Annotated in this window: 39 protein-coding genes, 1 other RNA gene and 2 pseudogenes; 17 read left to right on the top strand and 25 right to left on the bottom strand. The window is 49.4% G+C overall.

Annotated features, from left to right (window positions below):
• Positions 1 to 95: 95 nt before the first annotated feature.
• Complete coding sequence (locus BS639_RS19580; protein WP_055776601.1) at positions 96 to 866, bottom strand: molybdate ABC transporter permease subunit; 771 nt, start codon at positions 864 to 866, stop codon at positions 96 to 98.
• Between the two features lie 30 nt (positions 867 to 896).
• The gene (locus tag BS639_RS19575) at positions 897 to 1778 is read right to left on the bottom strand and encodes an extracellular solute-binding protein (RefSeq protein ID WP_407690321.1); all 882 of its coding nucleotides are present in this window, start codon (positions 1776 to 1778) and stop codon (positions 897 to 899) included.
• Positions 1779 to 2074: 296 nt separating this feature from the next.
• Between BS639_RS19575 and BS639_RS19570 the strand changes: the two genes are divergently transcribed.
• The gene (locus BS639_RS19570; RefSeq protein ID WP_084984079.1) at positions 2075 to 2914 is read left to right on the top strand and encodes a hypothetical protein; all 840 of its coding nucleotides are present in this window, start codon (positions 2075 to 2077) and stop codon (positions 2912 to 2914) included.
• A 37-nt stretch (positions 2915 to 2951) separates the two neighbouring features.
• Here BS639_RS19570 and purL read toward each other — a convergent pair whose 3' ends face one another.
• Positions 2952 to 6842 carry a phosphoribosylformylglycinamidine synthase gene (gene purL, locus BS639_RS19565; RefSeq protein WP_084984078.1) on the bottom strand — a complete coding sequence of 1297 codons (3891 nt, stop codon included), beginning with the start codon at positions 6840 to 6842 and terminating at the stop codon, positions 2952 to 2954.
• Positions 6843 to 7123: 281 nt separating this feature from the next.
• Between purL and mltF the strand changes: the two genes are divergently transcribed.
• Entirely contained in the window at positions 7124 to 8590 is a 1467-nt protein-coding gene (mltF, locus tag BS639_RS19560; RefSeq protein WP_084984077.1) for a membrane-bound lytic murein transglycosylase MltF, read from the top strand.
• Positions 8591 to 8602: 12 nt separating this feature from the next.
• Here the strand turns inward: mltF and tadA are convergent, their stop codons facing one another.
• The 4 genes from tadA to murQ form a co-directional block, all read right to left on the bottom strand.
• Positions 8603 to 9160, bottom strand: coding sequence for a tRNA adenosine(34) deaminase TadA (gene tadA, locus BS639_RS19555; RefSeq protein WP_407690320.1), 558 nt, complete (start codon positions 9158 to 9160; stop codon positions 8603 to 8605).
• A 77-nt stretch (positions 9161 to 9237) separates the two neighbouring features.
• Entirely contained in the window at positions 9238 to 9876 is a 639-nt protein-coding gene (yfhb, locus tag BS639_RS19550; RefSeq protein ID WP_055776587.1) for a phosphatidylglycerophosphatase C, read from the bottom strand.
• Positions 9877 to 9880: 4 nt separating this feature from the next.
• Positions 9881 to 11272: a PTS transporter subunit EIIC gene (locus tag BS639_RS19545; protein ID WP_084984076.1), complete on the bottom strand. Its 1392-nt coding sequence runs from the start codon at positions 11270 to 11272 to the stop codon at positions 9881 to 9883.
• Between the two features lie 53 nt (positions 11273 to 11325).
• Positions 11326 to 12219, bottom strand: a complete 894-nt coding sequence (murQ, locus tag BS639_RS19540) for an N-acetylmuramic acid 6-phosphate etherase (RefSeq protein WP_084984075.1) — start codon at positions 12217 to 12219, stop codon at positions 11326 to 11328.
• A gap of 123 nt (positions 12220 to 12342) precedes the next feature.
• On the opposite strand from murQ, the gene BS639_RS19535 reads away from it, so the two are divergent.
• Together BS639_RS19535 and BS639_RS19530 are read left to right on the top strand one after the other, a co-directional pair.
• The gene (locus BS639_RS19535; protein WP_055776578.1) at positions 12343 to 13191 is read left to right on the top strand and encodes a MurR/RpiR family transcriptional regulator; all 849 of its coding nucleotides are present in this window, start codon (positions 12343 to 12345) and stop codon (positions 13189 to 13191) included.
• A gap of 113 nt (positions 13192 to 13304) precedes the next feature.
• Entirely contained in the window at positions 13305 to 13565 is a 261-nt protein-coding gene (locus BS639_RS19530; protein ID WP_055776574.1) for a YfhL family 4Fe-4S dicluster ferredoxin, read from the top strand.
• A 30-nt stretch (positions 13566 to 13595) separates the two neighbouring features.
• On the opposite strand, the gene acpS is transcribed toward BS639_RS19530, so the two are convergent.
• The 7 genes from acpS to lepA all read right to left on the bottom strand — a co-directional run bounded on the left by acpS (position 13596) and on the right by lepA (position 20177).
• Complete coding sequence (gene acpS / locus BS639_RS19525) at positions 13596 to 13976, bottom strand: holo-ACP synthase (protein WP_055776570.1); 381 nt, start codon at positions 13974 to 13976, stop codon at positions 13596 to 13598.
• A complete protein-coding gene (pdxJ, locus tag BS639_RS19520; RefSeq protein WP_055776567.1) occupies positions 13976 to 14707 on the bottom strand; it encodes a pyridoxine 5'-phosphate synthase in 732 nt (243 codons plus the stop codon). Before pdxJ ends, acpS begins: the two co-directional genes overlap by 1 nt.
• 97 nt (positions 14708 to 14804) lie before the next feature.
• Positions 14805 to 15542, bottom strand: coding sequence for a DNA repair protein RecO (gene recO / locus BS639_RS19515; RefSeq protein WP_055776564.1), 738 nt, complete (start codon positions 15540 to 15542; stop codon positions 14805 to 14807).
• Positions 15543 to 15553: 11 nt separating this feature from the next.
• Entirely contained in the window at positions 15554 to 16459 is a 906-nt protein-coding gene (era, locus tag BS639_RS19510; protein WP_055776561.1) for a GTPase Era, read from the bottom strand.
• On the bottom strand, positions 16456 to 17136 hold the full coding sequence (rnc, locus tag BS639_RS19505; RefSeq protein ID WP_009637006.1) for a ribonuclease III: 681 nt from the start codon (positions 17134 to 17136) through the stop codon (positions 16456 to 16458). The genes era and rnc overlap by 4 nt, the downstream gene beginning before the upstream one ends.
• Positions 17137 to 17370: 234 nt before the next feature.
• The gene (gene lepB / locus BS639_RS19500) at positions 17371 to 18348 is read right to left on the bottom strand and encodes a signal peptidase I (protein WP_055776558.1); all 978 of its coding nucleotides are present in this window, start codon (positions 18346 to 18348) and stop codon (positions 17371 to 17373) included.
• Positions 18349 to 18377: 29 nt separating this feature from the next.
• Complete coding sequence (gene lepA, locus BS639_RS19495; RefSeq protein WP_055776555.1) at positions 18378 to 20177, bottom strand: translation elongation factor 4; 1800 nt, start codon at positions 20175 to 20177, stop codon at positions 18378 to 18380.
• Positions 20178 to 20383: 206 nt separating this feature from the next.
• Here lepA and BS639_RS24945 point away from each other — a divergent pair, with 206 nt between their 5' ends.
• A complete protein-coding gene (locus BS639_RS24945) occupies positions 20384 to 20521 on the top strand; it encodes a hypothetical protein (RefSeq protein WP_158086942.1) in 138 nt (45 codons plus the stop codon).
• A 212-nt stretch (positions 20522 to 20733) separates the two neighbouring features.
• The gene (locus BS639_RS19490; protein ID WP_084984074.1) at positions 20734 to 21555 is read left to right on the top strand and encodes a DUF6585 family protein; all 822 of its coding nucleotides are present in this window, start codon (positions 20734 to 20736) and stop codon (positions 21553 to 21555) included.
• A 118-nt stretch (positions 21556 to 21673) separates the two neighbouring features.
• Here BS639_RS19490 and rseC read toward each other — a convergent pair whose 3' ends face one another.
• The 4 genes from rseC to rpoE are packed head-to-tail and all read right to left on the bottom strand — an operon-like array spanning position 21674 to position 24396.
• Complete coding sequence (rseC, locus tag BS639_RS19485) at positions 21674 to 22147, bottom strand: SoxR-reducing system protein RseC (RefSeq protein ID WP_055776549.1); 474 nt, start codon at positions 22145 to 22147, stop codon at positions 21674 to 21676.
• 39 nt (positions 22148 to 22186) lie between these two features.
• Positions 22187 to 23143 (bottom strand): sigma-E factor regulatory protein RseB, encoded by a 957-nt coding sequence (gene rseB, locus BS639_RS19480; RefSeq protein WP_055776546.1) that lies wholly within the window; start codon positions 23141 to 23143, stop codon positions 22187 to 22189.
• Positions 23143 to 23790, bottom strand: a complete 648-nt coding sequence (rseA, locus tag BS639_RS19475; RefSeq protein WP_055776543.1) for an anti-sigma-E factor RseA — start codon at positions 23788 to 23790, stop codon at positions 23143 to 23145. Before rseA ends, rseB begins: the two co-directional genes overlap by 1 nt.
• Before the next feature lie 30 nt (positions 23791 to 23820).
• Entirely contained in the window at positions 23821 to 24396 is a 576-nt protein-coding gene (rpoE, locus tag BS639_RS19470) for an RNA polymerase sigma factor RpoE (protein WP_055776541.1), read from the bottom strand.
• Between the two features lie 214 nt (positions 24397 to 24610).
• Here rpoE and nadB point away from each other — a divergent pair, with 214 nt between their 5' ends.
• Positions 24611 to 26209 carry an L-aspartate oxidase gene (nadB, locus tag BS639_RS19465; protein WP_173882114.1) on the top strand — a complete coding sequence of 533 codons (1599 nt, stop codon included), beginning with the start codon at positions 24611 to 24613 and terminating at the stop codon, positions 26207 to 26209.
• A 43-nt stretch (positions 26210 to 26252) separates the two neighbouring features.
• Here the strand turns inward: nadB and trmN are convergent, their stop codons facing one another.
• Positions 26253 to 26996, bottom strand: coding sequence for a tRNA(1)(Val) (adenine(37)-N(6))-methyltransferase TrmN (gene trmN, locus BS639_RS19460; protein ID WP_233427716.1), 744 nt, complete (start codon positions 26994 to 26996; stop codon positions 26253 to 26255).
• 160 nt (positions 26997 to 27156) lie between these two features.
• On the opposite strand from trmN, the gene srmB reads away from it, so the two are divergent.
• Positions 27157 to 28473 (top strand): ATP-dependent RNA helicase SrmB, encoded by a 1317-nt coding sequence (gene srmB / locus BS639_RS19455; protein WP_055776531.1) that lies wholly within the window; start codon positions 27157 to 27159, stop codon positions 28471 to 28473.
• A gap of 304 nt (positions 28474 to 28777) precedes the next feature.
• Here srmB and grcA read toward each other — a convergent pair whose 3' ends face one another.
• Positions 28778 to 29161 carry an autonomous glycyl radical cofactor GrcA gene (gene grcA, locus BS639_RS19450; RefSeq protein WP_055776528.1) on the bottom strand — a complete coding sequence of 128 codons (384 nt, stop codon included), beginning with the start codon at positions 29159 to 29161 and terminating at the stop codon, positions 28778 to 28780.
• 205 nt (positions 29162 to 29366) lie between these two features.
• Between grcA and ung the strand changes: the two genes are divergently transcribed.
• Positions 29367 to 30047, top strand: coding sequence for a uracil-DNA glycosylase (gene ung / locus BS639_RS19445; RefSeq protein WP_084984073.1), 681 nt, complete (start codon positions 29367 to 29369; stop codon positions 30045 to 30047).
• Between the two features lie 73 nt (positions 30048 to 30120).
• On the opposite strand, the gene grpE is transcribed toward ung, so the two are convergent.
• Positions 30121 to 30708: a nucleotide exchange factor GrpE gene (gene grpE / locus BS639_RS19440; protein WP_055776523.1), complete on the bottom strand. Its 588-nt coding sequence runs from the start codon at positions 30706 to 30708 to the stop codon at positions 30121 to 30123.
• 137 nt (positions 30709 to 30845) lie between these two features.
• On the opposite strand from grpE, the gene nadK reads away from it, so the two are divergent.
• The 3 genes from nadK (at position 30846) to bamE (ending at position 33945) form a co-directional block, all read left to right on the top strand.
• Positions 30846 to 31724: an NAD(+) kinase gene (gene nadK / locus BS639_RS19435; RefSeq protein WP_055776520.1), complete on the top strand. Its 879-nt coding sequence runs from the start codon at positions 30846 to 30848 to the stop codon at positions 31722 to 31724.
• Positions 31725 to 31823: 99 nt separating this feature from the next.
• The gene (recN, locus tag BS639_RS19430; RefSeq protein ID WP_055776517.1) at positions 31824 to 33485 is read left to right on the top strand and encodes a DNA repair protein RecN; all 1662 of its coding nucleotides are present in this window, start codon (positions 31824 to 31826) and stop codon (positions 33483 to 33485) included.
• A gap of 112 nt (positions 33486 to 33597) precedes the next feature.
• Positions 33598 to 33945, top strand: a complete 348-nt coding sequence (bamE, locus tag BS639_RS19425) for an outer membrane protein assembly factor BamE (protein ID WP_055776515.1) — start codon at positions 33598 to 33600, stop codon at positions 33943 to 33945.
• 75 nt (positions 33946 to 34020) lie between these two features.
• On the opposite strand, the gene BS639_RS19420 is transcribed toward bamE, so the two are convergent.
• Entirely contained in the window at positions 34021 to 34305 is a 285-nt protein-coding gene (locus tag BS639_RS19420) for an RnfH family protein (protein ID WP_055776512.1), read from the bottom strand.
• Positions 34298 to 34732: a type II toxin-antitoxin system RatA family toxin gene (locus BS639_RS19415; protein ID WP_055776509.1), complete on the bottom strand. Its 435-nt coding sequence runs from the start codon at positions 34730 to 34732 to the stop codon at positions 34298 to 34300. The genes BS639_RS19420 and BS639_RS19415 overlap by 8 nt, the downstream gene beginning before the upstream one ends.
• 156 nt (positions 34733 to 34888) lie before the next feature.
• Between BS639_RS19415 and smpB the strand changes: the two genes are divergently transcribed.
• The 4 genes from smpB to BS639_RS19395 all read left to right on the top strand — a co-directional run bounded on the left by smpB (position 34889) and on the right by BS639_RS19395 (position 38473).
• Complete coding sequence (gene smpB / locus BS639_RS19410; RefSeq protein ID WP_055776506.1) at positions 34889 to 35371, top strand: SsrA-binding protein SmpB; 483 nt, start codon at positions 34889 to 34891, stop codon at positions 35369 to 35371.
• A gap of 49 nt (positions 35372 to 35420) precedes the next feature.
• Positions 35421 to 35801, top strand: a transfer-messenger RNA (tmRNA) gene (gene ssrA, locus BS639_RS19405).
• A gap of 755 nt (positions 35802 to 36556) precedes the next feature.
• Positions 36557 to 37987 carry a DNA cytosine methyltransferase gene (locus tag BS639_RS19400; RefSeq protein ID WP_084984072.1) on the top strand — a complete coding sequence of 477 codons (1431 nt, stop codon included), beginning with the start codon at positions 36557 to 36559 and terminating at the stop codon, positions 37985 to 37987.
• A gap of 6 nt (positions 37988 to 37993) precedes the next feature.
• Positions 37994 to 38473 carry a very short patch repair endonuclease gene (locus BS639_RS19395; protein WP_084984071.1) on the top strand — a complete coding sequence of 160 codons (480 nt, stop codon included), beginning with the start codon at positions 37994 to 37996 and terminating at the stop codon, positions 38471 to 38473.
• A gap of 56 nt (positions 38474 to 38529) precedes the next feature.
• On the opposite strand, the gene BS639_RS19390 is transcribed toward BS639_RS19395, so the two are convergent.
• Complete coding sequence (locus tag BS639_RS19390; RefSeq protein ID WP_084984070.1) at positions 38530 to 39729, bottom strand: type II restriction endonuclease; 1200 nt, start codon at positions 39727 to 39729, stop codon at positions 38530 to 38532.
• A gap of 214 nt (positions 39730 to 39943) precedes the next feature.
• Here BS639_RS19390 and BS639_RS19385 point away from each other — a divergent pair.
• Positions 39944 to 40242, top strand: a pseudogene (locus BS639_RS19385) (transposase); the annotation flags it as partial.
• Between the two features lie 8 nt (positions 40243 to 40250).
• Here BS639_RS19385 and BS639_RS25015 read toward each other — a convergent pair.
• Positions 40251 to 40437: pseudogene (locus tag BS639_RS25015) on the bottom strand (IS3 family transposase); the annotation flags it as partial.
• Positions 40438 to 40637 lie beyond the last annotated feature (200 nt).

The following is a 40637-nucleotide window of genomic DNA, read 5'->3' as shown; positions in this document are numbered from 1 at the left end:
AGGGATGCCTGATTGTTAGATAAGCGCATGACCTTTATCAAATAATAATGATAATCAATATAAGAATATTATTAATTATGAGGTGTTTTTGCCAATTATTCGCTGGGCGAAAGGATATTTCCTTTCGCATGCTTACCCATTCTTGAGAAGCACCAAAGCGGAAAAGGCAGTGTAGAAATGAGCAGGATCCAAAGCAGAGAATAGACCGAGTCGACGCCGTCATTTTGCAGATTTATAAACAGTTTTACCGGGATACCCTGCGGGAAATAGCAAAATACCATCACTATACCGAACTCCCCTATAACTCTGACCCACGCAATAGCCAGCCCGGTAGCCAATCCTCTTGATGCAATCGGCAGCGTCAATTGGGTCAGAATGTTCCACCGCGAGGCACCCAGGGTTTTACCGGCTTCTTCAACATCGGCAGGCACGCCTTCAAATGCTGCTCGCGCCGACATCACGAAATAGGGAAGCGCACCATAGATCTGAGCTAATACAAAGGCACCGGCATTATTGGTTAATGAAACCCCCAAACGAGAAAGGCCTTCCCCCAGACTGCCGTAGGGCCCGTAAACCGAAACCAGTAGGATCCCCATGGCCAGCGGCGGCGTCAGTAAAGGGATCATCACTGCCGCCTCAACCCACGCACGCCATCGGCTTTCACTGCGCGCCATCCACAGTGCCAGCGGAATCCCCATCACCACGATTATCGGGACAGCGACAGCACTCAGCCCCAGCGAAATACTGACCGAGTGCCAGTCGCCATAGGCCAGATGAAATCCGCGCCACGGCGTAACCGAGATAAGCGTGATGAAGGGGATGGCTAACAGGGCAAGGGCTGGAATGGCCAGCCACAGACTGATCATCCGGCGTTACCTCTTGGTGGCCATTTTGGCTTAGTAGTCATGACCCTTGGGTTTGTCATAGCCGTTTTGCTGAAACAGTTTCTGCCCTTCCGCACTTTTCATAAAGGCCACAAATTCTTTGGCAGCCTGCGGATTTGGCGCATTTTTTAATACTGCCGCATAGAATACTAGCGGTTGGGTATGCAGCGTTTTGTCTTTGCCTGCGTTGTCTTTAATAGTGAAACTGACGGTATCGTACCATTTTGCGGACATGTCAGGATTGCTCAGGTTAATTTCATCCGGCAATACGATATACGGCAGTTTAGCGGAGCGAGTCGCACTTTCGTAGCCCGACGCCGCGTCAACCTGACCCGCTTCAAGACGCGTTAACAGACCACCTTCAGCCAGTACCTGCGCAGGATTGGTGGTTTCTCCCAGCACACTCTTGGTCAATCCCGGCTGGTGATAATACTTTTCGGCCAGCATCATGGTGAAAATAATGTTTTGCCCCTGCGGGTCGGTAGCAGGATCGGTACGTCCAAAGTGAAGCCCAGGCGATTGGAGTACTTTCCACCAAGGTTCAGCCCCCGCTTTATGGTCTTTAATCGCTGCAAACTGCTGTGCAAACTTACCTTTAGGGTTATAAGCAATCACCATGCTGGTGCTAGCAACCGGAACCGAGGTATCTACCAGACCGGCTTTTTTAAGCACGTCTATAGGTCCTGGGGTGATGGAAACAAACACGTCTGCGACGACTTTCTTGGAAGCCAGAAGGTTCGCCATTCCGTAAGCGCCCTGACCCTGCCCCTGATAATTTACATTATGCTGTTTGGCAAACGTCGGACCGAGATATTTATCCATCACCACGCCCATCGAACCGGCATAGGTGACGTTGATGTTATCTGCCGCATTGGCTGCGGCCGCACTGCCCATTACCAGCGCACCGAGCAGGAGGCCAGCACTGATATTATGTATTTTTTTATGCAGAACTCTGTTTTTAACGTCTCGCACGATAAACCACCGCTATGTATAAAGGGATATAACGATAGGGTTTAGACGAGGACTAAATCAAGCAGCTTTTAAATGTATAAATGTAAGCAGAACTGTCTGTATATCAGTCCCCTTCACAACGTATCGCCGTTTAAACGACTTGTTGAGCGAAAATTAATATTTTAACGACACTAAAAATATTACAGTATCCGCTCCCCGCTTTGGCTAAGTAGAGGCCCATGACTATCATGATAATACCCACTACAAGCGCACTAATACCGCCCTACGCTGTTGCAAACATTGAAGACTTTTCGGTGCATCGTCTGGTGGACGCTTCACCTACGGTAAGCAACAGTCAGTGGCTTCCCGGCTCTATAAATAAAAATGATTATCTCAACATTAAAATAGAAGCTATCTCGATGACGTTGAAAGCCAGCCGGGTAAAATATGCCGTTCAGCGCGAGTGTCTTAAACAAGTGATCCGCGATCTTCACTTACTGGATGAGGTGATCCGCCCACAGATTGAAGAAAGCGAAATATGCAGCGAAATGGGCGAAATTAATCAACGGGCCGAGGACAAGCTCACGATCAAACTAGTGAAAATCCCCCCAACCAGCTGCCTGAAATTTTGTGAAGAGACCCACGCGCAGCTGCGTGAAAATACCGTTACTCTCGACTTTAAGGCTAATCATCTGGATTTTGAAGAAACAACGCTGAACAGGCATCAGTCGACTGATTTCGATGTGACGTCGATTCGTGAGATTATTCATGATAAGAAACGCGCAGTACAGCAGGCAATAGACGCCTCAAGCCGCCTGGAAAAGGAGTGCAACTCGGTGCTGGATAATGAAGCGAAAAACATTGCAGACTCACACGGCAACAAACAGACGTTTGATGTTAAATGCAGTCCGAACTTTAGCAAGGAGGTGGTTTATCCGATTTTCCCCACCGCGCTCGACATCGCCTATGACGGCGTGACTCGACACCGGGCTAATCTGATAGCCACCTGTGCACGAATGCTGCAAGAGCACGTGACGCTGGCCTATGCGAAAATTTGGCAAAAAAAATCCACAGCCTAAGTGCTGTGGATTTTAATAATCAGCGCGTTGAGATCACTCAGCCAAGCTGTTTACGCGCGTTGCGGAACATGCGCATCCAAGGGCTGTCTTCGCCCCAGGTTTCTGGGTGCCATGAGTTGCTCACGGTGCGGAATACGCGCTCTGGATGCGGCATCATCACCGTGACGCGGCCAGAGAGGTTAGTGACCGCCGTGATACCGTTTGGTGAACCGTTAGGGTTCGCCGGATAGTTCTCGGTCACACGTCCGTTGTTATCCACAAAGCGCAGCGACACCAGGTTCGCATGCTCCAACTGTGACAAATGCACCGCATCACGCACTTCGACGTGGCCTTCACCGTGTGATACGGCGATCGGCATACGTGACCCTTCCATACCCTGCATCAGCAGTGACGGGCTAGCAGTCACTTCAACCAAACTGAAGCGTGCTTCAAAGCGGTCTGAAAGATTGCGCACGAAGCGCGGCCAGTGTTCAGCGCCGGGAATAAGCTCTTTCAGATTAGACATCATCTGGCAGCCGTTACACACGCCCAACGCCAAAGTCTGTGGACGATGGAAGAAGTCTTCAAACTCATCACGTACGCGCTCGTTGAACAGCACCGACTTCGCCCAGCCTTCACCAGCACCCAATACGTCACCGTAAGAGAAGCCACCGCAGGCCACTAACGTGTGGAAATCCTGCAGGTCGCGACGTCCTGACAGCAGGTCGCTCATGTGCACGTCAACCGCATCGAAACCAGCACGGTGGAACGCCGCCGCCATCTCAACGTGGGAGTTGACGCCCTGCTCACGCAGAACCGCCACTTTAGGACGTGCGCCGGTCGCGATGTAAGGTGCAGCAATGTCTTCCTGCGGCGCGAAGGTCAGATTGACGTTCAGGCCCGGATCGTTATTGTCTTTCTTGGCTTCGTGCTCCTGATCGGCGCACTCAGGGTTGTCGCGCAGGCGCTGCATCTGCCAGGTAGTTTCTGCCCACCAGGTACGCAGCGTGGTGCGGCTTTCGCTGTACACCGGCTTGTCGCCAGAAGTGATCACGAAACGATCGCCCTGATTAACGCTGCCCAGGAAATGCGTGCAGTCGGCCAGGCCATGCTGTGCAAAAATCTGCTCAACCTCGGCGCGTTGGTCATTACGGACCTGGATCACCGCGCCCAGCTCTTCGTTGAACAAAGCTGCAAGAGCAGACTCGCCCAGCGCCGCGATATCCGCGGTCAGGCCGCAGTGACCGGCAAAGGCCATCTCCGCCAGCGTGACCAGCAGGCCGCCGTCTGAACGGTCATGGTAGGCAAGCAGCTTCTGCTCGGAAACCAGTTTTTGCATCGCGTTGAAGAAACCGGCCAGTTGCTCAACGTTGCGCACGTCAGCAGGCGTATCACCAAGTTGACGATAAACCTGCGCCAGCGCCGTCGCACCCAGCGCGTTGTGGCCTGCACCAAGGTCAATCAGCAGCAGTGAACTTTCGCCTTTGTCGGTGCGCAGTTCTGGCGTCACGGTATGACGAACGTCTTCAATACGGGCAAATGCGGTGATAACCAGCGACAGCGGAGAGGTCATTTCGCGCTGCTCGGTGCCTTCCTGCCAGCGGGTTTTCATCGACATAGAGTCTTTACCCACGGGAATGGTGATACCCAGCGCAGGGCAAAGCTCTTCGCCTACCGCTTTAACCGCGGCGTACAGACCGGCGTCTTCGCCCGGATGACCGGCCGCCGACATCCAGTTGGCCGAAAGCTTAACGCGTTTGAGGCTGCCGATTTCGGTGGCCGCAATGTTGGTGAGCGCTTCGCCAACCGCCAAACGTGCAGAAGCGGCGAAGTCTAGCAAAGCAACTGGCGCACGTTCGCCCAGAGACATCGCTTCGCCGTGATAGCTGTCGAGGCTGGCAGTAGTAACCGCACAGTCGGCTACAGGTATCTGCCACGGACCGACCATCTGGTCGCGTGCAACCATACCGGTTACCGTGCGGTCACCGATGGTGATCAGGAAGGTTTTTTCAGCAACCGCTGGCAGATGCAGAATGCGATTCACCGCATCGGCAATCTGGATATTCTCGCCATTCAGCATGTCACCCACGGCTTTCAGGGTTTGCACGTCGCGGGTCATTTTTGGCGTTTTGCCCAGCAGCACGTCGAGCGGCATGTCAATCGGCTGGTTGTCGAAGTGACTGTCTTCCAGCGTCAGGTGCATTTCTTCAGTGGCTTCACCGATAACCGCATACGGCGCGCGCTCACGTTTACAGATAGCGTCGAACTGGGCAAGCTGCGCTGGCGCAACCGCCATCACGTAGCGTTCCTGAGATTCGTTACACCAGACTTCGAGCGGGCTCATACCCGGTTCATCGTTAAGAATATCGCGCAATTGGAAACGACCGCCGCGCTCACCGTCACTCACCAGCTCAGGCATGGCGTTAGAAAGCCCACCCGCGCCTACGTCATGGATAAACAGAATCGGGTTGGCTTCACCCAACTGCCAGCAGCGGTCAATAACTTCCTGACAGCGACGTTCCATTTCTGGGTTATCGCGCTGGACCGAGGCAAAATCGAGGTCGGCATCAGATTGACCAGAAGCCATCGAGGAAGCGGCACCGCCGCCCAAACCGATGTTCATTGCCGGTCCGCCCAGCACGATCAGTTTAGCGCCAACGGTGATTTCGCCCTTCTGCACGTGATCGGCTCGAATGTTACCGATACCGCCCGCCAGCATGATTGGCTTATGGTATCCGCGCAGTTCTGGGCCATTATGGCTGTTGACTTGCTCTTCATAGGTACGGAAATACCCCAGAAGCGCCGGACGACCAAATTCGTTGTTGAATGCTGCGCCTCCCAGAGGACCGTCGGTCATTATCTCTAACGCAGTCACAATTCTGTCAGGTTTGCCGAAGTTCTCTTCCCAAGGCTGTTCAAACCCGGGAATACGCAGGTTAGAAACCGAGAAGCCGACCAGGCCCGCTTTCGGCTTGGCGCCGCGGCCGGTTGCGCCTTCGTCACGGATTTCACCGCCTGAACCGGTGGCTGCACCCGGCCAAGGAGAAATGGCCGTTGGGTGGTTGTGGGTTTCTACCTTCATCAGGATGTGAGCATCTTCCTGATTAAAATTGTACAGACCAGACTCGGCGTTGGCGTAGAAACGGCCTACCTTTGAGCCTTCCATCACGGCGGCGTTGTCTTTATAAGCAGACAGCACGTGATCTGGGGTATGTTCAAAGGTGTTCTTGATCATTTTGAACAGCGATTTAGGCTGCTCTTTGCCGTCGATAACCCAATCGGCATTGAAAATTTTGTGGCGGCAATGTTCGGAGTTAGCCTGCGCAAACATGTACAGCTCGATGTCTGTCGGGTTGCGGCCCAAGTCAGTGAAGGCGTTGACCAGATAGTCAATTTCGTCTTCAGCCAGTGCCAGACCCAGCTTGATGTTGGCCTGTTCGAGCGCAACGCGGCCTGCACCGAGCAGATCAACGTGCTGAACCGGTGCCGGTTGGTGCTGGGCAAACAGTTTTTCAGCATCGTTAAGGTCAGTAAATACGGTTTCCATCATACGGTCGTGCAACAGCGCGCCGAGTGATTGCCACTGTGCTTCGGTCAGTTGTGGTGCTTGAACATAAAACGCTAGGCCGCGCTCAAGACGCACAACCTGCGACAGTCCACAGTTGTGGGCGATGTCGGTTGCTTTGGATGACCACGGAGAAATGGTGCCCGGACGCGGCGTTACCAGAATCAGGCGGCCAACGGGAGCGTGTTCAGCGAGAGAAGGACCATATTTGAGCAGGCGTTGCAACTTGGTTTGCTCATCCGCTGTCAGAGGAGCGCTGACATCGGCGAAGTGTACGAATTCGGCGTAGACGTCGTTAACCGGAAGCTGAGCTTCCTGAAAACGGGAAAGCAGTTTGTTAATGCGAAAAGCCGACAAAGCGGGCGAACCACGCAGTATTTCCATAATCAAATATCTCTCGTCTTCGAAGCAACTGACCGTAGGTGCTTCATTGGGCGCAACAGGGGGGAAAACGCGGCCTATTATAGAGAATCCTCGAGCCCGACGAAACCGTTTGCGCAGGGAATATTAATAATACCTTTAACCCTACGGTTTATATGGGCTATCAGGAATAAAGTTGCAGACTGGCGTTTTGTTGAGCAAAATGCGTCGGCACCGGGATTTTAGCCCCTTTATCAGCACCGTTTTATCTTATTAAAAGAATAGCGCCGCAGAGAGATAACTATTTGAAGCGCATAAAAATTACGTATTTGATCGTCGGCCTGATCACCCTGTTGCTGGCGCTGGCCCTGTGGCCAAGCATTCCATGGCAGCGCGGGTCAGGTGACCAGCTCCAAAACATTCTGTCTCGTGGTGAACTGCGCGTCAGTACGCTCGACTCTTCACAGACCTATTTTAACGGCACCGCAGGTGACCGGGGATTTGATTATGAATTAGCCAGCCGCTTTGCCGACTACCTCGGCGTGAAGCTGGTCATGACCTCACATAAAGATATCGACCAACTGTTTGGCGATCTTAAAAGTAATAAGGCCGACATGCTGGCCTCGGGACTTATCTATAACCCTGAGCGTTTAAAGTCATTTCGTACCGGGCCGGAGTACTACACCGTTTCCCAGCAGGTACTTTATCGGCTTGGTACGGCGCGTCCAAAATCCTATGACGATATTAAAGGCAACCTGGTCGTTTCCGCCGGAGCGGCCCACATCACAACGCTTGAAGACGCAAAGAAAAAGTTCTCGGACCTCAGTTGGGGTGTCACCCACCGCTACTCCCCTGCGGAGTTAATGCAGCAGGTTGCTCAGGGCAAGCTTAAATACACGCTCGGCGATTCAGTGACGGTGGCCCTGCTGCAACGTGTTTATCCGCGTCTGGCGGTGGCTTTTGACGCCACCGAGGATGAGCCGGTGACCTGGTACTTCAATAAAAAAGCCGATGACGACAGCCTCTATGCCGCCATGCTCGATTTTTTTAGCCAAATTTCGGAAGACGGTACTCTAGAAAGGCTGGAAGAGAAGTATTTAGGCCACGTCGGTAATTTTGACTTCGTTGACACGCGCGCCTTCCTTAAAGCCATTGATGACAAGCTCACTACACTTCAACCGCTGTTTGAGAAATATGCCGATAAAATCGACTGGCGGCTGCTAGCGGCCATTTCCTATCAGGAGTCGCATTGGGATCCTAGCGCCACCTCACCGACCGGCGTGCGCGGTATGATGATGTTGACAAGCGCCACCGCTCAGGGATTAGGCGTGAATAATCGCCTAGATACTGAAGAGAGTATTCGCGGCGGTGCACTTTATCTGAACAAAATTATTGCGACGCTGCCGGACACGATTGCCGATGACGATAAAATCTGGTTTGCGCTGGCTGCCTACAATATGGGATATGGCCACATGCTTGACGCCAGGCAACTGACTGCCGCGCAAAAAGGCAATCCTGACAGCTGGGTTGACGTAAAACAGCGTTTGCCGATGCTTAATCAGAAACGCTACTACAGCAAAACGACCTATGGCTATGCGCGTGGCACTCAGGCCTTTAATTACGTTGAAAACATCAGAAAGTATCAAATCAGTCTGGTGGGCTATCTGATGGAGAAAGAGAAGCAAAAGGCGCAGGCTGCTGCGTTAAAAGTGCAGCTTGGTGCGGGGTATCCCGCCGTGACGCTGGAACAGTTAAAAAGCGTGGGCGGTTAACAGCCGCCCTTTTTACTCATCACTCTGACCCTTGGCGGCCCCACGTTGGGCCTTGCGCAGCGCCTTTTGCTGGCTGCGGCGCAGTTTGAAGAACTCACTCAACTGCGTGGAACACTCGTCGGCCAATACGCCTGACGTTACGTCGATATGATGATTCATGCCCGGATGACCTAGCACGTCGAGCAGCGATCCTGCCGCGCCGGTTTTCATATCGACCGCGCCATAAACCAGCCGACGAATCCGGCTGTGCACCATGGCGCCGGCACACATCACGCAAGGCTCAAGGGTGACATACAGCACCGCATCCAGCAGGCGATAGTTTTTTACCACCATGCCGCCCTGACGCAGCGCCATAATCTCGGCGTGCGCGGTAGGGTCATGATGCCCGATTGAACGATTCCAGCCTTCGCCGATCACCTTGTTATCGAGCACCAATACTGCGCCAACCGGCACCTCGCCTGCATCCTGCGCTTTTGAAGCCAGCGTCATTGCATGCCGCATCCAGTACCTGTCGCTGTATTGCTCTATCACGTAAACCTCACCCTGACTAAAACGGCGGCTATCATACACTGCCCGCCCCCGCAGACACAGTATAGCTACCGTTTTAGGTAACAAAGACGGGACGAGGTGAAGCCGTTAACGCTACGTTATTCCAGCTGCTGCAACTCGCCCTGCTTGCTGACGCGAAACCGATGCTCACAGAAAAACAGCAGCGGATTATCCTGTTTGCTGTCGCTGTAGCCGCTGTAGAGTTTAAGCGGTGCGCCAATACGCTGCTCCAGCTGTGAGACTTTTTCTTCACCCAAGCAACGCAATGCCAGCACCCAACCGCCGTTGCGGCGGGCGATGCGGCTGCCTACCAACCTGACGCGCGGTAGAAAAGGGGAAGTGTTGTAAACCTGCTGCACCAGATTCTCCGGCGAGCCCGTTATCAGCCACACTTGTGCATCATCATTGTCGAGATAATCACGCAGGCGCATCTGCACCACCGGAAACGCGATCACCTTCGTACGGAACCAGTTAACAAATTGCAGCTCAAGTGCTTTCAGACGTGCTTCACTGTGCCCAAAGGTAATCGACCACAGCAGTAGACTCATTGGCCAGCGCTCGGCGCGACCACAGAGCAACATACCCAGGCCAATCACCGGCAGCATCGGCACGACTAACAGCAGGTTTTGCGGCATTTTCTTGAGCAGAAAACGCATAAAGGTCCCGAACATATCCTGCTGATGCAGTGTGCCATCGAGATCAAAAAAAACCACACGGCGATCCGTCTTCGCATTCAATGCGTTACTCCTCGGGATCGTTGAACCCCATCATCCAGGTAAAAATAAAGCCGGCCACCATGGTTATCAGTACGCCAGTCAGATAAAGCATTACTTTACCGGAGATAATAGTCAACGCCAAAGGAAGACCTGAAATCCCGAAAGTAATCACCGTCGCCACTTTCCAGTAGCATATCAGTGCCCCGCCAACGGCACCGCCCAAACAGGCTGCAATGAACGGCCTTCCTAGCGGCAGAGTGACACCAAAAATCAACGGTTCGCCGATGCCCAGAATACCGACCGGCAGTGCCCCTTTAATCACTTTTTTGAGCCGCGCATTGCGGGTTTTAAGCAGCACCGCGAAGGCTGCGCCCACCTGCCCCACGCCCGCCATTGCCAGAATAGGCAGCAAAGGATTAGCGCCGTGCGACTGAATAAGCTCGACGTGAATCGGCACCAACCCCTGATGGAGACCTGAAAGCACCAGTGGCAAAAAGGTGCCTGCCAGTAATGCGCCCACTAAAAGGCCGCCTTGATCAATTGCAAGATTTACACCCTGTGCGATAGCGTCGGATATGACACCCCCAAGCGGTTGAAGAATAATAATCGCCAGGGTGGCGGTAATAAGCGTGGTCAACAGCGGATTAAGGATAAGCTCGACCGACTCTGGCAGCCATTGCCGTAGACGTTTTTCAATCCAGCACATCAGCGCCACCACCAGCAGGACCGCAATCACGCCACCGCGCCCCGGCTGCAACACCTCACCAAACAGCGTAATTTGCGCCAGCTGAGGGCTTGAAAGAATACCGGCCATCACCCCGCCCATCGCCTGAGATCCCCCAAAGACTCGAGCGGCATTAACGCCTACCAAGATATTCATGATGGCGAATACTGCACCACCAAACACGCCAAGCAGCGCCAGCACGTTAGGATAGTCCAGAGCCAAGCCGCCGGCGATATCAGGCCGTTTAAGCAGATTGATAATGCCAGTGATCAGCCCCGAGGCGATAAAGGCCGGGATAAGCGGGATGAAAACGTTGGCCAACTGGCGAAGTGCACCGCTCATCGGTGCTGAATATTTGGCTTTAGCCTGAGCCTTATTACTGGCGGCCTGGTCTTTGGGGTCAATGAGAGGACGGTTTAAAGACGTATCTGCTGCATTTTCTAAAAGGCTTTGCATGGCATCAAGCACTTTGGCTGCCGCTCCAGGCCCAACGATCAGTTGATGCTGAGCTCCCTGTTTGACGTACCCTTTTACCCCGTCGAGTTTTTTAAGCTCAGGAATATTCAGCAACAGTTCATCAAACACTTCAATTCTTACCCGAGTCATGCAATTTTCGAGTCGACTGATATTACCTCTACCGCCAATGCCGGTTAAAATCTGCACCGCCAATACCTGAGTTTTATCCGCTGCCATGACAACCCCTCGAAAATGATGACTCTGTATGCGTCAGTAAATAAAGCTAAAAACTACTCCGCCAGCGCAGCACGCAGAAAACCGTTGTGCCGGGCAAGGCGTTCGATGGCCTCTTCGGCGCTGACCTGTGCCAGAATGATCAAAATAGCCGGCTTCACCTCAAAGCCGGTTTGCTGCAGAGCGGCTTCAGCATCCTGGCGTTCGGCTCCCGTGGCCTCAACGACGATCCGGCAGGCGCGATCCACTAGCTTGACGTTAGTGGCTTTCACATCAACCATCAGGTTCTGATAGACCTTACCGATTTTGACCATCGCACCCGTGGAGATCATATTCAGCACCAATTTTTGTGCAGTACCCGATTTAAGACGGGTTGAACCCGTCAGCGCCTCAGGTCCAACAACGGGCGAGATGGCAACCTGTGCCTCGTGAGCGATGGGGGAATCCGGGTTACAAGAAATAGCGACCGTGGCACAGCCTAGATGACGTGCATAGCGCAGAGCGCCAATCACGTACGGAGTACGACCAGACGCGGCAAGTCCCACCACGGTATCGTCGGCGGTAAGGTTAAGATTTTTTAAATCCTCAACACCGAGTTCAGCATTGTCTTCAGCCCCTTCTACCGCCTTGAGCAAAGCACTCGGTCCACCGGCAATCAGCCCAATGACCATGCCATGCTGTACGCCAAAGGTCGGCGGACATTCCGATGCATCGAGTACACCGAGGCGTCCGCTGGTGCCCGCGCCCAGATAAATTAAACGTCCACCGGCGAGAAAAGAGGCCGCCGCCCGCTCTACGGCTTCGGCAATTTGCGGCAATACGGCTTGAATGGCCAACGGCACTTTGCGGTCTTCATTATTGAAGCAAGTGACCATTTCCAAAGTGGACATTTCGTCCAGCCTTGAGGTCGCCGGATTGCGGGTTTCAGATACCAATGCGCCTAAGTTCATCATGACCTCTAGAATATTTAATTCGAAATTTAACTAATATATTTGAATAGTTTATTCAGCAAAGCGAGTTTTTTTTGCTAGTTTAGAGACATCAGGACAAAACTCACGACAGGACTCAGCATCATGAGCAGTATGATACGCATCCGTCAGATGTATCCACAATTGGCAGAGAATGACCGAAAACTGGCCGACTTCTTATTGGCCCAGCCCGATAAGGCGCGTCACTTAAGCTCGCAAAAATTGGCCGAGTTGGCGGGGGTAAGCCAATCGGGCGTAGTCAAGTTTGCGCAAAAATTGGGATATAAGGGTTTTCCGGCACTGAAGTTGGCGATGAGTGAAGCGCTTTCAGCACCACTGGCGGACCCGGCCATTACAGTACATAACCAGATACTGAGCACCGACAGCATGCTTATTGTCGGCGAAAAACTGCTGGCGGAGAAACAGGCAGCGCTGCGCGCCACGCTCGACGTTAACAGCGAGCAGCGACTCCAGCAGGCGCTGTTTATGCTGTCCAGTGCGCGTAAAATTGTGCTCACTGGCCTAGGCGCTTCTGGGCTGGTGGCAAAGGACTTTGCCTATAAGCTGCTAAAAATCGGCATTACCGCGATTGTTGAGTCAGACACCCACGTGCTGCTGGCAACGGTTCAGGCGTTATCGGAGCAGGATTTGCTGCTGGCTATCTCTTTTAGCGGTGAACGGCGCGAGATAAATCTGGCGGCAGAAGTGGCGCGCAAGGCGGGAGCAAAAACGCTGGCGCTGACCAGTTTCTCTCCCAATACCTTACAGCAGCAGGCCGATCACTGCCTGTATACGCTGGCCGAGCTGCCCGTGACGCGCGGTGCCGCTATCTCGGCCAGCACCGCCCAGTACTCACTGACCGACATTCTTTTTATGGCGCTGATTCAGCAAGATACCGAACATGCTCCTGGCAGAATAAAGCACAGCGAAAATCTGGTGAACAAGCTGAGTTGATCCCGATCAGCTTTAGTGCCGATATCCCGTTAAAGCACCCGTTTTTCCAGAAGATAGCCGCAGTAAATTTGGTATAATTTGCGCCCCTGAAAACGCCCGAGCAATGAGAAATTATGGCGCTGTTAATTACCCACAGATGTATCAATTGCGATATGTGCGAGCCAGAGTGTCCAAATCAGGCGATAGCGATGGGAGAAATGTTTTACGAAATTGACAGCGATCGCTGTACGGAATGCGTGGGGCATTATGATACGCCAACCTGCCAGACAGTATGCCCTATCGTTCATACCATCATCATCGACCCGCAACGTCGAGAAACTAACGAACAGCTGTGGGACAAATTTGTGGCACTGCACCATTCTGCACAGCTTTGAGCCCGCAGAACGGTGCAGCACCGAGGTTACTCAGCTTTCAATGATCACCGTCGCACAGGCATAGTGTCGCTCGTCGGCCAGCGTGACGTGTACCGCTTTCACACCAAACTCGGCGGCCATTTCTGCCGCGCGGTCGTGAAAAATCAGGCTCGGTTTTCCCAGGGCATCATTGACGACTTCAAACTGCTCAAACGCCAGTCCATTGCGGATCCCCGTGCCTAACGCTTTTGCTGCCGCCTCTTTTACGGCAAAACGCTTGGCAAGAAAGCGTATGGGCTGCTGATGTTTAAGATACAGCTGCCATTCGTTGGCGCTCAAGATACGCTTGGCCAGTCGGTCGCCACTGCGCTCAACCACCGCTTCAATGCGGACGATTTCGACAATATCGGTGCCCAGCCCAAGAATAGCCATTAGCGACGCGCTTCACGCATCAATGCTTTCATTTCGCTAACCGCACCGGCCAATCCGTCAAAGACGGCCTGACCAATAATCGAATGACCGATATTCAGCTCATGCATTTCCGGCAGTGCGGCAATCGGTTGAACGTTTTTATACGTCAGCCCGTGTCCAGCATTGACCTTTAACCCTTTCGACGCTGCATAGGTTGCCGCGTGTTTAATGCGCTGAAACTCGGCTTCGCGGTGAATGCCTTCTGGGGCTTCAGCATAGGCACCGGTGTGAATTTCAATGTAAGGCGCGCCCACGGCAACTGCGGCGTCAATCTGGCGAACGTCTGGGTCGATAAACAGCGATACCAGTATCCCGGCTTCGGACAGACGCTCTACGGCCACTGTCATTTTGTCTTTTTGACCGGCAACGTCGAGGCCGCCTTCAGTGGTTACTTCTTCGCGTTTTTCAGGCACCAGGCAGCAGAAATGGGGTTTGATGTCGCAGGCAATGCCGACCATTTCGTCGGTCACCGCCATTTCGAGATTCATGCGCGTCTGAATAGTCTCACGCAAAATTCGCACGTCGCGATCGGTGATATGGCGGCGGTCTTCGCGTAAGTGCACGGTGATCCCATCGGCGCCGGCCTGTTCGGAAACGAAAGCGGCCTGAACGGGATCCGGATACGCGGTACCGCGTGCGTTTCTCAGGGTAGCGATGTGGTCAATATTGACGCCCAACAGTAATTCAGCCATGAAACACTCCTAAATTTGAGATACCCAAAGGGTTCGAGACGCAGCAGGACTTAGCATATAGGCGGCAGTTTACACGCTATCGCGCGCGCAGACAAAATCAGTCGGCAGGATTTTCTGCAGAAGGAGAAGGCTTTTTTAATACAAACTGACGGAACAGCTCCCTGCTTTTCAATGGCTTACCGCCAAGATAGGGTTTTAGCGCCATGCGAGTAAAACGTTTGGCCGCGCGCAACGTGTTGATGTCGGGAAATTCTCGGCTGGCCAGCGCTTTAAGGTCACGCCCGGTAAAACTGGCGTTATCCACCACCAAGCTGGCAATAAAGCCTTTCTCTTCACGATAGCGGTAGGTCATGGTTTCGCTGACCTCCTCACCGCTGCCCGCACAGTGCAAAAAGTCTACGCCATAGCCAAGATTATGCAGCAATGCCAATTCAAACTGGCGCAGCGCCTGCTCGGGCGAGGTGCTGGCCGCGGCCAAATTTTGCAAACAGTGGAGATAATCGAAAAAAAGCGAAGAGTAATTGGTTTCTTGCTCGAGGACGCGGGAGACCAGTTCGTTAACGTAAAGACCGCTGTAAAGAATAGAGCCTGAGAGGGGAAGCGCCAGCGAGACGGCTTCAGCATTGCGCAGAGTTTTCACTTCACCGCGCCCCGTCCAGCGGACCAGCAGCGGAGTAAAGGGCTGCAAGCAGCCCTTTAGATTCGACCGACGGCCACGCGCACCTTTTGCCAGTATGCGTACCCGTCCTTGCCCTTCAGTGAACAAATCCAGCAATAAACTGGTTTCACTGTAAGGTCGCCCATGCAAGACAAATGCTCGTTGCCAGCCTTCCATAGGCGCAGACCTTATAAGTCGTCCACGTAACCCAGGCTACGCAGCGCACGTTCATCGTCTGCCCAACCGGATTTGACCTTAACCCACAGCTCGAGGTGAACTTTCGCTTCAAACATGTTTTCCATGTCGTGACGAGCCTCAATGCCGATAGTCTTGATCTTGGAGCCTTTATTGCCGATAACCATTTTCTTCTGGCCTTCACGCTCAACCAGAATCAAACCGTTAATGTCATAGCCACCACGTTCATTGGTCACAAAGCGCTCAATTTCGACGGTAACAGAATAAGGCAGTTCTTCACCCAGGAAGCGCATCAGTTTCTCACGAATGATCTCTGACGCCATAAAGCGCTGAGAACGATCGGTGATGTAGTCTTCTGGGAAATGGTGAATCGCTTCTGGCAGTTGCTTACGCACCAGGGCTGCGATGGTGTCTACGTTAGTACCCTTTTCCGCAGAAATTGGCACGATATCGGCGAAGTTCATCTGCTCGCTCAAGAATTGCAAATGCGGCAATAGCTTGGCTTTGTCAGTGACGTTGTCGATTTTGTTGATAGCCAGTATCACCGGGCTTTTCAGGTCACGCAGCTTATTAACGACCATTTCATCATCAGGCGTCCAGTGGGTGCCTTCAACCACGAAGATAACCAGCTCAACGTCGCCGATAGAACTGCTTGCTGCACGGTTCATCAGACGGTTAATAGCGCGTTTTTCTTCAATGTGAAGCCCCGGGGTATCAACGTAGATAGCCTGGTATGGACCTTCGGTATGGATACCCATAATCCGGTGACGCGTGGTCTGCGGTTTGCGAGAGGTGATGGAGATTTTTTGCCCCAACAACTCATTCAGCAAGGTTGATTTGCCGACGTTAGGACGGCCAACGATGGCTACAAAACCACAGTAATTCTTTTCTTCGCTCATTCAAGCTCCAGCTGTATCAGCGCTTGTTCCGCTGCCGCCTGCTCGGCTTTACGGCGGCTTGATCCGGTTCCTACAACCGGCTGACTCAAGCCACTGACCTGGCAGTGGATGGTAAACTCCTGATCGTGCGCTTCACCGCGAACCTGCACGACCAGATAAGAAGGCAACGGCAGATGACGACCTTGCAAAAACTCTTGTAAACGGGTTTTCGGGTCTTTCTGCTTATCACCGGGACTGATTTCATCGAGACGACTACGGTACCATTCGAGAATCAGCCTTTCGACGTTCTGAATATCGCTATCCAAAAACACGCCGCCAATGAGTGCCTCCACCGTATCCGCGAGAATAGACTCACGGCGGAAACCACCACTTTTCAATTCGCCTGGGCCTAATCGCAAACACTCGCCAAGGTCGAATTCACGCGCCATTTCAGCCAACGTATTTCCGCGCACTAACGTTGCACGCATCCGGCTCATATCGCCCTCGTCTACACGAGGAAAACGATGATACAGCGCATTTGCAATAACAAAGCTGAGGATTGAGTCTCCGAGAAACTCTAAACGCTCATTGTGCTTGCTGCTGGCGCTGCGGTGAGTCAGTGCCTGCAATAAAAGCTCCTGCTGTTGAAAAGTGTAGCCCAGCTTTCGCTGAAGCCTGTTTATTACGATGGGATTCATGAGTTACCAATAGATCAAGAATGCGTCAAAAACTTCAGCATACGGAACAGGCCTGATTCACCAATAGTCGATCCAAAGCTGTTTCGTTTGCAGTGGCTCCCTCTTTTTTACTATTTATGATAGAGAAGAAGATAAGGGTCGCCAACTTTTATCGCTCGAAGAGATATTCTACAACGAGTGGAAATTTAATGCTGCGTTAATATGCCCGTCGTTTAAGTGACGGGCACAACATTATTATTGAATTCCACCAATACGGCTTAAACGTATACCCGTTGGCCATTCGCCTTCTTGCTTCTTAAAGCTCATCCAAATACCTGACGCTCTGCCCACCAGATCTTTCTCTGGCACAAAGCCCCAATAACGGCTGTCGGCGCTGTTATCGCGGTTGTCACCCATCATGAAATAATGACCGGCGGGAACAACCCAAGTACCCAGAGGTTGACCAGGTTGCTGATAATAGCCGCCTAACTGGTCGCGAGCACCGGGAACAATAAGAATATTATGAGTCACGTCACCCAGTGTTTCTTTACGACCCAGTAAACGAACGCCGTCTTGTGGAACGGGTGCGGAGGGAGCCGTTTCAAAGAAACCGCTGGTTGCCTCACTGCCAGAAGCCTGACCAAAGGTTTGTACAAAAGCGCTGGCTTCATTGGCGCTGTAGGTAATAGGCAAGGCTTTATCACAGGCTTGGCCATTATTACACGCCGGTTGAACCGTCACTTCTTTGCTCACGGGGTCGTAGCTTACGCGGTCACCCGGTAAACCCACTAGACGCTTAATATAATCCAGCTGCGGATTAAGCGGATATTTAAATACCACAACATCACCGCGCTTTGGCTCACCGGTCGGGATAAGCTTGGTCTGGGTAATCGGGTCTTTAAGACCGTAAGCGTATTTTTCGACCACAATGAAATCACCAATAAGCAACGTTGGCATCATTGAACCTGATGGAATCTGGAAAGGTTCGTAAATAAAAGAACGAACAACAAATACCACCAGCAGCACCGGAAATACGGAAGCACAAGTTTCGACCCAGCCCGGCTGTTTTGCAGCCTTGTTGAGGATTTTCTCGTCAACCGCACCTGCCGTTTCGGCTTTCAAACGTGCGATTTTCTCCCGACGTGCAGGAGCCAGTTTAAAACGATCCAAACACCAGATTATCCCGGACACCAGCGTTGCAATAGCCAGTATCAGGGCAAACATGTTAGCCATTCCTACTCCTTGACCTATTTCTCAAAGACTTACTTGCTGTCTTTACCTACGTGCAGAATTGCAAGGAACGCTTCCTGTGGTAACTCAACGTTACCCACCTGCTTCATGCGCTTCTTACCGTCTTTCTGTTTCTGTAAGAGTTTCTTCTTACGGCTAACGTCGCCGCCGTAGCACTTGGCCAACACGTTTTTACGCAGCTGTTTCACGGTCGCACGGGCAATAATGTGGTTGCCGATAGCCGCCTGAATGGCGATATCAAATTGCTGACGCGGGATCAGCTCTTTCATTTTTTCGACCAGATCGCGACCACGATAATGCGAGTTGTCGCGATGGGTTATCAGTGCCAAGGCATCAACGCGCTCACCGTTGATTAAAACATCAACACGTACCATGTCAGAAGTCTGGAATCGTTTGAAATTGTAATCAAGAGACGCATAGCCGCGTGAGGTAGATTTCAGACGGTCGAAGAAATCCAGCACCACTTCTGCCATCGGGATTTCATAGGTCAGCGCAACCTGGTTACCGTGGTAAACCATGTTGGTCTGCATGCCGCGCTTCTCGATACACAGGGTGATCACGCTGCCCAGATACTCCTGCGGCATCAGCATGTGACACTCGGCGATGGGCTCGCGCAGCTCTTCGATATTATTCAGCGCAGGCAGCTTGGACGGGCTGTCAACGTACACAGTTTCGCCAGCGGTGGTAACAACTTCATACACAACCGTGGGAGCCGTGGTGATGAGTTCGAGGTCATATTCGCGCTCAAGACGTTCCTGAATGATTTCCATGTGCAACAAGCCCAGGAAACCACAGCGGAAGCCGAAGCCCAGTGCGGTCGAACTTTCTGGCTCATAGAACAGTGACGCATCGTTGAGGCTAAGTTTACCCAGCGCATCGCGGAAGTTTTCATAGTCGTCAGAGCTGATAGGGAACAGGCCAGCGTAAACCTGTGGTTTAACCTTTTTGAAGCCCGGCAGCGCTTTCTCAGCAGGCTGACGAGCCAGAGTCAGCGTATCGCCGACCGGTGCGCCAAGAATGTCTTTGATTGCACAAACTAACCAGCCAACTTCACCGCAGTGCAGCACGTCTTTATCGACACGCTTAGGGGTGAAGATACCCAGACGGTCGGCGTTGTACGTCTGCCCGGTGCTCATGACTTTAATCTTGTCGCCTTTGCGCATGGTGCCGTTTTTGATTCGCACCAGTGACACAACGCCGAGGTAGTTATCGAACCAGGAGTCGATGATAAGCGCCTGCAGCGGAGCTTCAGGGTCGCCTTCAGGCGCCGGGATATCGCGCACCAGACGCTCAAGAATGTCAGGAACGCCTACGCCGGTCTTGGCCGAACAGCGCACGGCGTCGGTTGCATCAATGCCGACAATATCTTCAATTTCCTGCGCCACACGGTCAGGATCGGCAGCCGGCAGGTCAATCTTGTTCAGGACTGGCACAACCTCAAGATCCATCTCCATCGCGGTATAGCAGTTGGCCAGCGTCTGAGCCTCTACGCCCTGTCCGGCATCAACCACCAGCAAAGCACCTTCACAAGCCGCCAAAGAACGAGAAACTTCATAGGAGAAGTCAACGTGCCCCGGGGTGTCAATAAAGTTGAGGTGATACGTTTCACCGTTGAGCGCTTTGTAATCCAGCGTAACGCTCTGTGCCTTGATGGTAATGCCGCGCTCACGTTCGAGATCCATGGAATCTAAGACCTGAGCAGCCATTTCACGATCGGACAGCCCACCGCAGATCTGGATAATACGGTCAGAAAGTGTCGACTTGCCGTGGTCAATGTGGGCAATAATGGAGAAGTTTCTTATGTTCTTCATTTATAAATGATTTTCTCTGATTAATAGCGCTTAAAGCTTTTTCATGGACACAGCGTTGGACTCAACACCCAGTCTGCCCACGCAAATATGGGCGCATCTTACACTGTATGCGGGTTACACGAAAGGATGCGATAGCGTTACCACGATTCTTGCGAAGTGAATCGCGGCGTTAAAAAATCGATGAAGCTTCGTGTAGAAGAATACTTTTGAATCTAGGTGCACGCCGTGAGCAGATTATTGGCGCGATTTTACAGTGGTTGTTTTACGCCGGTAGTGGTACCGAGTGTAATGCGCTGGTGCACGCCCGCGATATTCCCGGGGTAAATAATACTGCGGATAAATAATATCAATTCAAATTATTGAGTTAGTGAATTCTCATTTCGTGCTGTTCGAGGAACGTTTTTCAGTTTAGGAAAATGCTCATTTACTGGACGGGCGAAATACAATTAACTGGTTGTTATAAAAATAAATTTTGTGATACATCACGCATATTTTTCATTAAGTAATTTTAACTATTTACAATCATTATGAGTCAATCGGTTACAAGGTTAATGTCATGATCAATGAAGGTCGGCTGCTCAGCCGGCATGGCTTTGCAAGAATAAACTCATGGGTAACCATGGTTCTCGCTACACTGTTGATGGTAGCAGGAGCCGTGCAGCTTGTGATTCTGCTCACGTTTGGAAAAAGCGGCTATTTCGGCCAGCATACTATTCTTATATCGACTATTTTTAGTATTTCGCTGGGAATACTGCTGATTATTTTACGCCAATTTATTAAACCAAGACAAATATTCCAACTCTATGAAAACGGCGTGCTGGTCATTTCAAAACCGGATAATAAAAATAAATTTATCCCATTCGAGACAATTAATGATATCTACCGTTATCGCACCGGGAAATATACCAGAAAGATATTAAATACCATGGCCTTCCGAGAAAGTTCAGACAAACCTTGGTACAAAATATCGCCCAACATTGCACACGCGGATCGGTTAATTGAAGTTATCAAAAATGAACAATTATTAATTCGTGGGCCTCAGGCGCTAAATACGCTCGCACAGGGTGGCGCGGTCGGTTTCAGTTATCTGACCGAGAGTAAAAGTAAGATCCGCCGCTTTCTGCGCGGTAACTTTTTGATGATGAATGAGAAGAAACTCCAGCTCTCCGCCCGCACGCTAGACTCCGACGACGGACAGCATATTGCCATCGGGGAAGTTCACTTTATCAGCGGTGGCAGCAACAGCCAGACGATAAAATTGCTCGATATGCACGGCAGATCGTTATTCTCCGTCGCTTATACGTCATTATTTAGCGCAGATTTGTTTATCGCGCTCATTGAGCACATGATACAAAATCGTATCCCAGTTCGGGGTTAAGTGCCTGGACGAGGAGATGTGGGAGAGTTAAAAGCGCACCCTTTTGATTCGTTCAATGGTACGCTTTTTGAAGAGGCAGTATGAAACGAGAGAAGACGTGGAGCAGCGAAAACCGCGTTTAAATACTTTTACTTTCAGGTTGAAAACGAAACGCATTTGGCGGTAAGCCCACCTGCAAGATAACCGGTTGATAGGCTGATTTCTCGGAAACTTTAGCTGCGAAATAGCGCGCAACCCCGAAACCTACCAATCCCCCCGCGACCGCACCAATCAGGGCAAAAACATCAGCCTTGAACATCCACTGCAGCATCCCACCGCCGAAAATCACACCAAACAGCGGCGTCATATACACAAGCAATGCGGAACGCAGCAAACTGCCTTCCATTATCCCCAGCTCAACTTTCTGACCGGGTTCAAGCTGCTCGACGCTATGCACCTGCAAATTGTGCTCAGTTTGCGGGCCTAGTTCATTGAGAACGCGGGAACCACAACCTGAACGCGAATGACAGCTGCTGCACCCTGCCTGCGTCTCACAACGCAGTTCTGCAACGCCATTTTGCCACGAGATCACCGTGGCCCATTCTTTCATCATCGACGTTACCCTGCCCGTTACCCATGAAATACGGACCCGTTACTGTCCAGAGAACACAATACTATCAGAAATGCGCTTGGCTGTGGAAGGCGGTAGCTCGCCAACAACGGTAATCTCATTACCGTTGCGCACTTCCGTTTGTACCGTTCTTCTGCCCTGCCGAACGATTTGCTCAGAGGTCACGTTATTGGTCGGATTCACGTTAATTGAGAAGCTGAACACGCCGTCACTGAAAAGGCGTGACTCTATGCTAACCGGCAAATTGGGTAAATTGCGCTTGCTGCGTGAAACTTCTTTAACCCCTTCCGGCAACCATTTAGGGCTCCAGTTAAACTGTGCTGTGCTGCTTTCAGGGATACTGAGCAACGGCGGTAAATTGGCTTTTTCGATTCCATTGAAGGCTTCAGCAACACCAGGGTCGACGGTCACGGAGATCACGCGGAACTGCTCAAGCGTTTCGCCATCTTTATCAAGAAGGTCAACGCGAAGAGGCAGTTTGTCTTGCTCGTCTATCCAAATGATAAAGCTGAAACGTGTGCCATCGCGTGAAACCACGCGGATTACCTGGCTTATACGGTCTGCAGCACGCGCTCGACCTACGGCGATAAAATCGTAGTATTTAGAAAGCTGGGCAATATCACTAAAGGCAAGTTCAGGCAGTGAATCAACAATATGATCGCCCGCCAACGTGAACGGCTGTAGCCCGCTCTCGAAATAGCTGATGTCGTTCCCGCGCTGCACAACTTCGCGACGAGGGCCGTCCATCAGGAGCAGATCACCGAGCTGCTTTCCATCCGTTTTAGCGTGACGATAGCGATATGAATCAATGCCTTGCTTCGTAATACTGATAAAGGCGAGTTCATAATCCAATGATTGACTGGCAGCGCTCATTTGTTGCAATAACGCCTCGGGAGAAGGTTGAGTCTCAGCCGAGGCGGTATGAATTGCGAACAAACTGCTTGTCAGTAGAGAAACAGCATACAAAAATTGCTTCATTACTGCGTTTGCGTTCCTAATGACTGGTTACCTGGGACCTGAATAGCGGCCTGCTGTGGAGCAGTTGAGTCCAGCTGGAGCTGATCGGAATGCAATCTGCGCTGCAACTCATAATCCTGCAAAATAGCGTTAATGCGTTTACGCTGCTCTTGCATGTTCTGTGGCCCGCTTGCGGTGCTGCCTTCATTCGGTACACCGAAGCTAACAGGCGAGGCTTTGCCCATCATTGGCAACGTGTTGAATGCAGGCGTTTCTGGCGATGCACCGGTCGCGTCTGACTGACCATAGTGCTGCACGCCAACGATAACGGCCAAAGACACACAGGCAGCAACGCCAATCTGCGTAATCTGACTGGCCCAAGGGCGTACTTTGTGCCAGAAAGGCAACTTTTGCCAGGTATGTGGCAAAGGTTGCGATTCTTTCGTCGCGCCAGGAACAAGTTTGGCAGGTTCATTTGCCAAAGCAGCAGCGACTCTATCAGCGATATCCAGATGCACAACGTTGCCCATATCACCGCGCATACTGTCGCGGATCAAATGGTAACTTTGCCAACTTTCCTGGAGCGTTTTATCGTTTGAAAGCGAACTTAACAGTTCGGAGTCAACCGATTCACCATCCATCAGAGCTGAAAGCTTTTCTTTCTGCATGCCTAAATACCCTTTAAGTGTCCGCCATCGCTAACGCTGAATCAGCGGTTGAACTTTATTATCAATAGCTTCTCGAGCACGGAAAATACGCGATCTCACCGTGCCCACCGGGCAATCCATGATGGCGGCTATCTCTTCGTAGCTCAATCCATCCAACTCCCTGAGAGTAATTGCCATCCGCAAATCTTCAGGAAGCGCTTCAATAGTCCGAAATACAATCTGTCTCAACTCTTCAGACAACATTAAGTTCTCAGGGTTCGATATTTCTTTCAGTGCCCCGCCATTTTCGAAGTTTTCAGCGTCTATCGCATCGACATCGCTAGAGGGAGGGCGTCGACCCTGCGCAACTAAGTAGTTCTTGGCCGTGTTGACGGCAATTCTGTACAACCAAGTGTAAAAAGCACTATCCCCACGGAATGATTCCAATGCGCGATAGGCCTTTATAAAGGATTCCTGAACCACATCGGGAACATCACCCTGTGGAACGTAGCGGGAAACAAGGCTCGCCACTTTATGCTGGTAGCGAATAACCAGTAAATTGAACGACTTTTGATCACCTTTCTGGACCCGCTCGACCAGAACCTGATCTGCTAACTGCTCGCTCATCCGAGGTAATCTCTCCCCAAAGCTATCTCCACGCTAAAAGTCGTACTGCCAGCTTTCATCATTATTTTCCTGAGCAAGTACTGCTTGGAGTTTAAACAGAATGTTAAGTTCCATAAAACAAAAAGTTTTTTAAACCGATGATTGTGCTCGTGGCTTTTGCCAGTCCATTTAGGCTAACATGAATTTCCTTCTTCTTCCGCAAACATCATACGTTATGCAACCTTCATCCGACTTTGTTAGTGATGTATTGATTATAGGAAGTGGTGCCGCCGGCCTTTCACTCGCATTACGCCTCGCAGACCACTGTAAAGTCACGGTATTGAGCAAAGGGCCACTCAATGAGGGCTCCACTTTCTACGCACAAGGCGGGATAGCGGCCGTTTTCGATGAAACAGACAGCATTGGCTCACACGTTGACGACACGCTTATCGCAGGTGCAGGACTGTGCGACAAGGAGGCGGTCGAGTTTATCGCCAGTAATGCCAAACACTGCGTGCAGTGGCTTATCAATCAGGGCGTTTTGTTTGACACTGAAACCAGCGACAGTACCGAACGCTATCATTTAACGAGAGAAGGCGGCCATAGCCATCGGCGCATTCTCCATACCGCTGATGCAACCGGTAAAGAAGTAGAAACCACGCTAGTAGGTAAAGCAAGAGCCCACCCCAATATTAGCGTAAAAGAGCGCTATAACGCCGTTGACCTTATTACTTCCAGCAAACTTGGCCTGCCCGGTACACAGCGGGTTGTAGGTGCCTATGTATGGAACCGCGATATTGAACAGGTCGAAACGATGCGCGCCAAATCGGTGGTGCTTGCGACCGGGGGAGCAGCAAAAGTCTATCAATACACCACTAATCCTGACGTTGCTTCGGGTGACGGCATCGCCATGGCCTGGCGTGCAGGCTGCCGAGTCGCTAATCTTGAATTCAACCAGTTTCACCCAACCTGCCTTTACCATCCTCAGGCTCGCAATTTTCTACTGACAGAAGCGCTGCGCGGTGAAGGGGCATACCTCAAGCGCCCGGACGGCACGCGCTTTATGCCCGATTTCGACCCGCGAGGTGAGCTGGCACCGCGTGACGTGGTGGCCCGCGCTATCGACCACGAGATGAAACGGCTCGGCGCCGACTGCATGTATCTGGATATCAGCCATCGGCCGCCTGAATTTATCAAACACCACTTCCCGATGATTGTCGAAAAGCTGCTTTCATTAGGCATTGATCTGACACTGGAGGCGATCCCGATAGTGCCTGCTGCACACTACACCTGCGGCGGCGTGATGGTGGATCAACACGGAAGAACGGATCTTGATGGGCTGTATGCCATTGGTGAAGTCAGCTATACGGGTCTGCACGGCGCGAATCGTCTGGCGTCAAATTCACTGCTCGAGTGTCTGGTGTATGGCTGGTCAGCCGCAGAAGATATTTTACAGCGCCTGCCGAACACTAAAATGCCCAAAAGCCTGCCGTCATGGGACGAAAGTAAAGTAGATGACTCAGACGAGAAAGTGGTGATTCAGCACAATTGGCACGAGCTGAGGTTATTTATGTGGGACTATGTGGGCATTGTTCGTACCACCAAACGTCTGGAGCGCGCACTGCGCCGCATCACTACCTTGCAGCTGGAAATTGACGAATATTATGCCCATTTCCGTATCTCAAATAATTTGCTGGAGCTGCGTAACCTGGTTCAGGTTGCAGAACTCATTGTACGCAGCGCCATGGCAAGAAAAGAAAGCCGCGGTTTGCACTTTACGCTCGACTATCCTGATTTGCTTGAACACTCGCAGCCGACGATTTTACAACCCTGAGTTCACTAAACTCCGGTCTAATCAGAAAGAAATCAGGAAAAGATCAGTAGTTCAGATAAAAATCAGTAATCAGAGCTCTGAACTCCGCGCTATAAACATTAAGTTTTTCGCGGAGTGCCAGCGCCTGATAGTTGGGCAGGTGAGCCTGCCTTGCTAATGCGAGCAGCATGCGGTTTAACGGTTTTTCTGGCCGGTCACGAATGTCGAGGCGTGCCTGAGTGTGCCACCCGAGGTCCTGCGCCGCCTTTTCGAAAGACAGACCTATGTCATAAGGCAACACCACGCAAAAGGTTCCGTTTGGGCTTATCAGGCTATTAGCGCACTCCAACAGCGCACGGTGAGTTAACGTTTCAGTGTAGCGTGCTGCGTTTCTCGCTTCATTGCGACAGGCGACGGCGGTCTCAAAATAGGGCGGATTACTGACAATCAGGTCGTACTTATTCGGCGCATCGAGGGCAAAATCGTTAATATCTTGTGAGAATACGCTCAGGCGTGAATTCCACGGAGATTCGGCAAAATTCTCTCCCGCCTGTAAGGCTGCTGCACATTCAAGCTCGACTGCGTCAACGCAAACGCCGTCTTTCGTTCTCTGTGCAAGCATCAAGGCCACAAGTCCGGTCCCAGTTCCAATATCAAGAATACGAGAAACATGATCTACTGGAGCCCATGCGCCTAGCAGCACGCCGTCGGTGCCTACTTTCATTGCACATCTGTCGTGAGCAACAAAAAATTGTTTAAAAGTAAACCCGTTACGCCGTAAAGGCTTGTTGCTGGCGGCTTCAGTCACTACGCTTTCCTGTTATATTCACCCGAGTATCAGGGTGCTAATGGCACAATGGGCTAAGCATAAGACAAAGCCTTTATGAGTAAAAGCGACCGTTTACGCTTAAATAGGTGAAGATCGCGGCCAACACGTCTATAATCGGCGCCCCAAGTAGAGGTAGACCATGACTGTAACGAATTTTTCCGAACTCGAACTCGATGAACGCCTGATCGAAGCACTGACCGATAAAGGCTATAGCCGCCCGACTGCTATTCAAGCAGAGGCAATTCCGCCCGCGATGGACGGACGCGATGTGTTGGGTTCGGCGCCTACCGGCACCGGCAAGACCGCAGCATTTCTGTTGCCCGCACTGCAACACTTGCTGGACTTTCCGCGTAAAAAGTCTGGTCCACCACGTGTTTTAATCCTGACACCAACGCGTGAGCTGGCGATGCAGGTTGCTGACCAGGCGCGCGAGCTCGCTGCACACACTGACTTAGACATTGCGACCATTACCGGTGGCGTTGCCTACATGAACCATGCTGAAGTTTTCAGCGAAAATCAGGACATCGTCGTCGCCACTACCGGTCGTTTGCTTCAGTATATTAAAGAAGAAAACTTCGACTGCCGCGCGATTGAAACGCTGATCCTCGATGAAGCCGACCGCATGCTCGACATGGGCTTTGCGCAAGATATCGAAACGATTTCAGCCGAAGCACGTTGGCGCAAACAGACGTTGCTGTTTTCCGCAACGCTTGAAGGCGAAGCAATTCGTGAGTTTGCCGAACGTATTCTGACTGAGCCGGTTGAGATTGAAGCCGACCCATCGCGCCGTGAACGCAAAAAAATCTTACAGTGGTACTATCGCGCCGATGATTTAAAGCATAAAACGGCCCTGCTTTGTCACTTGCTGAAGCAGGAAGACGTGACCAAGTCCGTTATTTTTGTGCGTAAACGCGAGCGCGTGCACGAACTGGTCGCCCTGTTACGTGAAGCAGGCATCAACTCCTGCTATCTCGAAGGCGAGATGGTGCAGGTTAAGCGTACCGAAGCCGTTAAACGCATGGTCGAAGATCGCGTTAACGTGCTGGTTGCGACTGACATCGCAGCCCGTGGTCTAGATATCAACGATATCAGCCACGTATTCAACTTTGATATTCCGCTGACCGCAGACACCTACTTGCATCGCATCGGCCGTACAGGTCGCGCGGGACGTAAAGGCACGGCAATTTCACTGGTCGAAGCACATGACCATCTGCTGTTGGGTAAAATTGAACGTTATTTAGATCAGCCTCTTAAATCACGGGTGATCGATGAACTTCGTCCGACGACCAAGGCGCCTAGTGCTAAAACCACCGGTAAACCTTCCAAAAAGGTTCTGGCCAAGCGTAAAGAGAAGCAGAAACAAGAGAACGAAAAATCCAAGGTAAAAGTGAAAGTACGTCATCGCGACAGTAAAAACGTCGGTAAACGTCGTAAGTCGAGTACAGAAGCAAGTTAATCCCCCTTGCTGCCTCGGTTTATTCTCAGCAGGCCCCGTCTAATGCGGGGCCTGCTGCTTTCTGATATTTGGACGGGTTCCGTAAACAAAAAAAATCCCGACCACTGTGAATGGTCAGGATGCGCAACATAAGCGCTAACACCAATGGAATACCTCTTACTGTGACAAGCACCGAGCAAAAGATAAGCGAATAATTGATGTAACGCTATGATTGACATATGATTTATTTATGAAGATATTCTGATGAAAATCACGACCCTCATCTTTATAAATGAGCGACTCCTGATTTTTCAGCCGATTTAGCTTACAGACTTTCTGTAAAAGTACGCGTTATCACATCACGCTGTTGCTCAGGCGTAAGCGAATTAAAGCGAACGGCATAGCCGGAAACACGAATAGTTAGCTGCGGATATTTTTCAGGATTTTTTACTGCGTCTTCCAGCGTTTCACGACGCATCACGTTCACGTTAAGGTGCTGTCCACCCTCAACGCGGACGGTCGGTGCGAACTCTAAAGGCACTTCACGATACTCAAACTTCCCAAGTTCGCTTAAAGCAATAATCTGATCTTCTTCATAGCCTGATTGCGCGCAGACACATCTTGCTTCGGCTTTTTCATTGTCTACTAGCCAAAATGAATTTTTTAACGCTTCATTATTGGACTGAGTTATCTGGATCCCAGTGATCATCATTTTTCTCCCTACTTTGATAAGACGACGGGTCAACGATTGCTGGTTTAATTACCGAGCAATCCTTCTTGGTGTCTTTCCTGTATACCAATTTCGGAGAAAATGAGCATTGATAGAAATCAATTTAAGGCCAGAGAGAGTATCGCTGGACGGCATGAGGAGGTAAGCTACGCAGATTAAGATTTCGCATAATTGGAGAGCGCTTATGGCAGCCCCGCTCACCTGGCACGACGTCATTGGCCAGGAAAAACAGCAGAGTTATTTTGTAGATACCCTGAAATTTGTCGCCGCTGAGCGCGAATCGGGAAAAACCGTTTATCCTCCTCAGGAAGACGTTTTTAATGCCTTCCGTTCAACCGAGTTTTCACAGGTTAAAGTGGTGATACTAGGCCAAGATCCCTATCACGGCCCTAATCAGGCACACGGACTGTCATTCTCGGTAAAGCCCGGCGTTCCTGCACCACCTTCCTTGGTTAATATATATAAAGAGCTGGCAACGGATATCCCCGGTTTCGTTCGTCCAACGCATGGTTATCTGCAAAGCTGGGCAGATCAGGGCGTGCTGTTGCTTAACACTGTGTTAACCGTGGAGGGCGGGCAGGCACATTCGCACGCAAAATTGGGCTGGGAAACCTTTACCGATAAAGTGATCAGCACGCTGAATACGCACCGTGAAGGCGTGGTATTTTTGCTTTGGGGCTCTCACGCGCAGAAAAAAGGCAGCATTATTGATACTGCGCGGCATCGGGTGCTTAAAGCCCCGCATCCTTCGCCACTCTCGGCTCATCGCGGATTTCTTGGCTGCAAACATTTCTCAATGGCCAATGAGTTATTGGAACAACAGGGCCTGACGCCAATTGAATGGATGCCCAAACTGCCAGAATAAGCAGCATGGCGACTACTTTAGCGATAAAAAAAGGCACCGCGTGGGTGCCTTAGTCATTTGATGCTAAATTAAATCACGCTTTAGCTTTGGAAACTGCAACCATTGCAGGACGCAGCAAACGTCCGTTCAGCGTATAGCCTTTTTGCATTACCATGATCACATGGTTTGGCTCAAGCTCTTCAGACTCCATCAGGGTCATTGCCTGATGCAACTCTGGATTAAACGGTACATGAACGTCGGCAACCACTTCCAAACCAAACTTGTGGACAGCACTCAGCAACGACTTAAGTGTCAGCTCAACACCTTCGATAATTGAAGTGAGTTCAGCATTAGACTTGTCGGCCAGGTCCAGAGCGCGCTCCAGATTGTCGATAACCGGCAGCAGTTCACCTGAAAATTTCTCAAGGGCAAATTTGTGCGCTTTTTCGATATCCAGCTCGGTGCGACGACGAATATTTTCAACTTCGGCTTTGGCACGCAGCAGGCTTTCACGCTCACGCTGCTGGGCCTCTTTCAGTTGTGCTTCCAGCTCGGCAATACGTGCATCACGCGGATCAACGACGTCAGCCGCCTCAGTTTCCGCTTCCGCATGCAGCACTTGTTCCTGATTCAGTTCATCCGAGGCTTGCTCGTTAGGCGTCTTATGTTCTTTACTACTCATGAATCTCTCCGCGTTTTAGCTTTAGTCTTGCTAGTTGGCTTATTATGGGGATCAAAACTGGGGTTTCAAGGCCTGTTATCTCATTTACAGGTCATACTTCAGGTGTCATACATGCGTTATCGAGGATAACCAAAGCAATGAATAAAAAATTTGAGTGTATTGGGATTGTCGGTCATCCCCGCCATCCTTCTGCTCTGGCTACCCATGAAATGCTTTATCATTGGCTCGTGTCTAAAGGACATAAAGTTATTGTAGAGCAACAGGTTGCACAAGAATTAGCATTGAAAAATGTGCAAACCGGCAGTCTCTCAGATATCGGGAAACTCGCCGATCTTGCCGTCGTTGTGGGGGGCGACGGTAACATGCTCGGTGCAGCCAGAGTACTGGCACGCTATGACATAAAAGTGATTGGGATTAACCGCGGAAATTTGGGATTCCTTACTGATTTGGATCCCGATAATGCACTACAGCAACTCGATGACGTGCTGAAAGGCGAATATATCAGCGAACAACGCTTCCTGCTCGAAGCCTTGGTACGCTGCGGTGACAAGCAGTGCAGAGTCAGCACGGCCATTAATGAAGTGGTTCTGCATCCCGGTAAAGTCGCGCACATGATTGAGTTTGAAGTTTATATTGACGACCGCTTCGCATTTTCACAGCGCTCCGATGGTTTGATTATTTCGACGCCGACCGGTTCAACGGCCTATTCACTCTCGGGCGGAGGGCCGATCCTCACGCCAACGCTCGACGCTATCGCACTCGTGCCGATGTTCCCGCACACTCTGTCGGCTCGCCCTTTGGTGATTAACAGCAGCAGTACTATCTGCTTGCGTTTTTCACACATGAGTACGGACCTCGAAATAAGCTGCGACAGTCAGATAGCGTTACCGATTCAGCAGGGTGAAGAAGTGATTATCAGGAGAAGCGATTATTATCTGAATCTGATACACCCAAAAGATTACAGTTATTTCAATACGTTAAGCACAAAGCTAGGATGGTCTAAAAAATTATTCTGATTTTTTTCTGAAATCACACTCGCCGGGGCTTTACTGTATATAAAACCAGTTTATACTGTACGAAATTACAGGTCTGTTGTTTTATACAGGAAGGTGATCATGCTAGCGCAATTAACCATTAATAACTTTGCCATCGTTCGCGAGTTAGAAATTGATTTCCATGCGGGTATGACGGCAATAACCGGCGAAACCGGTGCAGGTAAATCCATCGCCATCGATGCTTTGGGCCTTTGTTTGGGCAGCAGAGCCGATGGCAATGCTGTTCGCTTGGGCACCCAACGTGCCGATGTCTGTGCACGCTTTACGCTTGCAGATACACCTTCAGCCAAACAGTGGCTCATTGACAATCAGCTCGATGAGGGTCAAGACTGCCTTTTGCGCCGTACGATCAGCGCCGACGGCCGCTCTCGCGGTTTTATCAACGGTACGCCGGTGCCCTTGTCGCAGCTTCGTGAGATTGGCCATCATCTAATTCAAATTCACGGCCAGCATGCACATCAGCTTTTGGTTAAACCTGAGCATCAAAAACAGCTGCTCGACGCCTATGCAGCGCAGTCTTTCCTACTTTCACAAATGCGTACTGCCTACCAAAATTGGCATCAAAGCTGCCGGCTGCTGGCGCAGTTTCAGCAGCAGGTCAACGAACGAGAGTCTCGTCGTCAGCTGTTACAGTATCAATTGAAAGAACTTAACGAGTTTGCCCCGTTACAGGGCGAATATGAGCAAATCGACGAAGAGTACAAACTTTTGGCCAACAGTGGTCAGTTACTCTCCCTTAGCCAAAGTGCGCTGTACCTATTAAGCGACAGTGAAGATCAAAATATAAGCACCCTGCTCTACATGGCCAAAAATAAGCTCACCGAGCTTGCAGAATTGGATGGGAAGATGAATGACCTGATCGTCATGCTCGACGACGCGTCAATCCAAATTAGCGAAGCTAGCGATGAACTACGTCATTACAGCGAAAGGCTTGAAATGGACCCCAACCGCCTGTTTGAGCTCGAACAACGTATGTCGAGGCAAATGGCCTTGGCGCGTAAGCACCACGTGTCGGCAGAAGAGTTACCCGAGCTGCATCGTCAATTGCTTGAAGAACAAAGTGCCTTGGACCAGCAGGAAACTAATCAGGCTGAACTGAGTGAGGCAGTAAGCATTCATCACCAACAGGCAATAGACATTGCCCACGCGCTGCACCAGCAACGCCAGCATTTTGCCGATGAGTTGACTCAACTGATCACCCAAAGCATGCAAACACTCTCAATGCCTCACGGAAAATTCAATATTCAGGTACAATTTTCCCCGGAGAATTTGAGTATCGAAGGCGCCGATCGTATCGAGTTTCAGGTGACTACCAACCCTGGCCAGCCTTTGCAGGCCTTGGCAAAAGTGGCCTCCGGGGGCGAACTTTCGCGTATTGCCTTAGCCATTCAGGTGATCACTGCACAGAAAATGGAAACTCCGGCGCTGATTTTTGACGAAGTTGACGTCGGTATCAGTGGCCCAACTGCTGCAATTGTCGGTAAACTACTGCGCCAGCTAGGTGAATCAACGCAGGTTATGTGCGTTACCCACTTACCTCAGGTTGCGGGTTGTGGTCATCAGCACTATTTTGTTAGCAAAGAAACAGATGGCGAAGTGACTGAAACTCAGATGAGCCGGCTTGATAAAAAAGCACGTTTGCAGGAATTAGCCCGTCTGCTGGGAGGGAGTGAGGTCACACGTAACACCCTTGCCAATGCAAAAGAGTTGTTAGCGGCGTAAAAACCTCAACTTTTTTACATTTCAGCGGTCATACTGGTGCCCTGCAAAGGTTTCAAACTGATGAAAGGTCTATTATCATCGGCATCTTATGCCCTAAAGGAATGTAAAGACTATGCGCTGTAAAACGCTAACTGCCGTTGCGGGAGCACTTTTGATGCTTACTGCCGGTTGTTCCACTCTGGAAAAGGTCGTTTATCGTCCTGATATTAATCAGGGAAACTACCTGGCTCCTGCTGATGTACAAAAGATCCATACCGGGATGACCAAGCAACAGGTTGCTTATATCCTTGGTACACCAATGATGGATGACCCATTCGGCAACAACACTTGGTTCTACGTGTTCCGCCAGTGGCCAAGCCATGAGGACGTAAAACAACAGACATTAACTCTGACCTTTAATGAGGCTGGTGTGTTGACTAACGTTAACAACAAGCCAAAAATTGACGATCAGAACTCCTGATATCCCGGTTTTGATGCCCATTGGCACCAGCCAGTAACATCTTTCAGGGTAAAAAAATAAGGCGCTTTAAGCGCCTTATTTTTTAGACTGTTCAGCACGTAATCTTCGAAGCTCTTTAGGGTCGGCAATCAGAGGACGATAAATCTCGACTCGGTCACCGTCGCTTACCACATCGCTCAACTTTACTGGTCTGCTATAAATACCCACTTTATTGCTGTCCAGGTCTATTTCACGACGTAACTCCAATAATCCAGAAGCCTGAATTGCCTGTTTAACGCTGCTGCCCTCGGTAAGTCGTACAGTTTTTAGATACTGACGCTCCGGTAAGGCATAAACGACCTCGACCGAGACCTCAGACACTGTAGACCTCTTTCGCGCGCTGGGTAAAAGCCTGCACCATGTTACCGGCCAGCTCTTTGAAAATTTTACCAAAAGCCAGTTCAATCAGTTTGTTGGTGAATTCAAAATCCAAATTCAACTCAACTTTACATGCCTCTGGGCTGAGTGCAGTAAAATGCCAACCGCCCATCAACTTGCGAAAAGGCCCATCAACGAGCTGCATATCAATGCTCTGATTACTGGTTAAGGTGTTTTTGGTGGTAAATGTTTTGCTGATACCCGCTTTAGCAACGTCTACTGCGGCCGTCATTGAGTTATCAGTTTTATCCAGTACGCGACTTCCCGTGCAGCCGGGAAGAAATTGCGGATAAGCATCCACGTCGTTTACCAGGTTGTACATCTGTTCCACGCTAAATGGCACTAGCGCAGAACGGCTTATATGTGGCATATCATTTTCCAGGTGTCATAAAACATACAGATCATATCATTTATCGCGCCTCGGGCAAAAATCTCGGGAAAGATAAAGCACAAGCTGTGAAAAACTACGTCAGTAAACGTACAGGGGATTTCTTTCGCCAGTGCTTACAGTATAATAAGTATCACTATGACAAAGAAAAAAGCACATAAACCCGGTTCCGCAACCATTGCAATGAACAAACGCGCTCGCCATGAATATTTCATCGAAGATGAAATCGAGGCAGGTATTTCTTTGCAAGGATGGGAAGTAAAATCACTGCGTGCGGGCAAAGCCAACATAGCTGACAGTTATGTGACCTTCAGAGACGGGGAAGCCTTCCTGTTTGGTGCCACCATTACACCGCTGAATGTTGCTTCGAGTCATGTTGTCTGCGAGCCGATGCGTACCCGTAAACTCTTAATGAACAGACGTGAGCTTGATAAGCTGTTCGGTAAGGTAAACCGCGATGGCTATACGGTAGTTGCTCTCTCAATGTACTGGAAGAATGCCTGGACCAAAATCAAAATCGGTTTGGCGAAAGGTAAGCAAGATCACGACAAGCGCGATAATGCCAAAGATCGCGAGTGGGCAGTTGATAAAGCACGTATTATGAAAAATGCTAAACGTTAAGTCTCTGGCCTAACGGGGTAAAGTTCTGATATACTGCTAACAGTTCTTTGGGGCTGATTCTGGATTCGACGGGATTTGCGAAACCCAAGGTGCATGCCGAGGTGCGGAGGCCTCGTAAAAAACCGCAAAAAAAATAATTGCAAACGACTCGCAATTCGAATCTGCTGCTTTAGCAGCTTAATCAGTCTAATACACTGAAGGTTCCCTTTCTCCCTAGCCTCCGCTCTTAGGACGGGGATCAAGAAAGGTCAAACCCAAAAGAGCTCGCGTAGACATCCTGCCTGGGGTGAAAGCGTTAAAACTAATCAGGCTAGTTTGTTAGTGGCGTGTCCGTCCGCAGCTAACCGGTGAATGTGATGACTGGACTAAGCATGTAGTGCCAACGGCGTAGTAATTTCGGACGGGGGTTCAAATCCCCCCAGCTCCACCAAATAGTACTCCGGTTATTACCAGATAAGTCCGGAGAAGTACGAAGAGCCCGCATACCGCAAGGTCTGCGGGCTTTTTTGTGTCCGTAATCATCCCATGTCCTCCTCGTATATCCACCGTTCATTGGCCTACCTTTAGACCTACGCTACGATGTAGTCCCAAACTGTAGGCCTATTCATGGAAGGGTCCAGATATGGCAAGGATCAGAAACCCTCTCACCCACACCGAAATACACAAAGCAAAACCACCGATTAAGGCCACTTACTGTATGACGGCTACGGATTATCCCTATTGATTAAATCCTTGGGTAAAAAAGCTGTGGCGGTTTCACTTGATGAATACGTGAACGAAATGCAGCAAGACATGAGTTCATTAAGATGCTGTTACTACGAAGGTTAACTCTGAAATATTAAAAGTCGACCTGCTTTGGAATTTTACAGGACAACTTATCACGTTGGTTCCGTATCAGGAAAAATATTAACAACCATTGAAAATCGCAGATTAGTTTAATTGATTGATAGTATTAATAAATATTTAAAATAGCTTCGTATTTAGATAATATTCTTGCAAACCTGTCGCCTTACATTGCATACAATATTAAGCAAATAATTTGGTTATTACTAAAAGTCATCATAATTTGAAGGAACGACGCATCTTGTAATGAACTGTTGATCCATACAGTGCAGCACCCTTTATTCTGGGTAGAATTAGTGATAGGCTATCACTAGAAAATCCCTTCAAAGAATGGCAAAACACATGACTGAGTTAGAGCTACTTGCTCAAAACCTGATTGCTCAAAATGAAACAGAGCAGCTTAAGAAACTAGAAGAAGACAAGATTCTTATAAAAAAACTTGTCGAAATCTATGATCAAAAGTATGTAGCTGAAGCTCTACGTGCTGTCAGCCACAGCGACTGGACTCGTGAAACACTAAACCGTTGGCTAAACGGTAAGACAGCTCAGAAGCCTTTCACTGAACTTGAAGTAAAGATGCTTAACCGTCTTTTGCCTGAGCCTCCAAAAAATCACCCAGACTATAAATTCAAATTCATCGATTTGTTCGCTGGTATCGGTGGTATCCGAAAAGGTTTTGAAGAAATTGGCGGCCAGTGTGTTTTCACTAGTGAATGGAACAAAGATGCAGTACGTACCTATAAAGCTAATTGGTATTGCGATCCTGTTGCTCATAAGTTCAACTCTGATATTAGAGAGATAACTCTGAGCGATAATGATGATATCAGCGAACAAGAAGCTTATGACAATATAGATCGTGAAATTCCCGATCATGATGTTTTATTAGCCGGTTTCCCATGTCAGCCATTCTCACTTGCAGGCGTTTCGAAAAAGAATTCTTTGGGCAGAGCTCATGGGTTTGAATGCGATACCCAAGGTACCCTTTTCTTTGACGTTGCACGTATTATTGCATCGAAAAAACCAGCAATATTTTTACTCGAAAATGTTAAAAACCTTAAAAGTCATGATAAGGGAAATACATTTCGCATTATTATGAATACGCTGGATGAATTGGGCTATAGTGTTTCCGATGCTGAACATATAGGTTCAAATGACCCGAAAGTCATTGATGGTAAGAATTTTTTACCTCAACATCGTGAGCGTATTGTTTTGGTCGGATTTAGACGCAATCTCAATATTGATGAAGGTTTTACCTTACGAAATATATCAAGTAGTTTCCCGGCCACTCGCCCGGCTATTCGCGACCTGCTTGATAAAGAAGTCGATAGTAAATATATACTTTCTCCTTTACTGTGGAAGTACTTATATAACTATGCAAAGAAACACCAAGCTAAAGGTAATGGTTTTGGCTTCGGCATGGTTACACCGGATAACCTTGAAAGTGTTGCACGAACATTATCTGCCCGTTACCACAAAGACGGTTCAGAAATACTGATAGACCGCGGATGGGATAAAGAATTAGGTGAGAAAGATTTTGATGACAAGTCCAATCAAGAGAATCGCCCGAGAAGGTTAACGCCTCGTGAATGCGCAAGACTAATGGGCTTTGAGTCCCCGAAAGGAACTCAGTTCCGCATTCCTGTATCAGATACTCAGGCATATCGCCAGTTTGGCAATTCAGTTGTTGTTCCTGTTTTCGCAGCTGTAGCTAAACTTCTTGAACCTTATATTGCGAAAGCAATTGTTCAAGATAAAAATAAAAAGGTTGCTTAATTAGCTATGGTCGATGTTCATAATTCCGCAACTCGCAGTAAGAACATGAAAGCGATTCGGAATCATGGAACGGCCATTGAAAAAATCACATCTGAGATATTATTAGAACTTGGTTTTGATTTCATGGCGCAGGTCAAAGAGATGCCAGGAAAGCCTGATTTCGTTCTACAGTCCCACAAAAAAATCATATTCACACATGGATGTTTTTGGCATCATCATGATTGCTACCTTTTCAAAACTCCCGCTACACGTACAGATTTCTGGCTTAAAAAAATAAATAAAAATACTAAAAGAGATAAATTAATTAATCAAAAAATAGTTAATAACGGATGGGAAATATTAATCATTTGGGAGTGCGCTATTAAAGGCCGCTTTAGATTATCTCGAAAAGAATTATCGACACGAATAGAAGAATGGATCTTTGCAAGTTGTAGCTCAGCTGAAATAGACACTAAGGGAATACATATAAAAGACATTGATGAATGATTCAGTAAACCAATGCCTTAATTTTCACAAGATAGCTTTATAACGGTTAGTGCGTCTTATAGATCTACATAGAGCTCTTTAAGTTCTGCTATAAACTCACCTAATGTAATGAGTTGATCCCTAATTTCTTTGGGAAATTTTTCATGTATTGCAGCCGGCACGACTAACTTCACGCCTTCTTTCTGCATTTCACGAAATTGAACTATAGAGACGCCTTCCTGAAGCGTAAACAAGTGAATATTATCAATTCTGTCGGCCTCGTTGAGTATTTGTCTCCAGCGTTCCTTACATGTTGTTTTAACCGCAAGCATTCTGAGCTGGTGATTCGGGAAAGTGCTATCCTGATAAGCTGAAGCCGATGGGAAAAGAAAATCAGGCTTTTTATTCCCCTCTGTTACCGCCTGCGTTGCAAAATGGTAAAGCCCATGCTCAGCAAACAGCTTTTCAAGATGAAGCTCTAATGATTTACCTGCACGGGACTTCCTGCGGTTACTTACAGAATTCGCCATTGCGATAAACTCGTTAACGGTTTCAAATCCTTTACGAATTTTTTCTAATACGTTTATTTCTTCCACTAGAAGAAATATTTCATATTCGACTCGTCTCCTGTCCAGCAATTGCATATCAGGATCAGCATTACCTTTAGCATAGTAATCAGCCGCATAGAGAATAATATCTTTCCCCGAAGGAAAGTTCTCTCGCCAAGCATCAGGGATTTTATATTTGTTATGGGGGACATCGGCAACGGATGCAAGGCCGCCAAGCAGAGTGTTTGCATACCCGGAGAAGTATGTTCCTGGAGCAATCTCTCCAAGAGTAGACTCAACAATATCTTCCTCATCTAAGTTATCACAAACCCATACATCCATCTCCTTACTATCATTTCCTTCAACCAATGTGAAAGCAAGAATTGCAATCGCACCAGTATTATCTTGATTCTGGAAAGGTGTCTTACTCCATCTGGTAATACGTTTCTCGTTTCTCGTACCGCCAAAAAACTTGTTGTTATAGTAAATAGCTCTTGCTTCGGAGTCAGGGCATTCGTGAGAAGAAAAATGGGCCTTTAAGAAAGTATCGGGATTTTTAGTTTTGTAATGATTAATTGAGGGGAATAGTTTATCGATAATGCCTGAAGGAACGTATATCCCAGCCTGGTGGCCGCCGCTGGCACCAGTATCGTTTGCTGATAGTCGTTTAATAAATAGAAATTTATTATTCTCTGTGTTTTCAATCAACCAAGAATGTATACCTGACATTAAACGTCCCTTTAAACATAAAAAGTATACGATACTATACCGACAGATCGTTATGTCGGGTATATCGAACAAGACAAGTGCACACTTTTGTGGCCGTTTTGAGCTAAAAAATGTTTGATCCCAAGCCAACCCACCTTTTGGCCTACTCATAGGCCTACCTTACAAACCTGAACTGTAGTGGCATATTGAATTTGGCCACCTGAATAGAGGTGATATGCTTACCTCAGAACAATATTATAACGTTTCTGATGCCGCTAAGGATATGGATGTAGGTATTTCTACGATGGCTAAATGGGTATAACAGTTACGTGATGAAGGCAGGGAAAAATGCCAAAAGCCTCTCCAATAACCCCAAAATAAATCGAGATACGTGAGCTAAAGAAAAAGATACAACGTATTGAAATAGCGAACGAAATATTAGAAATATGCTACCGCGCTCTTCATATCAGACTCCCAGAACAATTTTCGTTAATAGGGAAACTCAGGGCGCGTTATCAAGTGACCTCTCTCTGCCTATGGAACATCGGTTCATCACGTTGCGTATACGATTGATAACCAAACACTGCCCTGCTCAGCGATAACGTCCTGCATGTCTAGCGTATGCTCATCGTAAACTGCGCAGTCAGATAGCTGACGAGCTCACGCTTTATCGCTGGTTTTAAAGCTTTTTTCGATGACATCTTTCAGTGCCCGGCGTTCCAGACTCATTCGGAAGATCTCTAAAAGTGAATGAGACGTTTTGGCGGGATTGCTTACCCTTCTCGCTTACATCTTTCACTTATTTAATCCGTTAAAAACATGATCCCAGGATCGATTACTATTAGTTGACATCGATCATATTAATAAGCAATAGACCTAATATTAGATTGAAACCTCGACACTTCGCCTATAACGTAAAACCTCTATAT

The sequence above is a fragment of the Rouxiella silvae genome (genome assembly GCF_002093625.1).
GTDB lineage: Bacteria > Pseudomonadota > Gammaproteobacteria > Enterobacterales > Enterobacteriaceae > Rouxiella > Rouxiella silvae.
The sequence above is the reverse complement of the archived record's forward strand: the minus strand, read 5'-3'. Positions and strand labels throughout refer to the sequence as shown.

Coding starts and splice junctions, on each gene's coding strand:
- BS639_RS19580 (WP_055776601.1), bottom strand. CDS start 866: ATGATCAGTCTGTGGCTGGCCATTCCAGCCCTTGCCCTGTTAGCCATC.
- BS639_RS19575 (WP_407690321.1), bottom strand. CDS start 1,778: ATGGGCAGTGCGGCCGCAGCCAATGCGGCAGATAACATCAACGTCACC.
- BS639_RS19570 (WP_084984079.1), top strand. CDS start 2,075: ATGACTATCATGATAATACCCACTACAAGCGCACTAATACCGCCCTAC.
- purL (WP_084984078.1), bottom strand. CDS start 6,842: ATGGAAATACTGCGTGGTTCGCCCGCTTTGTCGGCTTTTCGCATTAAC.
- BS639_RS19545 (WP_084984076.1), bottom strand. CDS start 11,272: ATGGCAGCGGATAAAACTCAGGTATTGGCGGTGCAGATTTTAACCGGC.
- murQ (WP_084984075.1), bottom strand. CDS start 12,219: ATGAACTTAGGCGCATTGGTATCTGAAACCCGCAATCCGGCGACCTCA.
- BS639_RS19535 (WP_055776578.1), top strand. CDS start 12,343: ATGAGCAGTATGATACGCATCCGTCAGATGTATCCACAATTGGCAGAG.
- BS639_RS19530 (WP_055776574.1), top strand. CDS start 13,305: ATGGCGCTGTTAATTACCCACAGATGTATCAATTGCGATATGTGCGAG.
- acpS (WP_055776570.1), bottom strand. CDS start 13,976: ATGGCTATTCTTGGGCTGGGCACCGATATTGTCGAAATCGTCCGCATT.
- pdxJ (WP_055776567.1), bottom strand. CDS start 14,707: ATGGCTGAATTACTGTTGGGCGTCAATATTGACCACATCGCTACCCTG.
- recO (WP_055776564.1), bottom strand. CDS start 15,542: ATGGAAGGCTGGCAACGAGCATTTGTCTTGCATGGGCGACCTTACAGT.
- era (WP_055776561.1), bottom strand. CDS start 16,459: ATGAGCGAAGAAAAGAATTACTGTGGTTTTGTAGCCATCGTTGGCCGT.
- rnc (WP_009637006.1), bottom strand. CDS start 17,136: ATGAATCCCATCGTAATAAACAGGCTTCAGCGAAAGCTGGGCTACACT.
- lepB (WP_055776558.1), bottom strand. CDS start 18,348: ATGGCTAACATGTTTGCCCTGATACTGGCTATTGCAACGCTGGTGTCC.
- lepA (WP_055776555.1), bottom strand. CDS start 20,177: ATGAAGAACATAAGAAACTTCTCCATTATTGCCCACATTGACCACGGC.
- BS639_RS19490 (WP_084984074.1), top strand. CDS start 20,734: ATGATCAATGAAGGTCGGCTGCTCAGCCGGCATGGCTTTGCAAGAATA.
- rseC (WP_055776549.1), bottom strand. CDS start 22,147: ATGATGAAAGAATGGGCCACGGTGATCTCGTGGCAAAATGGCGTTGCA.
- rseB (WP_055776546.1), bottom strand. CDS start 23,143: ATGAAGCAATTTTTGTATGCTGTTTCTCTACTGACAAGCAGTTTGTTC.
- rseA (WP_055776543.1), bottom strand. CDS start 23,790: ATGCAGAAAGAAAAGCTTTCAGCTCTGATGGATGGTGAATCGGTTGAC.
- rpoE (WP_055776541.1), bottom strand. CDS start 24,396: ATGAGCGAGCAGTTAGCAGATCAGGTTCTGGTCGAGCGGGTCCAGAAA.
- nadB (WP_173882114.1), top strand. CDS start 24,611: ATGCAACCTTCATCCGACTTTGTTAGTGATGTATTGATTATAGGAAGT.
- srmB (WP_055776531.1), top strand. CDS start 27,157: ATGACTGTAACGAATTTTTCCGAACTCGAACTCGATGAACGCCTGATC.
- grcA (WP_055776528.1), bottom strand. CDS start 29,161: ATGATCACTGGGATCCAGATAACTCAGTCCAATAATGAAGCGTTAAAA.
- ung (WP_084984073.1), top strand. CDS start 29,367: ATGGCAGCCCCGCTCACCTGGCACGACGTCATTGGCCAGGAAAAACAG.
- grpE (WP_055776523.1), bottom strand. CDS start 30,708: ATGAGTAGTAAAGAACATAAGACGCCTAACGAGCAAGCCTCGGATGAA.
- nadK (WP_055776520.1), top strand. CDS start 30,846: ATGAATAAAAAATTTGAGTGTATTGGGATTGTCGGTCATCCCCGCCAT.
- recN (WP_055776517.1), top strand. CDS start 31,824: ATGCTAGCGCAATTAACCATTAATAACTTTGCCATCGTTCGCGAGTTA.
- bamE (WP_055776515.1), top strand. CDS start 33,598: ATGCGCTGTAAAACGCTAACTGCCGTTGCGGGAGCACTTTTGATGCTT.
- BS639_RS19415 (WP_055776509.1), bottom strand. CDS start 34,732: ATGCCACATATAAGCCGTTCTGCGCTAGTGCCATTTAGCGTGGAACAG.
- smpB (WP_055776506.1), top strand. CDS start 34,889: ATGACAAAGAAAAAAGCACATAAACCCGGTTCCGCAACCATTGCAATG.
- BS639_RS19400 (WP_084984072.1), top strand. CDS start 36,557: ATGACTGAGTTAGAGCTACTTGCTCAAAACCTGATTGCTCAAAATGAA.
- BS639_RS19395 (WP_084984071.1), top strand. CDS start 37,994: ATGGTCGATGTTCATAATTCCGCAACTCGCAGTAAGAACATGAAAGCG.
- BS639_RS19390 (WP_084984070.1), bottom strand. CDS start 39,729: ATGTCAGGTATACATTCTTGGTTGATTGAAAACACAGAGAATAATAAA.